Here is a 56,218-nt window from a genome sequence, read left to right as displayed (position 1 = left end):
TCGCAGAATTTTTCCGTCGCGCGCCAACTCGCTCCAGCTCTTGGCGCTGAACACCTCGACCTCGATGCCGTCCTAGGCCAACAGTTGCGCCGGTCGACCCGACCCCCAGGCTGCGGCCGCGCAGCTCACCAAGGCGCTCGCTGGTACGGGCAATGACGCCGGCATCTTAGGGTAGATCGTTGCCTCATTCGTCGAACGTCACAGCGTCTAGGCCGGCCCCTCTCCAACAGCTGTGTGTGGCTACTTCTGCTCAGCAGCGGTTGCGGGCGTTCACCACGGCCGATCGGACGTCCGTTTTGGGCCCAATTCCGTTGAAAAACTCGTCTCGCGTATCCGCGAGGTCTCGACCCTCAACGTCCTTGCTGCAAGCGGTGCAGTCCTTGGTCTGTTAGGCGCTTGCCGCCTTGGCGGTCCATTTCCACGAACCCGTTCGACCTTAGGCGATTCGAGACTTTGATTGAGTCAGTCGGATACCGCCCGGCATTCGCCTCCTGGAGAGCTTTAAGTGCACTCCACTGTTCGTCGTTGAGTTGAACTTTCTTGTTGGCCATCCCAACCTCCTTCAGAGGCGGCCCAGTATCGTTGTTCGTCTAACCAGCTCGCTACCTTGGAATTTCTCTTGCCAAGAAATTCGAATCAGACTAAGCAGGGTCTCACTCTCCGCTAGGCATTGGTAACTGGGGATCCCGACGGCACGAGATTTCGGCCACTGGCGCCAGGGACGCGAGCGGTCGCCATCCCTGTCACCATTTCGTGCGCACTCGACTGTCAAGCGTTTGGGCGCAAAGCCCTTCGAGCTTTCCATAGGGTATGCGCTTCAACAGGGTTCGGGCAGCTGCCGGAGGAATTTTCAGGAGGCGAGCTTTTCTGCAGAGTGATGCAGATCGAAGATTCTCATGACCGTGCTCGCAAATCGGAGCTACCGTGTGGAACCTGGCCCAGTTTGGGCCTGATCCGCGCTCATGCTGAGCCGGAAAAGCATCACCTCGCGAGCGGCTTTCAGTTTGGCGATCGATTCGTCCGTAGCACCCGTCGAGTTCAGGCTGGCGATCTCGAGGTAGTCCTGATGCAGTTTGAAATCGGCAATAACAGCCGCTGCATTGGGGATGTGGCGGACGATCGCCGACAGAAGCCCCTCGCTCACCATCAGCCGCGCAGAGACGTCTTCGTGTTGGTTTTGGAGGCGGTCCAACCGCTGGGCAATCTCATCCATCGTCATGGGTGGTCCTTATAAGGTCAGCTCACTCTACTAGGGTCATTTCGGGTGAGAAAAGGCAGAATGCGGACTTTCGGCCAGCGGAGTTCGGAGGTGCCGCCATGAACCTAGAAGACGTACCACTGAATCAAACCGCACTGGTCGTTCAGGAGCTGCATTGTCGGGTCACAGCGACACGCGTCGCAGAGGATGTTGTTCACCTGCGTTACTTCGCCCAGTCGACAGACGATCTTGTTCTGGTGGTGACGCTCGGCAGGTCAAAACCGCCGAACATCGATCCGCGCGATATCGACCCTGTTTTCTGGACCATACGGGTCGACGGAAATCCGGCTACCAAAGCTGACTTGGGGGATGCTGTTCGCCGTGGCAACGCTCGCTTCGAAATCGACCCCAAATCACTCACATTGAGCTTCTCCAAGTTGCCGCGCGCCACTCCCTGACGTAGGCGTCGCGCCCTTTCGCACCTTTGCGTTGCTTGCCAGGCGGAGGACAGCGGTGCACACCTCTGTGGCGAGGCGCGCATTCGGCTCACCGACTCCCCCCCGCGCGTAGCGCGCCGGCCAGTGCCGCGGAATGCTTTCAGAACCCGGAGACTGATCGTATCGAGAGCGGCTGATTGAGCCCTGAATCCCGAGACTGAAGATGGACGCTTGGCGCATGCCACGTCGGCGCAGACTTGCTCTGCGTCGATGACGAACCAGAGAGCTCAAAGAGACTCGAGAATTTCCAGAGGCAGGCATCAAAAAACCCCGCCCCGTACATCGCCCTTAGTAGCATTTCTCGCAGACACAGGTGAACACCATGCAGCACATTCTCAGAACGCACAACTACGCACATGCCGGCAATGGCGTCTGCGGACGCGTGCGTCCGTCGATGCGTGCTAAAGAAACTCGAAGCTCGAATCGAGACTTCGGGCGCAATCGATCATTCGCTGGTTGTTCAAATCGAGGGGCCTGAATCCACGGGCTCCGCATCTGGCGCCCACCGTGTCTACAAGACGAGTCGACGCAGACTACCCAGGCTTTTCTCCCTATCTATTGGTCCAACGCTCTGTTGCGGACAATGGCCTGGAGGTCCTGTTGCCTGTTCCTCTCGCGGCTCAGTTGAGCGAAGAGCGGGAGGGCCAGTGCCGCTGAGGCTGAGGCTGAGTATCGAGCGAAGGAGGAACGGCGCCGCGAAGAAGCCGCGGCCCGAGCCAATGCAGTCTCGCCCTCCCCCACCGCAAATCCGCTCGACCGAGTGGCGTTCGTCAGGGCCTTCGAGCGCGGAGTAGCCCACCGCAGGCGCAACCGCCAGCACCCCGTCACAGCACCGAGCAAGGCGCAGCAGCCAGCCTCAACGGAGCCAACGCAGGGACACATTGAGGCAGATGGCGAAGAGTCCCCACATCGCAACGCAGAACGCGTGGAGGGGCTCCACATAAGGAAAGCCATCGAGGCAAACCGCGAGCCGGACCAAGGCCGGCGACGCCACGCTCCGTGCGAGCGCAATGCTCGCAAGCGCCGCAGCCGCATTCGCAAACTGCGCTGCACACATCGAGCAGACCCACCGAAATGCCTGAGCACGGGCGCGGCACTGCTGCGAAAATGAGCGCATGTCACCCCCGGCCACCCGACACGCCTCAATGGGCGATTCCAAATCGCGCGCGGGAGATCGAACGTCAGAAAGCAAAGCCGATTCGCTGACACCCTCGGGCGAAGTCGCCCAGAGCCGCTTCGGAGCGGCCACCAGCATGTTGGACCGCCTCGATACACGTCCCCTGCATCTGAGGCTTCGAACGAGACCATGGTGGAAATTCTGGTGAGCACGACCTCTGGGTCAGGCGTACGCCGACCCGCCCTCCGGAGAAGTCGATGCGCCCTCGGAGGCGCTGCCAGAACCTTGGTGCGGCGCCGTCAAGCCGCGCCATTTCGTGTCATACGGAGCCACAGGCGCCACTGAAGAGGCCAGACGGAGTTCATCAGGGTCGGCGCTTGGTGGCGGCTCCCTGGCTTAAGGGATCGGGCACCATCGCAGAGGCAGAGGCAGAGGCAGAGGCAGAGGCAGAGGGGAAAGACTAACCAAACAGTCTGCGGATTGCGGACGCAATTCCACCGCTCCTGCGCACACGGCGAGAGATTGGTTCGGCGCGATAGATTGCCCGCTGTTCTTCAAGAGCGACGCTGAGGGCGGCGTAGTTTCGCGAACTGTAAGGCCACGTGCCGGAGACCACGTGAAGGCCTGATGTCATCGGCACTATCTGCAGATCCTCGACGCCGATGCGCTCGAGCGCATGGGCGCGTGCAGCCGCCTGTTGCGCCGGACCACCGAGGCTGGCGATCGGGCGGGCGAAGGAGAAACTGATCGCCTGAATCTGAGGAAATTGTTCCGAGACGAACGCGCAGATCTCGAAGAATATGAGCCGTCCGATGTGCCGTTGCTCATCCAGAACAACTTGCGTTGGAGAGAACGCTTCGATATGGAGTCGCGTGCCGTCGTTCATGACAGGCACCGGGTCCAGTATTCCCAGTAAGGCGTTCGCCTCGTAGACAAACATGGGTTCGCCGAGTTGATACGAGGCTTCGTGGGCCCCCGTGATTCGGATCTCTGTGGAGCTCATAAAAACGCTTGCCGCACACCGACAGATCAAACTTGTTGAGCCGTCGACGCCTCCTTTCTTTGCACAACCACTGTATCCGAGGCGCCAGATTTCGCTAACCTGCGGCTCAAGCATTCCTGCTTGTTGTCTGACCGAAGTCACGCAATCGTTCACGATCTCGTGTGCAGTGGCTGAGCGAGCTGTCTTCAAATCGCACAAAGCGTGCGAAGAGCGGATGCCCCTCGACCGCGCCGCAATGGAAGGAACGCGGCGCTCTCGCCATACAATTTGACACGGGCGATCCTCGGTCGAAATTGGCGTGAGATACCAATGTCAACGCGCTCCGCGCACCAAGCTGCCGACCCTCCAATGGTGAATTTCCCCTAGCCCCCACTCGGCGCAATATGTTGGTACAGCCCACAAGGACGCTTCGGATTCTGGTAGTTGAGGATGACGCGGATACCCTGTCTGCGACTCTGGAGTTGTTGGAGGCGCTCGGCCACTGGGCGACTGGAGTGCGCAGCGCGGAAGCAGCCAGCGATCGCTTCCTGGAAGGCTCCTTTGACGTCTTGTTCGTCGATTTAAACCTGCCGGGCCTTTCAGGCCTGGACCTGGTGATAAAGCTCCGTTCGCGCGAGCGACTGCCCGTGATCGTGGCGAGCGGCGCGGGACCGCCTGAACAGGATCTCGATCGCGCGATCTGGTTGCATAAGCCTTATACGATCAAGGAGTTGCAAGACGCACTGTCCCAATGCTGCCCCTGACCGGGCGCCGGGCCTCGTCGCAGTATGGAGAAATCGTCAAGATGCCGAATGGCTTGTGGTACGACCAGCACTACGAGGGGCAAGTCCTGTTGGTGGACATCCTCGCCGAGCGAATCCAGCTTCTAGGAGGTATTGCGTTTGCAATGGCCGCAGACATTGCCACAACTGAACGCAGCGTCAAGGCGCTGGAAATTTTTAGCCGAAAATATCCAGGACCTAGATTTTTTGCAAATCCGACCCCGTTCCCTCGGGGAAAATATTCACAACCTTAGCAAATCGAGGGAATCGTAAGATTGCTAAGGTTGCGGATATTTTCGACTAAGCCGCCGCGAGTAGCGGATATTTTCCGAACTTCATCACGACAAAGCTTCGCTGCATTGCGAATGATCTCAACCAGGAGGCACTCGGACATTCGCTTGCGATCTGTGCGGCCACAAATATCTCGCATCAAACGAAGGATGCGTATCGGAGCCTGATGTCGCGCCTGCCGCAAACTCCGATGAGAGCTGGGCTACGCAGATTGTGTTCAAAGGGGTGCAGGCCCTCGCTTCATTTTCAGAACGGTTTTTTGGCCCTAAGCTTCAAGCTTGAAGCACTTGGAGCCGCCTGTCCCTAGCTTCCGATGGCTGCCAGTGGCTTGCATTCACAGCTGCACCAGTCAATGCAGCATCGTTCGAACGGCCACTCTCGAGAAAACCGTCAGCGGCTTCGGGCGCGGACCACATTCGGGCCCTGATGAAAGCAGTCCCTTCGATAGGGCGCAGTCAGCGCCGCCAGGTTGCCACACCACAGCACGAGCGCGGCGCAGCAGACCAGGCATATGAACAACACACCGAATGCGTCGCCTGCATGGTCGATCGCCTGACCGAGCGGCTCGGGCCATCCGAACTCGGCGGCGCGTGCGCTTTGATCACTACCGCCCGCCCCGAAGCGCTGAAAGGGCTAGCGAAGGTCAGAAGGTCAAGTTCCAACTGAACCAGCCGTTCACAAGGGAAAGCGAGGGACGTCGGGTATCGGCGATCTCAGTCGTTCAGCGGAAAGACTCGACGGGGAGCAACCAATCTGAAGAACGTGTTCGAGATTCTGTCGAGCCGCAGTTGCCACCCTTATCCAACTATGCCCGTTGCGATCGGCGCTCGTCGCGCTTGTAGTCGCATCTTGGAACCGTACTACAGGACAGAAACGGGCCGAATTTGGACGTTCTTGGCCTGAGAAACCCCCGTCGCACTTGGGGCAAAGGCTGTGAGGCTCGACGATCTGCACCAGCGCGCTCCAGGGCACCACTCGATCCATCTCGTCGAGAAACTCGCGCTTGCGCGTCGTCTTCGTCGAAAGGTTCAGGCCAAGACCGATCTGATTCGGGGGAGTTACGCGTTTAACAATCATGGGATCAGATCATGCAAGGGATGAGCCTGTTTTGCAGATCATCCCTGGAGCCGGCGATGTCCGGCACACATGAGCACGCACCGTTGATCGCTCGCATGAGCGCCGCCTACGACCTCAAGGGCCCATTGGGGATCGCAAACGTCGCGAAGGGAATTTGTCTTCTGGCGGCTGAGGAAAACCGAGGCGTTGATGCAAAGCTTGCCACCGAGTATTGCTTCGTGAGTTTCAACCTTCACCGCGATCCGAAAGAGCGCGATCAGTTCATGTTCTACGAACTATGGACTGACGAGCCGCGGCACATGGAGGTTCTAAACCGGGCCTACTTTCAAACCTATCTCAAAGACCGCGTCGCGCTGATAGAAGAGAAGGTGGAACGCATCACCTCGGCCCTTGAACGTGTGGCGGCTCGCTCAGGCGGTTGATACATCGAGTCGTGATTGCAGCGAATTTGAGTCCCGCGTCGGCTGCGAACCGTTGAAGGGCGAGTAGGTCCACTCCACACCAGATCGCCTTCCACTGGCGAGGCTTCCGGGTGCGTACAGATGGTCGGCATGGACCGCGAAGCGCGACGTCGCATTGCCGAGCGGGTGAACTCGACGTCGCCGCCGCCCAAGCGCGAGACTTCTGACGGCCAGGCCACAACCGGACATTGCAAGGTGACCTGGAAATGTCGACGAAGAAGCTGCCCACCTCCACGCTTGAAGAGGGCGCCCGGGTCGCGACACAGATTGCCTTGACGGCTCCTTGTCCTCGTTGAGTGGGACCGCATTGAAGAAAACGCCCTTTCCGACGAGGTGACCAACGCGGTCGCCGCGACGTTTCCGCGCGCGCCTCGACGATCCCTCGCCCGCACGCCGCGCGGCCGCCACGACGTCGAACTGATCCGCGAGGACTTGCGGCGCGCTGGCTTCACCGCGATCGAGACTGAGACCCGCGGAGAAGTGAGTGTGCGCCGTCGGCCCGCGACGCCGCGCCCGCCTATCGCCAGGGAACGTCGCTGTGCCTCGAATCGAGGCACTCGATGCCAGCCTGCTTCAGCTTGCGAGAGACAGCGCGGCGGAGGAGATCGCTCGCCGCCCCGGCGAAGGTCCCTTAGCCGGGAAGATCCAGGAACACGTGATCGGGGCCGCTGAAGAGCGGAGTTCCGGCGCACTACTTTAGGCTGATCCCCATTTCCTTGGCGATCTTGACGTACATCGCATGGTCTTCTTCAAGTACCCGGCGGAATTCGTCCGGGGAGCTGCCGATGGGAGTGATCGCCATGTCCTTCAGGCGTGCCGTGAGTGCAGGATGCGCGAGCGCCGCGGCGAAGGACCGCTGCAACTTCGCCACCACATCCGCGGGCGTGCCTGCAGGCGCCAGGACGCCATACCAAGGCACGATAGCGACGTTCGGGTAGCCGGACTCGGCCATGGTCGGCAGGCCAGGCGCGAGCTCGGAGCGGGTCGGCATTGCGATGGCAATGGGCCGAACGCGCCCGCCGCGCTGGTAGGTGAGCACCTCGGGCAAGTTCCCGAAGGCCAGCTGGATGTGGCCGCCGGCGAGCGCGGTCATCGTTTCGGCCATGCCCTTGAACGGGATGTCCGTGAGCACGACGCCCGTGGCCTCCTCGAGCCGCTTGCCATTGATGTGGCTGCCGCTACCCGGGCCGAGCGACCCGATGCTCATTCCACCCTTTGTCGACTTCGCGAGGGCAACGAATTCCTTCATGTTCTTTGCCGGCAAGTCCTCGGGCACTGCAACCACCTGTGCGATGTTGCCGAGCAGCGTCACAGGCGCGAAGTCTTTCTTCCAGTCGTAGTTGACCGGCGCACCGAGCGCCGGCGCAGAGACGATGTTGCCGGCCGTGATAAGCAAGGTGTATCCGTCGGGACGCGCCCGTGCCACCATGGCGGTACCGATCGTGCTGCCGGCGCCAGGTCGATTCTCCACAATGACCGACTGCCCGAGGCTTTGCGACAGCTGGTCGGCGAGTAGGCGCGCCATGACGTCCAGCGATCCGCCCGCGGCGAACGGATTGATCATCGTCACGGTCTTGCTGGGATAGGTCTGAGCCGGCGCAACTGCTGGCAGACTGGCCACGATGCCTGCGGCAGCCACGACAGTGGCGCTCAGGAGACGCTTCATTCTCATACGAGGCTCCTTTCCTGGATGAACTACGGTGACTGGATTCAGCTGCGCTGAGTCGCAATGCGGCCAGAGCCGAAGGCGCGCTCGAAGGAAGGCAGCTTGCCTTCCTGCGCCGCAATCCCGGTGCGGGTTGCATTGATGCGTGGGTCCAGCGGACGCCAATCGTCTGCCGTCAACCACAAGCGCAGGAGCAGTCTTGCCTTTTCCGGCTCGGGCCAGTTCTCGAACGCCGTGCGCGCGTGGAGCACCGTGTAGTTGTTGAGCAGGTAGATCTCGCCTGGATCGAGCTGGAACTCGAATGCGAATTCGTACGTCAGGCGTTCGAGGCAGTTGAGCGCGTCGACCTGCAGCTGGCTCAGCGGTGCACCCCCCTCTCGCGCGGCGGTCTCGATGTAGGAGCGTGTGTACCGGCAGCTCAACTGCCCCTCCACGTACGAGAACACAGGAATGCGATGCGGCGTGATCGGCGCCTCGCCGGGCAGGTTCTCGCCGCGGCGGTGGTACGGGAAGCCTTCGTACAGGGGCTCGAGATAGTCGGGGAACTGCGCGAGGAGCGCGTTGTGCACCGCGGCCACGCTGGACGCAATGGAGATTCCGCCTTCGCGCGCGGTGCGGACGCACATCAGGCCGACGATGTCGGACGTATCGGTGTGCGGCGTGAGTTCCTGCTTGTTGCGGTAGGCGCGTGCATGCGGATCCGTTGCAGTCTTATCCTGGACGTGCCCCAACCGGTCGCCCAGCACGCTCTGCGACACACCGAGACCCAGATGAGTGCCGATGCCCCAGTAGATCATCTCCAGTTCGGGCACGCTGTAGCGGCCGACGTCGATCCCGCGAAGGATCACGATGCCGCGGCTCAGGCGAAGCTCTTCGCGCGCAGCTTGCAGGAGCGAAGCCGTACGAGGCAGCTCGAAGTGCTGGCGCTCGACTGTCTCCAGGCGCAGGCCGGCTCGTATCGCGGCCTTGAGGGCCCGGTCGATCTCTTCAAGGTGCTCGGCCTCGAAGTGCAGCGTGATGTCCTCCTTCGAACGGAAGTCGCTGCCTTTCCAGGCGCTTGGATGACGAATGGGTTGCTTTAGGATTTCCATGGGGACTCCGGTGGTGGGGTATGTTGGTTGTCGGGCCAGCCTGCGCTGGCCCACTCCTTGAATGCAAAGCGAGGACCAGCGGGCGGTATCACGCCGCCACGCAGCTCGCCCGGATTCGTGCTGCCCCAAACGTCCTCCCGCTCGGCGGGAAGTCGTCGGCTGTCGGGCGTGGCGAGCCACGTCCGCAGCAGAAGCCTCTTCTTGGCCGGATCCGCATGGTCCTCGTAGTTCGTGCGCGCGTGGTACATCACGTGGTTGTTCAAGAGCTGGATGTCGCCGGGTTGCATCTGGAACGTGATGCACAGCTCGTCGGCGACCGAGGCCACGAGCCGGATCGCCTCTTCCTGCGCCGGCGTGAGCCGCGGCACTTCCGCATAGCGTTGCGCCGATTCGATGTAGGTGAGCGAGAACTGGCTCATGAACTTGCCGTCGAGCACGGCATAGACCGACCCGGCGTACCAGGGCCGTTCTCCCCCGACTTGCTCTGACTGGCGGCTGAAGTAAAGGGGCTGGTAGAGTGTCTCCACCAGGTCGGGGCGCCGCCGCAACACTTCGTTGTGCACCGCCGCGGAGCTGACCGCCATGCTCAGGCCGCCGCTTCGGGCCTCGCGCACGCACAGCAGACCGAGGATGTCGCAGCGGTCCATGTGGAAGCGCAGCGCACCGCCCGTGCGATAGGCCCGCGAGTCCGCCTCGCCTTTCTTGACGCCAATGTCCCGCACCTCGCCGAGGAACTCGCCGTTCCGACTCTGCGAAAGCGGAATGCCGAGGTGAACACAGATGCCCCAGTACAGGATACGGATCTCTTCCTGCGTCAGCCCTTCGATGCCGAGGCCGCGCAAGAGCTGGAGACCGCGGCCCACTTCGAGCTCGCGGCGCACCTGTAGCAGCCATTCACCGAAGCGCGGCAGCGGAAAGCTCGCGCGATGGATCTGCTGCAGTTGGAGTCCGCGCGCCTTGGCGGCGTACACGGCCTCAAGGGCCTCCTCGACGCAGTCCCGAGGAATCCGAATGACCAGGTCGCCGGGTTCGACGGAACGCCGGTCCCATACGCAAGCACCTTCAATCGGACTGATGATCATCATGGGCCCTCTTCTCAATGTTCCGAATGGTATGCCATTGTGGTCCACACTCATAGCGACGTCAATGCAAAAAGCCCGAAGTCTTGACCTATGGTATACCTTCCCGGTATCCTAAAGATCGCCGAACCCGGGAACATCCACATCCATGACCATCTGCATCGAGGAACCCACCAGCAGCGTCGACCTGTCGTGCGCATTCGAGGACATCGTCCGTCAGCGTCGCTCCGTCTATTTCTATCTGGACCAGGAGGTGCCGAGGCATCTGCTCGAGCGGGCACTGCAAATGGCCGTGCTCGCGCCCAGCCACTACCACACGCGGCCCTGGCGCTTCGTTGTTTTCCGCGGCGGCGCTCGCTCTGAACTCGCGGCTGCCTACGAGAAAGCAGCGGTGCGAATCGGCTGGCATCCGGGCCGCGCGCGATGCCGGGCCTTCGATGCGCCCGTGATGGTGGTGATCGGCTGCGTCCCCGATGTCAGCCACCCGCGCGTGCGCCCGCTTGAGGAGGAGTTCGCGACGGCGGCGGCAACGCAGAACCTGATGCTGGCCCTCACCTCGATGCAGCTCTCCTGCGCCATGAGCTCATCGCCGCTTCAGCTTTCCGACGAGGTGGAACAGGTCGTCGGCATCGAGGGTGGCCGAGTGGTCGGCGTGCTGCAGATCGGATACAGGGACCCCGAGCGCGAGTTGTTCAAGCGGCCCCGGCCCAGCACCGCGGGCGTCGTGCGCTGGCGGTAGGAAGGGCACCCGCCCTTTCAGGTCGAGCGAAGCCTGCCGGCGACCTCTTCGCCCAGGCTGAACGCTTGCTCGACCCGGCTGACCGGCGCGCTGGCCATGGCGAATGCCGGCTCGGCATCGTGCTGGCTTTGATGCGCGGCTTCGAGCTGCATGACACCGGCACTCAGTCGCGCATAGGCGGCAAAGGGCTGCGAGCAGCCTGCATCCATGTGGCGCCCCACGGCCCGCTCCGCCGACACGCAGAGCTCGGTTTCGCGGTCGTTCATCGGCGCAAGGATCTCCTGCAGATCGGAACGTCCGCTGCACGTTTCGATGGCGATGGCACCCTGCCCTACGGCAGGCAACATGCGAGACGGCTCGAACACTTCCGTGACGTGGTGCTCCAGGCCGAGGCGGCGCAGCCCGGCCAGCGCCAGCACGATTGCGGCGAACTCGCGGGACGCCAGCTTGGCAAGGCGCCCCTCGACATTGCCCCGGATGAAGGAGATCTGCAGATCGGGGCGCATGCGCCGCAGCATCATGGCGCGGCGCAGGCTCGAGGTGCCGATACGCGCGCCCGCCGGCAGCTCGGCGAGCACCTGCCCGTTTCTCGCGACCAAAGCATCCCGGGGATCTTCGCGCACCAGCACGGCGGCCAGCATGAAGCCCGGCGGCAGCACCATCGGCACATCCTTGAGCGAGTGAACGGCGAGATCGGCATGGCCCTGGCGAAGGGCCTGTTCGATCTCCTTGAGGAACAGCCCCTTTCCACCGACCTTGTCGAGGGCGCGGTCGAGGATGCGGTCGCCGGTCGTGGTGATCAGCGAAAGCCGAACGGACCTTCCGCTCGCCTGCAGCCTGCGCTGGACCTCGCCGGCCTGCCACAGCGCAAGAGGGCTCCTGCGCGTGGCGATCACCAGCGGGTTCAGTCGACCCGCTGGCCGTCGACGGAGGGCCAGATCCTCTTGTAAAGGCGCATGAGGATCTCGCCGCTGGTGAGTCCCTCCTCGATGCCCACGGTCGTGTGGAACACCGGCTCCGCTTTGCCCGCTCCGGCATCCTCGAGGATCGGGCGGACCAGCGCGTCGTGCGTCGGATTCATGAAGAACGGAATCGAGTAGCGCTCCTTGCCGGAGCGATTGATGACCCGGTGCGGGGTGGCCATGAACATCCCCTTCGTCCAGATCTTCATCACCTCGCCGAGGTTGATGACGTAGCTGTCCGCGACGGGCGGCACGCCCACCCATTCGCCGTCCTCCATGATTTCCAGGCCGCCGGTGTCGTCCTGGGCCAGGATGGTGAAGGCGCAGTTGTCGGTGTGAGGACGCGTGCCGAAGCGGCCCTCGGTCTCCGAGGGCTTCTGCGGCGGGTAGTGGATGAGGCGCAGCAGCGACAGGGGCTGCTCGAAGTGCCGAAGGAAGGTGTCCTCCGGCAGGCCGATGCCGAGTGCCGCGATACCGAGCAGGTCGCGCGCGAGCGCGGTCACCATGCCGGCGTAGGCCATCACCTCCTCCTGCATGCCGGGCAATTGCGCGGGCCACACGTTGACGCCATGCAACGGCTTTCCTGCGGCCACGCCGGGGTCGCCCGGCGCGTGCTCCTGCCAGGCGTGGAAGGCTTCCAGCAGCAGGCCTTTCATGGTCGGATCGTTGCCGATGGTCTTCATCGGCAGGTAGCCGCGATAGGAATTGTTGTTCGCCATCGAGAGCTGCTGCTTCTGGTCATCGTTCAAGGTGAAGAACTGCCTTGCGATCTCGAACATCCGCTCGATCTTCGCCTTCGGAATGCCGTGGTTCACGATGTAGAAGAAGCCGACCTCGCTGCAGGCCTGCGCGATCTCCTCGCCCAGCCGCTTGCGCCTTGCGAGGTCGGGACTGCGCAGATCCGTGAGGTCGATGATCGCCACCTTGCTGGCGTTGCGGTTCGCATTGAGTACTGCGTTCATGGGGGTCTCCAGTGCTTTGCTTTTATTCGGCCTTGATGTTCTCTTCCTTGGCGATGGCCTGGTAGCGGCTGAGCTCGCCCGCGATGCGATCGCTGAACTGCGCCGGCGTGCTCGCCACGACATCGACTCCGAGCTCGGTGAGCTTGGCGCGCACCTCCGGCAGGGCGAGCACGTTGAGCAGATCCTTGCTCAGCGCCTCCACCACCGGTGCCGGCGTGCCGGCGGTGGTCAACAGGCCGTACCAGGCGCTCTCGTTGATGCCGGGGATGCCGGCCTCGGTCAGCGTCGGCACGTCGGGCGTGGCTGGCGTTCGCTTGTTCGTCATGGTCGCGAGGATCTGGACCTTGCGATGGCTCGCCTGCTTGATGGCTGAGGGCATGTTGATCATCGCCATTTGCACGTAGCCGCCCATGACCGCCAGCATGATGTCGGCCTGCCCCTTGAACGGCACCTTGAGGAAGTCCACCTTCGCCACCTTGGCGATCTGCGCAAGGACGAATTCGCTCTGGCTGCCGGGGCCGCTGGTGCCGAACGCAATCGGTTGTCCCGACGCGCGCGCCGCGGTGAACGCCTCGCCCAGGGTCTGGAACCTGGAGTCGCCCGGCACCACAAGCCCGTAGGGCGCCAGGCCCGCGAGCGTCAGCGGCGCCAGGTGCTTCTGCAGGTCATAGGGCAGATCGCTGCGCACGGCCGGCGTGGTCGTCAGACCGTTGGCCTGGATCAGGACGGTCCGCCCATCGGGCTTGGCCTTGGCGACGAAGGTCGTGCCCAGGATGCCCGCCGCTCCCGGCCGGTTGTCCACCACTACGACCTTGTGGCTGGAAACCTCCGGCAGCTTGTTCGCGATCAGCCGTGCCAGCGCGTCGATGGTGGAGCCGGCGGCGAAAGGAACGACCAGGCGCAGCATGGTCTCCTCCTGCGCATGCGCCAAGGCTAAGGGGAGCGTTGCGCCGAATGCAAGGAGGGCACGGCGGGTGAAATCGATTTGCATGGTCTTCCGATCATTGCTATGGTGTTATTGAGACAGCACAAACCGGTCCACCGTGTGCCGTCGATCCAGATGCTTCCACTTCTCCGCAATCGATGGGTGAGTGCCGTATGCGTGCAGGGCTCATCCGGCGCCTTCAACGTGGCTTCTGCCTCTCTGCGATTTGGGCTTCCAGACGGCTCCATTTCGACAGCTCCTCTTGGACGAACCGGGCGAACTGCGCCGGAGTGCCCCGCGAGGGTTCTGCACCCACCTTGAGCATGGCATCGACAATGTGCGGCCTCCCCATCAGCATGTCCACGTCGTCCGCGATTCGGCGGATGACTGCCTGGGGCGTAGTCGCGGGCGCAAAAAGGCCGAACCATCCCGAGGCCGCATAGCCCGGCACTCCGGACTCCGCGATGGTCGGTAACGCCGGGACAGCACGGGCGCGCTTTGGACTCGTGACGGCAATGGCCACCAGCTTGCCCGATGCGACATGAGGCAACACCGCCTGACCCGGCGCAAACATGAGCTGGATGGTGCCGGCCAAGAGGTCAGTCACAGCTTGGCCTGTACCTTTGTAGGGCACATGCAACATGTCGGTGCCAGTCATTTGCTTGAACAGCTCCACTGTGAGCTGGGACGCTGATCCTTCGCCCGACGATCCGAAGGCAAGCTTGCCGGGCTCTGTCTTTGCGCGCCCGATCAAGTCGCGGATGTTGTTGATCCCGAGCCTTGGGTGCACCACAGCGATGTAGGGGGACGCGGACACGAGCGCCACCGGCGCGAGCGCGGTGAAATTGCTCTCGTCGATGGCGCCGGTCGATGCCATCAGCAGCATGTGGCCGTCCGCCGGCGCACGCGCCACGGCGGAAGCACCGATCTTGCCGCTCGCACCGGGCCGGTTGTCGACCACGACCGACTGATGCCAGGCATTTCCGAGCGGCACCGCCAGAATCCGCGACAGGGTGTCGGCACCGCCTCCCGGCGGAAAGGGCACCATCAGGGTCACCGTTCGCGCAGGAAAACCCTGCTGGGCTCGTGCCAGGGACGATGCGGTGAGCAGTGTCGCCGATGCGGCAGCGATAAAAGTCCGGCGTGACGCAGGAGCGAAGTCGTGGCGATCGGAACTCATGGGGCCACGATCCGGTTGCGCAGGATCATGGCGGGTGCCTCGAAGGCGCATTCGACGACGTCTCCCGGCTTCAGGAACAGGTCCTCCGCGTTCGCCTTGCCCACGGCGACCCCGCCCGGCGCGCCGGTGGAGAACATGTCGCCGGGCATGAGGGGCACGAGGCGCGAGAAGTGCTCGATGATCCGCGAAAGCTTCCAGATCTGTTCGCTGGTGTTGACGCGCATGCGCTGTTCGCCGTTGACGCTGCAGGTGATCCAGATGTCGTACGGATCGGGCACCTCGTCCATCGTGATGATGAATGGGCCCAAGGGACCGAAGCCCGGGGCGTTCTTTGCCGTCCAGAAGCGCGAGCCCGACGCGACTTCCCGCTTCTGCGTGTCGCGGCAGGTGAGATCGTTGAGGATTGTGATTCCCGCCACATAAGACATCGCGTCGTCAGGCTTCACGTCGTGGGCGGCCTTGCCGATGACGAAGACCATTTCGGGCTCGTAGTCCAGGCGCGTTACCGAGGCAGGGCGCACCACCTCGGCGTCGTGGCCGGTGAGTGCGTCGTTGAGCTTCACGAAGCCCGTCGGTTCGCTAGGCAGTTCCTTGATCAGGTCCGTCCTCTTGAGCTCCTCCAGATGGGTTCGGTAGTTCTTGCCGACACAGAGGAACTTGTTGGCATCAGGAACAGGCGGCAGGACGTGGACATCCTGAAGGGAATGCCCGGGACCAGGCAACGTATCGACCTTGCGTGCCAGCGCATCTAGCGCATCGCGACCACGTGCGAGCAAGGCCTTCACGGATGGCGCATCGACCTCGATCAGGCGGTCACCGCGCAGGAAGCCGACAAGCTGCCGCTCGGGCGACGAGCGAAGAGAAAAAGTGGCGAGTCTCATGGGAGCTCCTGGTTATGGTTATGAATGACCTCAGGGCCGGTGCCGGCTAGATGTCCAGGGTGATGCTCGCGCTTGTGCAACGCGACACGCAAGGAAGAACCAGCTTGTTGGCCTCCTTCTCGGCAGCCGTCAGGTAGGAGTCAAAGTGGGCGGGGACCCCGTCCTTCACCCCGACGGCACACCAGCCGCAGACGCCGTATTCGCATTCGCTCTTCATCGCGATGCCGGCCTCGCGCAGGGCTGCCAGCATGGTCTTGGTCTTTGGAACCGCGATCCTGCGGCCGGTGCTGCCCTGCACCACCGTGAACTCGCCGTCCTGCGCTTCGTCGCGCTGCACCTGCGGTGCGGCGAAATACTCGAAGTGGAAGCGGTCGGCGCGCCCCGCGGCCTCGCCGTGCAGGCGGACGGCGTCCATCATTCCGGTCGGACCGCAGCAGTAGATGTGGGCGTCGCCATGCGAGCGGCCCAGCTCGGCCTCGAGATCGAACAGTCCCGCCTCGGCGTCGAAGTGGAGGTGCACGTCGTGGAAGTTCGCCAGTTCCGACAGCCAGGACTGAAAGCCCAGGTCTTCGCGCGAGCGGCACATGTGCACCAGGCGCGCCCGAATGCCCCTGGCCTGCAGTTCGTACAGCATGGAGATGATCGGCGTCGCGCCGATGCCTCCGCTGAGAAAGACGAACTGCCCCGCCTCGGCGACAAGCGGGAAGTGGTTGCGTGGCCTGGAGATGAGCAGCCGGGAACCGACAGCCGCGTGGTCGAACACCCAGCGGCTGCCACCCTGGCTGTTTTCCGCGCGCTTGATGCCCAGTTCATACAGGCCCGGATGCAGGCGCGCACCGGTCAGCGAGTAGTGGCGGATCACGCCTTCGCCGCATGCGAGCGCCACGTGTGCGCCGGGCTCATACGGGGGCAGCGGCTCGCCGGTGGCGGACCTGAGACGCAGCAGCAGGGTATCGGGCGTGAGCTTCACGGCCTCGCAGACGGTGGCCTGCAGCCAGTTGCCGGCCTCAGTCTCGACGTCGGTGGCGGTTGATTCGATCACTTCCATTTGACTCACCTGTTCAACGGGACGCTGGAGACCGCAAGTGATCGCTCGTGCCCCATGCGGCGACGGGTCGGAGGGGAATCGGGGCGCGGCACAAGCTCGCCACCCTTGTAGATTGCGGCAATGCGCTTGGGGTCGCTCAGCATGTGGATGTCCGCCAGGGGGTCGCCGTCGAGCACCAGCAGGTCGGCCCAGCGCCCCGGCTGCAGGCTGCCGACCTCCCGTTCCCAGCCGAAGGCCTTCGCATTGTTGAAGGTGCCTGCCGTGATGGCATCGAGCGGCTTCATGCCCAGCAGCTCCACCATCAGCTCGATCTCGCGCGCATGCCATTGTCCGTAGGGGGTGACGGCAAAGCCTGCCTCGGAGCCCGCCATCATCGGCACGCCGGCCTCGATCGCCTTGCGGTGGGCCTTGACCAGCGCGTCGAGCTCACGCTTCTTGACCTCGATGTAGTTGGGATCCACCCCCACGTCGCGCCCGTGCTGCACGATGTTGGCGGTGTAGGTCATCGTGGCGCAGATGGGGACCTGCCGGTCCAGCAGGAGTCCGATGTCTCCAGCGTCCATGTACGACGCGTGAATCACCCAATCCACGCCTGCACGCGCGGCGGCAGCCACGGTCTTCGCGTAGCGCGAGTGGATCGTGACCTTTCGGCCGAGCCCGTGGGCCGTATCGACGATGCACGACAGCTCGTCGTCCGAGAAGCACGGGCCGGCATCGGGACGCGTGTCCTGGGCCTGGCTGTCGCCGCTGATCTTTACGAGGTCGACACGGTTCTTGACCTGGCGCCGCACTTCGCGCCGCATCTCGTCGCGGGTCGGACAGAGTACGCCCTCGGCTGAGACCGGCATGCCGAGCCAGCTGGGGAAGTAGTCCGCAAAGCCACCGTCGGCGCTGATGTGACGGCCTGCCGCAAAGATGCGCGGGCCGTCGAACATGCCGTTGTTGATGGCATCGCGGCAGGTGACCGCCACGTTCCAGGTCGAGCCCGGATCGCAGAAGCTGGTAACGCCGCTTTGCAGCACCTTCTGCGCATTCCAGACTGAGCGCACCGCAGACCACTCCGGGCCGCCGTAGATGTCGACCTCCTCGGCCGTCTTGCCCTCGCCGTAGGAGATGTGGCAATGCGCGTCGATCAGGCCCGGGATCACCGTCTTGCCCCGCGCCTGGACCACCTGTTCGGCGGGGCCCTGCTGGTCGGCCGGGCGCTCGCCGTTGCACCATACGGCCGTGATGCGACCGTCGACCACACGCAGCGTCGCGTCGGGGATCGGCGCGCTTCCCGTGCCGTCGATCAGCGTGCAGCCAGTGATCTCCAGGATCCTTCTCATGGCCAGCGCCTACAGGTCGATCTTGAACAGCTTGGCCGCGTTACCCGCCACCACCTTGAAGCGGTCCTCCGGGGAGAGCTCGTTAAGGATGCGATCGATGTTTTGGGTGGTGTTGGGATACGGGCAGGGCGGGTGCGGGAAGTCCGAGCCCCACATGATCCGGTCGATGCCGATCTCGTTGCGCAGCTTCGCGGCCAGCGGGTCGTTGATGATGCCGGCGTAGATGTTTTCCTCGACGTAGCGGCTCGCCGGCTTCTTCTCGAGATGATCGAAGCCGGGAAAGGTCTGGACGCGGTTGAGGCGGTACTTCAGGATCGGCAGCCACGACGCGTCGTACTCGGACAGGAAGATCTTCAGGCGCGGGAATCGGTCGAAGATGCCCCCGAAGATGAATTCGTTCGCCAGCGCGGGCTGCACCTCGTAGAACAGGTCGAGGAAGCTGGCCGGAATGTTTTCCCGCTCCTTGTCACCGTGGTAGGTGAAGGGGTCGCGCACCCGGCCGGTGACGATATGCAGCGTGACCGGCAGTTCCGCCTCCTGGGCGGCGGCCCAGAACTTGTCGTACTTGCGGTCGCGGTAGGGAGCCGCGCCGTCCACCGGGTTGGTGCCGATCATGATGGCGCGGGCGCCGCGCTTGACGACGCGATCGAGCTCCTTCACGGCCCAGTCGACATCGACGATCGGGATCATTGCGACGGCCAGCAGGCGCTTGAGGTTCTGGGAGCAGTACTCCTGGATCCAGTCGTTGAAGACCTCGGCGCAAGCATTGCGCGCAGCCCCATCGGCCATGCGGGGAATCCACAGGCCCCAGGTGGGGTTCAGGACCTCGGCGTAGATGCCGTCCTTGTCCATGAGCTCGAGACGGTACACCGGGTCGGAGCCTGCCTTGGCGAGGTCGTCCAGGCGGCGGTCCTTGCCGTCATCGGACACCAGCTCTTCTAGGCGCGCCGCTTCGCCCGGCCGCCCGACGTAGAAGAAGTTGCCTTCGTGGCCCTCGAAGTTGGAGACGCCCTGCGGCAGGTTGTCGCCGAAGCGACTGCCCAGGGTGTTCTTCCAGAGGTCGGTCGGCTCGAACACGTGGGAGTCCGAAGAAATGATGATCTTGTCCATGATCTTTCAGCTGGTGTTGGTGAATCGATGAAGAAATATATGCCTTATTGGTATGCCAGTCAAGGACTCCGATGAGTCAACAGGAACTCGAGCGCGCTGCAAGTGAACTCGGCGGCCTCGAAGTTCAGGATGCGATGCGGCTTGCCTGGGAACACGTTCAGCGTGGAGTCCGAGATCAGCTGGTGCATGCGCTGCGAATGCCAGACCGGCGTCACCGCATCGGTGGAGCCCACCGCAATCCAGGTCGGGCACCGGATATCGCCCAGGCGGCTGGAGGTGTCATGCGCAAGGATGGCCCGGTAGTGCCCGGCCAGGCCGGTGCGCGAGGGCGCGTCGCCCTGCTTCCAGCGATCGATCCGCTTCGCGATCTCGTCGCGGAGTGCATGCTCATGCGCATTGACGAACTCCGGCCCGAAGGCGGAGAACGCGCTGTACATGGCCCAGAGCTCCGGCGTCGTTTCCTCGACCACCTTGATCAGGATGTCGTAGCGCAGCCGCATGTACGGAAGCGGCCGCTCGTAGCTGGAGTACAGCGACAGCGACAGCACCCGCTGCGGCTGCGCCAGCGCCATTTCCTGTGCAATGGCACCGCCCAGCGAGTAGCCGGCGACGTGGGCCTGCTCGATGCCCAGTGCGGATAGCAATGCCAGGGCGTCCTTTGCCATCTCGGCGGGCGTGTAGCCCGTCTGCGGCACCTCGCTTGCGCCGATGCCGCGCAGGTCGTACACGATGCATTGAAAGTGCTCTGCAAACACCGGCAACTGCTCGTCGAATGCGGTGTGGTCCATGCCGTTCCCGGCGATCAGCAGGAGGGCCGGACCCTCCCCGAGCGTGCGGTAGAAGGTCCGTACGCCATTGGCTGTGATGTGAGGCATGGCCGGAATCAACGCCGCGTCAGGGGAGCGATTTCACGGTCCCACGCGTCCTGCCATTTGCCGCGCCCGGTTGCGGTCGCCTGCTCGTCGAACACGATCAGCTTCTGGAACTCCGCATCGGGGAGCGTGTACTTGGCGTGCTCGGGGGTGATCTTCGCGTTGCGGTTGACCGGCGTGATCTTCAGTTCGCGGGTGACGTTGGCGATCGTTTCCGGACTCAGGTAGAAGTCGATGAACTTCCTGGCTTCGGCGGCATTGGGCCCGTTCTTCACGAGGGCGATCACGTCCATGCCGGCGGGGGCGCCCTCACACGGGATCGTGAACTTCGCGGGCACGCCCTCGTCGATCATCTTGTAGGCGGCGCTGGAAACCATGGGCACGGCCCAGACCTCCTGTTGCGCCAGCAGGCGCTGCTGCCCGGCGGAATCGTCCACCACGGCCACCAGGTTCTGGCCCATCGTCTTCACGAGCTCCATCCCGGGCCTCACGTCCGCCTCCGTGCCGCCGGCGAGCTTGTTCGCCATGAGCAGGAAGTAGCCGTTCATGTACCTGGGGGAGGAGACACCGACCTTGTTGCGCAGGTCAGGGCGCCACAGGTCCTTCCAGCACTTGATCTCGGTCTTGACCTTGTCCGTGCGGTAGACGATGCCGTAGGGGTACACCCACATGCCGGCGAACTTGACCGCGCCGCTTGCATCGCGGCGCAGTCCACTGGCCGGCAAGGTGGCCAGCACGGGAATTTCCTTCGCCTCCAGCGTCGCGAGCAGGCCGTCGTCGTACGCGGTCACCGCATCCTGCGAAGTCGCCATCACTAGGTCGATCTTCGGGCTGGCCCGCTGGGCCGAAATCATCTGGATGTTCGCAAGCGACACACCGGAGATGACCTTCACCTTCACGCCGGTCGCCTTCTCGAAGGGGGCGATCGCCTGTTCAGCGATGGCCTTGCCCCAGGTTCCTCCCCAGGTGGCCAGCACGACCTCCCGGGTTTGTGCTGCGGCGGCGAAAGCGGCGAAAGCGGCGATGGCGACGGCGGATCGCTTGAGGCAGGTGTGCAGTTTCATGGCGGGGTCCTCGTGGTGAAGTGGACGGTTCTGAATATGGTATGTATTATTGGCATACCATTAAAGTATCCTGAACACCATGAACGCTTCTGTCAATCCCCGCCCGCCCGCGCCCACCTCCTTCGGTGAGCTTGCGCAGCGCCGCCGGTCGGTCTACGCCTATGTGGACGAGCCCGTGCCGCGCTGCGTGATCGAGCGTGCGCTGGCCGACGCCGTGCTGGCGCCCAACCATCACCGCTCTGCCCCCTGGCGCTTTTTCGTGATCACGCGCGAAGCACGCCACAGGCTGGTCAGCGCCTATGAGGCCGCGGCGCTGCGCACGGGACGCGATGTGGCGCGCGCGGCCCGGCGTGCCAAGGACGCGCCGGTGAACGTCGTGGTCGCCTGCGTGCCCGCGCTGGACAACCTCAGGGTGGTGGCCAGAGAGGAGGAATTCGCCACCGCCGCCGCCGTCCAGAACTTCCTGCTGTCGCTCGCGGATGCGAGGGTCGGCTCCCTGCTCACCACGGGCGCACTGGCCGAGTCTCCGGAGGTCGCCGCCCTCGTCGGGCTGGAAGCACCCGGGGCGCGCGTGATCGGCGTCATCAACGTGGGCTACCCCAATCCGGAGCGCCCCATCCCACGGCGCCACGATGCCCAGCTGGATCGCGTAGTCCGCTGGATCGACGCGCACTGAATCACCAACCCAAGAAAGGACTGAACACCATGAGCGAAATCACACGCGGAGACCCCGCCGGCCTGGCCAATGTGCGCAAGACCGTCTATCACCACTTCATTCGCGTCGACAAGCCCTCGTCCCTGATCTTCCTGTCGGGGCAGCTCGCTCGCGATGGCGACGGCAAGCTCGTGGGGCCGGGCGACATGGCCGAGCAGACGCGCCAATGCATCCGGAACATGCGAACCGTGCTGGAAGCGGCGGGCGGTACGCTCGACGACATCGTCTCGATCGTGGTCTACACCACGGATGTGCGCCAGTTCAAGGAGATCGTCGCGGCGCGCATGGAGTTCTTCAAGGACCGGCTGCCCACCAGCACGATCGTCGAAGTGAACCACCTGGCCGACCCGGGTCTCCTGATCGAGTTCCAGGCGATTGCCGCACTTTGATAGGCGCGGGGGCGAGACGCTTGCGTCCGCCCCGGTGAGTCCCGGTATCAGGCGACGAGCTTGCGCGCCGGCTTGCCCGCGGGCTTCGGCTTCACCGCCTTGGCTGCGGAACGGCCCGCCGGCTGCCTGGGCCGGGGCATCTTGGCCAACAACGGCGCTGCGCTGGCGGAAGCGTTCCACGACGGCGCCTGCAGCCGGTTCTCGTAGGTTGCGATGGCTGCACTGATCTGCTGGCAGACCAGTTGCACGAACGCCTCTGCGTCCTTGCCTTCGAGCGCCTTGATCATCTGGTTGTGGATGTCGAGGGTCGCGGAGGCGCGATGGAAATCCTGCCAGTGGTAGTGGCGAACGACATAAGCCTTGTCGCGCAACATCACGAGCACCTCAGCGAGCCATCGGTTGCGCGTGGCTCTGCCGAGCAGGGCGTGGAAGTCGGCGCGGACCTCAAGCATCCTCACGAGGTCGCGCTGCTCGAGTGCCTGCTTGAATTCCTTGTTGATCTGCTTCAGGGCAGCGATTTCCGGCGGCGTGATGTTCGCCACGATCTCCCGCGCCGCGGTGCTCTCCAGTTGCAGCCGCAAGACATAGAGTTGGCGCAATTCCTCCGAGCTGACGTCCACCACGACGGCCACGCCGCGCGGGCCAGTCTCGATGAAGCCACGCTCCAGCAGCCGCTTGGTGGCTTCGCGCACCGGCGTGCGGCTTACCTTGAAACGGGACACCAGCTCGCGCTCGGAAAGCCGCTCCCGGGGCCGTATTGCGCCGGCGAGGATATCAGTGACGATGCCGTTGAAGACACGATCGGCTTCCGTGGATTTGCTCATGATGCGTGCACGACTGACTCGCTGCCGTGAGTTCGGGATAGGGTTCGCAGCAAGTCTATCTTGAAAACCACGGCCTTCTTCCCCATCGAAGTCCCCTGCGCGTTCATGCAGCATGACCGCCCCTGAAGATGCGAAGCTCGGCATCCGTCCAGCCTGCGCTGCGCCAGTCTTCAAAGGCGAAGCGTCGCCCCGACGGCGGGGTGATGCCGCCACGTATCACGCCAGGCTGCGTCGAGCCGAAGAATACGGACGCGCCGTCGGGCAAGTGACGGCTGTGGGGCGTGGCCAGCCAGAGCCGCAGCTGCGTACGCCTCTTCGCGACCTCCTCGTGGTCCTGGTAGTCGGTGCGCGAGTGGTAGACGACATGGTTGTTGAAGAACTGCATGTCCCCCTTGCGCAGCTCGATCGTCGTGCTCAGTTCATCGGCCAGTTGCGCCACCAGCTCCAGCGCCTCGCGTTGTATCCGGGTGAGCCGCGGCACCTCGGGCAGCCGCTGCGCGCTCTCGATGAAGGAGAGCGAGAACAGGCTCGTGAAGCTGCCGTCCACCCCGCGGTCGAAGACCGGCCGCTCGTACCACGGCGCCTCGCCCTCCACTTCCTCGCCCTGGCGACTGAAGCAGAACGGCGCGTGGAGAACCGGCAGCATCTCGGGCCTGCGGCGGATGAGCTCGTTGTGGATGGCCGCCGAGCTCACCACACGGCTATGCCCGCCGGAGACAGGCTCGCGAAGGCACAGCAGGGCGAGCGCGTCGCATTGGTCGGTGTGGAAGCGCAGCGGCCCGCCCGCGCGATAGGCACGCGTGGTGGCCTGCCCCATCTTCTCGCCGATGTCCCGGACTTCGGCGATGTAGTTCTGCAGGCGGCTTTGCGACACCGGCACGCCCAGCTGCAGTCCAATGCCCCAGAACAGGAACTTGCATTCTTCATCCGACAGGTCTTCCACGGGCACGCCGCGGATCAGGACGAAGCCGTGCCCGTGCTCCAATTCGCGGCTGATCCGGACCCAGAGTGCCTGAAGCTCCGGCACCTCGAAGTCGCTGCGCCGCACCGCCTCCAGCGGCTTGCCGCCGGCAATGACGCGGCGGGCAGCGCGTTGCAGGGCGGCGGCTTCGTCGGCGCTCAGGACCGAGCGCCATCCTTCGGCCGAGGCCAGCTGCTCGCCGGTCCAGACGCAAGGTCCTTCGACCGGTGTCAGGTTCGATTTTTCCATTCGCTCTTCCTTGTCACTTGTCTCGACTTGTGTCGACGTGTCTCACGCACGCAGCCCTACGAAGCGATCCATGCCCAGGACCTTGTCGATCACCAGCACGCCCACCGCCGATAGCAGCACCAGCATGGCGGAGACCGCCGACACGGTGGGGTCCAGATTGAATTCCATGTACTGGTAGATGGCGATGGGCAGCGTCTTCGTCCCTGGCGTGATCAGGAAGATCGTGGTGGCGAAGTCGTCGAAGGACATCACGAATGCGAATAAGGCGCCCGCGAAGAGGCCCGGCCGGATCATGGGAAGGGTCACATTCCAGAAGGCCGTGGCCGGATGCACGCGCAGGGATGCCGCGACCTCGTCGAGCTGCCTGTCGTAGCGCGCGAGCACCGCCAGCACCGAGCGGAAGCTGTAGGGGAAGGTGACGATCACGTGCGCCAGCACGATGCTCCACAGCCCGGTGTGGAGATAGCCCCGGTTGAAGAACACCAGCAAGGCAAGCCCAGTCACCACCAGCGGCAGCAGAATCGGCGCCATCAACAGGGACTCCAACGCGCGCGCGCCGGGACGCGGGTACTTCCACAGGCCGTAGGCTGCGAGCGTCCCGATCGCCACCGACAGCGGGGTCGCGAGTGCCGCGACCTGCACGCTCGTCATGAAGCTCTCGACGAACTCGCCGCGGGAGATCGCGTTTGCGTACCAGCGCAGTGAATAACTCTGCGGGGGAAGCGTGGTGTAGGCGTCACCCGAAAAGGACAGCAGGACCACCAGCAGGATGGGAAGGAAAAGCAAGCTGAACGCGGCAGCCCTGAGGGCCCAGACGGCGCAGAAGGCCAGCGAGCGGCGCGCGCGATGGGCTGTGTTGCGGTGCTTACGCATGCTTCCTCCCGTGGGACAGGCGCCCGGCTGCGTAAAGGCAGACGATCGTGAACAACAGGGCCAGCACGCTCAGCGCGGCAGCCACGGGCATGTTCTGCGCGAACATGGCCTGGTCATAGATGACGTTCGCCACCATTCGCACCGCGCTGCCGCCCAGGATCAGGGGCGTGGCGAACGCCGTGCCCGCCAGCACGAAGGCGAGCGTGCACGCGGCTAGGATGCCCGGCGCCAGCAGCGGGAGCGTGATGCGAATGAAGGTCACGACTTCGTCCGCACCGAGGTTCTGGGCAGCGTCCTCCAGCGTGCGGTCATACCGGCGGAAGCTGCCGGCCAGCGTGAAGATGACGAAGGGCAGGACGAAATAGGTCAACCCGATGGAAACGCCGACCTCGTTGCGCACGAGCGCAACGAAGTCGTTGTCCGCGATCCAGCCCATCGACTGGAACAAAGTGTTCAGCAGGCCGCTGTTGCCCAGCACCAGCAGCAAGGCATAGAGCCGGACGATGAGGCTCGTCATGAACGGGACCGCGACCAGGATGATCAGCAGCGCACGAACGCGGCTCGATTCAGTTCGCACGATCCAGTAGGCGACCGGCAGGCCGAGCGCAAGGCTGCACACCGTCGAGACCGCGGACAGGCGGATCGTGGCGAAGATGGCCCCCATGTAGAGCGGGTCGCCCAGGATGCGGCCGTAGGTGGCCCAACCCCTCTCGCCGCTGGGCGCCGCGCCCAGCTTGCCGCCGCTGTAGAAGCTCCAGTTCAACAGGTCAAGCAGCGCGACGGCGAACAGGCCGAGCACGAGCAACGCAGGCGCAAGCAGCAGCCATCTCTGCAGCGCGCCCGCAACCCTTGGCTCGCGGATCGACGGCACCTCACTTGGAGGCCCGTTGCCTGGGTGGACATGGACAACCGAAGTTGCTGTACGGCTCATGGCTGCAACACCTTCACGGCCTCGGGTGCCCATCGCATGAGAACGGGCTGGCCCGCTTCGAATGCCGGCGCATGCACCCCTGCTGGCAGCTTGACCAGCAGCCGCTCCGTGCCCACGCGCGCCCGGATCTCGGTGAAGGCGCCCATGTACGCGGTGCTCACGATATGGGCGGCCAGTCCGCTCATGGAATCGTTGCCGGCCTCCTTGCCCGTGATGTCGACTTCGATCAGTTCCGGCCGGATCAGAAGGCGCGTCGTCTGCCCAAGCTGCGCCCCGGCAGCCGCTCCTCGGATCAGCATGCCATCGGTAGAGCGGTACAGCGAGTAGCCGTCCGGCGCGAAGCCCACGTGCTGGGCTTCGACCACGTTGGCGTCACCGACGAAGTTGGCCACGAAGGAATCCGCGGGGTGCAGGTAGATGTCCGCGGGTGTTCCGACCTGGCGGATGCCGCCCTCGGCCATGACCACGATGCGATCCGACATTCCGAGCGCCTCCTCCTGGTTGTGGGTCACCGCCACCGCGGTCATCCCCAGGCGCTTCAGCAATAAAAGCAGCTCCACGCGCATTTCGGAGCGCAGCCTCGCGTCCAGGTTGGACATCGGCTCGTCCAGGAGCAGCAGCGAAGGCCGCATGGCCAGAGCCCGCGCGATCGCCACGCGCTGCTGCTGCCCGCCGGACAACTCATGGGGATACCGCTCCCGGAGCCGCTCCAGCCGGACCTGCGCGAGGACCTCGGCGACGCGGGTTTCGATTTCAGCCGAGGGCACTTTCATCATGCGCGGCCCAAAACTCAGATTGCCCTCCACCGTCATGTGAGGGAATAGACCGTAGTTCTGGAACACCAGGCCGACGTCGCGCTGGTAGGCAGGGACTTTTTCCATCGACTCGCCGCGCAACCTGATCCGGCCGGCACTGGCCGGAATGAAGCCGGCAATCGTCCTCAGCAGCGATGTCTTGCCGCTGCCACTCGGCCCGAGAAGGGTCACAAACTCACCCTCTCGAACGTCAAAAGATGCACCAGAAACCACCAGGTTGCCACCATAGCGTATGTCGACACCCTGCACTTCCAGAACGGCGGTATGTTCCCGTGCTTCCATCGCGATCCTTATCTATGCATCCCTATATGGTATGCCATTACGGATGCTACACGATTGACTTTGACTGTCAACTTGCAGACATCGGCTCAACTAGCGAGATAGGAATCGCTGGCGGCAGCCACGCGCGGGCTGCTCCGCAGGACACTCAGCGCAAGCTAAAAGGATGGCCGCACACAGTGGAGCAGCCGCAAGCTTTCGGCCGAACTGGCGACGTGTCTTTCTCCGCCGCGCAGCGCGTTTGGCGCAAGCATGCATGTGCCGAGCGCGAGATCAAGGAGCTGAGCAGGGCCAATGAAATTCTGAGTGAGCGCGCTGCGCGATGCGAAAGGCTAGCGGCACGCGCAGCAGGTGCCCGCTCATGTCTTCAGCCTTCATTGCGTTTGCTTCTTGGCGCGCATGTCAGATACAGCCAGTGAAAGAGCGGAGACGAGGAAATAGAAGGCCCCGAACGCCACGTAGGGAGCAATGTCCAAGATGGACGGCACCTGAGTTCCCCCAGCCCGACTGATGAAGAATGCGCCAGCTATGGCGGACTGCGCGCCGCTGAGGATCATGGCCCACTGAGCTCCATGCCGCTTCCAGCGGCGTATGCCCGTTGCCAGTTGGAAAACTCCTGCAAGAATGGCCCACACACCGAACACGCCGAGAACGGCATTCATGCTCTTGCCCAAAGCGACCGCAACGGCCGCGGTAGCGGCCGCGCTGACGATGACATTGAGGCTCTGCGTGGGGTTTCGCTGCATACCGCCGTTGCGCCGCGCGTCCAGCACATTCGCCAGGGCGTCCCAAGCGGGGTACACGACGAGGAGCAGCGCGGCAAGCAGCGGCATCGTCCGCCCGAGCGTGAAAGCCGCCGCAACCCACGCGATCGAAAATGCCGCACGGACAAAGTAGTACTGTTTGAGCCAGAAGCCCCTCCATGCGTCATCGAGTTGGTCGAGTGCCGTATCCGTCATGCAATTCCTTCTGAAAACTTTCGGAGGTCAGTTAGTCATGTCCATGGCACGACGGCACTGAAGTTTCACGTGGCGTCGCCACCACTTTATCGCCGCGCGCTGCAGCCGCTTGTGCCAGCTGCTGACCGCAGCAAATGTTGGGAACATCTGCAAAAAGTGGCCCCATCGGATCGATGGAGGCAATCGCCTTCACCGAGGTGGGGCGACGATCCGCGACTGCCCTTACAGACGTTTCTGCATCCATGGTGCAAAGGGTTCTGGATTTTTCATGTTTCTTGACGCTTCCAGCTCAGTCCGGCTGCCAGCGCGAGTGCCGCGGCTATGGCCAATGAGGCTGCAGAAAAGCCGAGCCGCGCGGCTTGAGCACTCGCACCATCAGGCGCGATCGAGATGAACAGTCCTCCGACCATTGCGACGCTTACTGCAGCGCTGATCTGCAAGGTGGCGTTTACCAGGCCCGAAGCCAGCCCCGCCCAACGTGTTCCGACCTGGTCCACGTTCAAGCGCACCAGCGCAGGAAGCGCAACGCCTTGCCCTGCACCGATCAAGAACAGGGGAAACGCGAGCCAGGACGGCATATCGGCAAAGGCCAGCACCGCGACGATGACCAAACCGAGCACCTCCAAGATCATGCCAAACGCCGCCGTGCGCGAACCCATCTTCCGGGCGATGCGCGGGCCGCACAGTGGCCCAAGGAAGAAGCCAACGCCGAGCGGCAGGACGGCCAAGCCGGTGGCCAGTGCGTCGTGACCCAGACCGACCTGTTCGTACGCTGCGAACACCAAGAAGAACGCGGCGAGCCAATAGAAGAAGAAGGTTGACGCCAAGCTGCGTCGCAGCCCGCGCACGGCCAAAAGCGAAGGTAGAAGTAAGGGCGTCCTGCCGGCGAGTTCCCGTTCCTTTTCGTACCGCCAGAAAGCCCATAACAACGGCACGCTCAGAATCAGCAGCGCCGTGCACCACCATGGCCAGTTGTGCTCCCGCCCTTCGATGAGCGGTACCACGAAGGCCAGCAAGCCAGCCGCCAGCAGCAACGCCCCCGGCACATCCAAGCGAGCCGAACGCTCGGCGCGGCTTTCACGCAGCAGCACCAATGCAGCTGGAACGGCAAACAAGATGATGGGGAGGTTGATCAGAAAGACAGTGCGCCACCCCAGTCCCCACGGGCTGGTCGAAACCAGCACGCCCCCCAGCAACTGACCTCCCACGGAAGCCAGGCCGAATGTCGCGCCATAGAGACTGAGCGCGCCGTTCTTCTCGCTTGCCGGGAAGATGGCGTGTATCGATGCCAATGATTGTGGCGCCATGATCGCCGCCGATATCCCTTGCAGCAGCCGACCGACGACAAGCATGCCCGGCGTCGGCGCCAGACCACACAATGCCGAAGCGACGCCAAAGCCGAGCATGCCACCAACGAATACGCGCTTTCGACCATAGAGGTCACCCAAACGCCCGCCCAAGATCAGGGTGACGGCATAGGCTGTGGCATACACCGAGATCACAAGCTGCGAGACGTCCGAAGATGCTTGCAGGCCCGCGCGAATGGCAGGTAGAGCCACGTTTACGATGAAGAAATCCAATGGCGGCAAAAGAGTGCCGGTCAGCAGGACCGTCAAGGCGAGCCAGCGACGTGAATCAGGGGCTGCTGCCTCAGTAGTTGGAGTCAACGTAGTCATGGTGTGCGAGTCTCAAAGTGCAGCCGCTCGGGCACGCTGCGGAGTAGTGTTGATAAAGCGAGGCACGTCGGCCATCACCGCCGAGAGTTCAGGTGACGCAAACGGCGCATTGAGTACGCCTTCATCCACGGGGAAGAATGCGCTCAAGCTGAGCAAGCCGTACGGAGTCCACGCCCTCAAGACCAGCGGCATCTGGGCCTCAACGTAGTAGTCACGATCAAAACGATCTTGTGCCGCCCCTTGATACGCCACGTAGACAACAACGGGCGAAGTTTCAGTGTTCATGAGATATGCAATGGCAGCAGTACACCGCCGGACGATGGCGCATCAGCGCATGCCGCCCGAGCCTAGGATGAGCTCGCCTGTCACCCAGCCCGCATCGTCAGAGGCGAGATAGGCGACGATCGAGCGCTTCGGTGGTCTCTGCGATCTTGGCGAACTGGGAGATGCCGGAGTTGTTCACCACGATGTCCAAGCGCCCGAAGTGTTCAATGACCGCTCTGACCAGTGATTCGACCTCTGCCTTGTTGGTGACGTCGGCGCCTACCGCCAAGGCCTTCCGCCAAAGGTTTGGATGTCGGCTACCACCTTGTCGGCAGAGTCCTTGCTCGAGACGAAATTGACAACGACCTTCGCGCCGTCGGCCGCCAGCCGGCGGGCAATGCCTGCGCCGATGCCTTTGGAAGCGCTCGTTACGAGGGCGACCTTGCCTTTCAACTTGTTCATGCCATGAGCTTCCAGATGAGGCTGATCCGAAGGTCAGCGTGACGAAGGCCGCTATGTTGATATCAAAAGGAATGTTTTTGAACTGACACTCCTGTACATTTTTCGTACGTTTTTGAACGATCACATGACATGGAATGGAATGACGTTCGCATCTTTTTGGCGGTTGCGCGCGGTAGATCCTTCGGCGAGGCCGCCCGGCGTCTGGACGTGAGCCATCCGACGGTCGGGCGGCGAATAAAAGCGCTCGAGGAAGAAGCCCAGCAGCCGCTTTTTCGCAGGACAAAGGACGGCCTGGTGCTCACGAACGCCGGCGACACCGTGCTGACGCTGGCGGAAACCATGGAGGATTCCGCGATGTCCATTGAAAGGCGGCTGACCGGCAACGACCAGCGGCTCGAAGGCATCCTGCGTATCTCGTCAGCGGACTGGTTCGCCGGCTATGTCCTGGCTCCGGTCCTAGCCGAGTTGGCGCGTCGTCATCCCGCTGTCGTGCCGGAGGTGATTGCAAGCTATCGATTGCTCGACCTTTCACGTCGCGATGCCGACGTGGCCTTTCGCATCGTTCCCTTCAGCGAACCGGATATTGTCCAGCGCCGCCTGATGCGTATTTCGTACGGTGTCTATGCTTCGGCCGAAACTGTACGGGCGTTGAATGACGATCCGGCATCAGCCGGGGTCATTCTCATGAATACCGCGCAGTCACATTTTCCCGATGTAGCCTGGGTGCTGGACAGGTTTCCACTTTCCCGGCGTGTCTTCACAAGCACTAGCCGGTCAGTCCAGGCACAGATGTGCCTGAGGGGCATGGGTATCGCGGTACTGCCAAGGCCACTTGGCGATGCAGTCTCCGGATTGCAGCGCATCGACACGCCGGATCACCCTCCGACGCGGGATATATGGGTCGGTTATCACCAAGATCTGCGGCACATGGACCGCTTGCGGGCGATGCTGGACATCGCCGACATGATGCTTTCGGCTTCCGAGCGTGCATGACATTCGTCTGCCAAGCGGACCTTCCGAGCCCAGCTTCAAATCGAGTACACGGTTGGTGTTGGCGTCCGACGAGAACCCGGCGAGCGTTCGCCAATCGCGCAACCCTGACAATGCTGGCGGAGTCAACTCTTCATCAATCGCCAATCCTCCGTGCGGTCATTCTTCACGGAGTTCAGGTCAGTGTGCGCGCTCATCTTGTTTGCTTTCGAAGTTGAGGACTTCGTGCAGCTTGAGCAGCCATTGACGGAGGCCGTCGGAGTGCATGTACGGGAGCGAAATGCACTCCTCGACGTCGTACCGCCATGACCGCGCATCACCGGCCGCGATTGCAGACATTCACCAATGGAGCACCGACAAGTTCATTCTTGATGGCAACAGTGATCCCGAGAGCGCTAGCAATCGTCAGCGCCAGCACCCTGAACTCGTCAATGAAGGCATTCGATCGCTCGCCGATCGACTCCGAACGCACAAGCGCGTATGGAATCTCATCAGCTACTTTCGGCTCCGTGAGCGCATCGCATCGCGCTTCTGGAGCACCTTGAACAGAGAGCGGATTCGCATCACGCGAACAGGCGCTGCGCAGTGCCTGCGAGCTGATGCAGTCCGGTGCGCAAATGGCCTGGGCGGCTACCTCGTGCAGGGGAAGACGCGCGCGCGGCTGGCAGCCCGACTACCTCGCACTGCGCCGGCAATGCGATCTGCAAGCACCTACCTTTGGCGATCCCCTGGTTGTACTGGCCGCTGCACGACTCGGAAGCACGCGCCTGATTGACAACCTCGAAATCGGGACGACGAACTGAAATAGTCGCCTCAATGCCTGCCCATGATTCCTCGTTAAACGTCTCGGTGCACCAGCGGGAGCGAAACCGTTCATCGGTCTGAGAAGACCGGTGCCGTTCCCTTGGAAGGCACCATCAGACAGTCGAGGTTGCCAGAGCGCTTGAGCAGTTCGGTTGAGAGGTGGCCCGCCGGCACTAACACCGTTATCCAGTTGAACGCTTTACACACACCTCGCGCACCGCCTCGAGAAACATCGATGTGGCGGGGTGCACCGAAGCCGCGCGGTTCATGATGATCGCGACGGGATGCAGCGATGCGGAAAGCGGTAGGTCTAAGGTCTTCAACAGTCCGATTTCAAGGAAGCGCCGCGCCACACCGCTGGCGATCGCGGAAAGCAGCTGTGACTGGCGAAGGATCTCGACCAGCGTGAGGATGGAAGACGTCTCGACGGCCACGCGGGGCGGCGCGGCCCGGCGCCTGGCCAGGCCGCTGGCGACCAGGGCATATAGCTGGCCTGATCGTGCCGGAAGGATCCATTCGTATCGATCGATGTCGGCATTCGTCCAGTCGGATGATTCCAGCAGGGGGTGATCGACCGCGCAGACGACGACGGTGGGCTCTTCAAACAAGGTCTCGTGGGAGAGGCCGCGCGCTCCGGCCAGGGGTGTTGCACGGCCGATCACGCAGTCGAGCCGCCCCTTCTCGAGCTGAGGAAGCAGCGTCGTCTCAAGGCCCTCCTGCAGTTCCACCTGGATGCCCGGGCGTGACCTGCTGAGAAGCGCGACCGCTTCGGGAACCAGCATCGATGCTGCGACAGGGAACACGCCAACCCGCACCCGCCCTTCCCAGCCATCGCGCAGCGCGCTGATCTCCGAGCGTGCTGCGTCCATGTCGGCCATGGCCTTGCGAGCCCAGTGAAGCAGCACCTCGCCCTGTGGCGTGATCTGGATGCCGTGTGCGGTGCGCTCGAAGAGTCGTGCCTCGAAGATCGATTCGATCTCCTGCAGCAGCTTGCTCGCTGCCGGTTGCGACAGGAACAAGGCCTGGGAAGCTTGGCGGATGTTCTTTCGTTCAGCGAGTATTTCGATGGCGACGAGATGCCGCATGCGCAAACGGCCAAAGAGCGCCCCGATGGGTAGCGCAGCGTCGTCCTTGTCGTTCGAGTCGGATGCGAAGGGCATCACGAATTATCCGGCACCGCCCGGCAGGCCAAGCGCACTTCGGCCGCGGTTATACGCGTATCACTTTTTCGGATCCTGGCGCTGCAGGCCGAAACCCTCGCCTATGCTGCGCCGAACGCTTCGTTCCACTTCGTCGCGGAGGACACCTTGTGAACGCACCGAGAATCCTGAGAAAGCTCCTGCTGTTGTGTTCGAGCGCCTGCCTCGCCGGCTGGATGAGCACGACAGCCTGGGCCGAGATCCACGTCGGCGTCGTGCTCAGCATCACCGGCGCCGCTTCGTCGCAAGGCGGTCCCGAGCGCGACATGATCAGCCTCCTGCCGGACAAGCTAGCCGGCGAGCCCGTTCGCTACACCATCCTCGACGATGCGACCGATCCTTCATTGGCGGTGAAGAACGCGCGCAAGCTGGTCCTGTCCGATCGCGTCGATGTGCTGGTGGGCTCCTCCAACACGCCCAGTTCGCTCGTGCTGGCCGATGTCGCATTGGAAAGCCGCACGCCGCACGTCTCGCTCGCTCCGATGGACGTTCCGGCCAACCAGCACCCCTGGGTTTTCGTCGTGCCCCAGTCGGCCGACCTGATGATCGGCGGCGTGCTGGAGCACATGCAGAAGAACAACGTCAAGACAGTGGGCTACATCGGCTACTCGCAGCCCTGGGGCGACCAGGTCTACCGTAGCCTGACGTCCCTCAGCGGCAAGTACGGCATCAAGGTGCTCAACGATGAGCGCTTCGCCCGCAACGACACGTCGGTCATGCCCCAAGTGCTGAAGACCGTGGCGCTGAAGCCCGATGCCGTGCTGGTCGGCGCCACCGGAACGCCAGCCGCCTTGCCGCACCTGACACTGGTCGAGCGTGGCTACAAAGGCCCGATTTACCACACGCATGGCGTCGTCAACGACGACTTCCTGCGTGTAGGCGGTTCCCGTATCGACGGGGCGCTGGCGCCCATCGGCCCAGTGGTGGTCTACAAGGACCTGCCGGAGGGGGATCCGGTCAAGGCGGCGTCCTTGAAGTTTGCCGCCTTGTATGGAAGGCTGGAACGGCCAGGACCGGTGAACGCGTTCGCCACGTGGGCGTACGACGGCTACCTGCTGCTGGACAAGGCGGCCGCCGCAGCGCTGGCCAAGGCCAGACCCGGCACCGCTGAGTTCCGATTGGCGCTGCGTGATGCGCTCGAGACGCAGACGTCGGGCCTGATCGGCACGAACGGCATCTACCGCATCACAGCCGCCAACCACAACGGACTCGATAGCCGCGCGCGCGTGATGGTGCGTGCTCAGGGCGGCACCTGGCGAGCCGAGCGATGAATCGCGCCTTCATTCCCTACGGTGCCTACTGGTCGTCGCCCTTCGCGCGCTGGCAGGGCAGCCTGTCCCACCTGCACAGCCTGGAGTTCTGCGCTTGGCTCACGCGCAAGACGCTGGACGCGAAGGGCATCGACTCGTCCCTTATCGACTTCGGCGTGCTCGGCACCACCGTGCCACAGCGTGGCGCCTTCTATGGGTTGCCGTGGGTCGCGGCCTTGGCCGGCATGCCGGCATTGGCGGGGCCGACCATTGCCCAAGCCTGCGCCACTTCCGTGCGCTGCCTGACATCGGCGGCGTATGAGGTCACGACCGGCGCATCCGCCTGCGGACTGGTACTGGCGGCGGACCGCGTGTCCAACGGGCCGCAGCTCTACTACCCCGATCCACGTGGCATCGGCGGTACGGGCGAGCATGAGAGCTGGGTGACGGGCTCCTTCGAGCGCGATCCCTGGACGTCACGGTCCATGCTGAGCACCGCGGAATCCGTGGCCGCCCGCTTCGAAATATCGCTCGAGGAACAGCACGAGCTGGTGCTGCACCGCTACGAACAGTACGCCGCCGCGCTCGTGGATGAACGCGCCTTCCATCGCCGCTTCATGCAACTTCCGTTCGATGTGCCCGATACCAGCTTCAAGAAGTCGGTGGCGACGCTGTCCGGCGACGAAGGCATTCATGTCACGACACGGGAAGGCCTCGCCAGGCTGAAGCCCGTGATGCCGGACGGCACCGTGACCTACGGCGCCCAGACCCACCCGGCGGACGGAGCCGCGGGAATGCTGATCGCGACACGCGACCGGGCACGCGAGCTCAGCGCCCGGCCGGATGTGCAGATCGAAATCCTTGCCATGGGCCAGGCGCGCGCCGAGGCCATGCAGATGCCGTATGCGCCGGTGCCGGCCGCGAAGCAGGCCATGGAACGGGCCAGCATGCGCTTCAACGAACTGCATGCGGTGACCACGCACAATCCCTTCGCCGTCAACGATATCGTCCTCGCACGGGAGACCGGACTCTCCCTTTTCGACATGAACGCGTTCGGTTGCTCGCTGGTGTGGGGGCATCCGCAGGCGCCGACCGGCTTGCGCGCCATCATCGAGCTGATCGAGACGCTCGAGATGCGTGGAGGAGGACTCGGGCTGTTCACCGGCTGCGCCGCTGGAGATACAGCCATGGCGCTCGTGCTGCACGTGAGTGACGTCGCCTCATGACCGCCCCCAAGGATCTTGTAGAGCGATATCGGGGCACCGTCGTCGAACTGTTGATACAGGCGGCCATGCAGACGCCGGACCGACCCGCGCTAGTCTGCGAGGGCGAGACCATGAGCTACCTCGACTATTGCAGGGAAGTCATCGCCATTGCCAATCATCTGCGGGAAGCCACGACGCCGGTCCGCGTGGCGGTCATTCTGCGAAATGGATTCGGAGCCTGCATTGCCCACTTCGGCGTGCTGGCGTCGGGAGCCCAGATGCTGCCGATGAATCCGGAGTACACCGCGCGCGAGCTCCATTTCCAGTTGCAGGATGCCGGCTGCGACGCGGTCATCGCGGACCAGGCGCTGCAAGATCTGGTGGCCCCGCTGGCCGAATCCCTGGGCCTGTCGGTGATCTGGATGACCAAAGGTCGTTGGCAGGCAAGCAGTGGCGATCTGGACACCGACAACTTGCCGCCGGAGCTCGCCCCCTCTTCCCTTGCCCTTCTTCAATACACGGGCGGTACTTCGGGACGGCCGAAGGGCGTCAATCTCACACACGCGGCGCTGCGCACAAACGTCGAGCAGAGAGAAGCAATGCTTCCCACGCGGCCTGATGGTGAACGCATCCTCTGCGCCATGCCGCTCTTCCATTCGTACGGAATGGCGATGGGGCTGTATCTTGCGGCGCGATGCGCGGGCACCCTGGTCATCCTGCCCGCATTCCGCCGCGACGACCTCTTCGATGCCATCGAACACCACCGCATCACTCTGTTTCCGGGGAGTCCCTCGATCTACGTGTCGCTGATGGCGCATCCCCGGTTTGAAAGTACCGATTGGTCGTTCTTGCGCATGTGCTATTCGGGTGCATCGGCCCTGCCGCTCGCGGTGCTGCGCCGCTGGGAGAAAACGGTCAAGGTCGCCATCTACGAGGGCTACGGAATGACCGAGGCCGGCCCCGTGCTGAGCTTCAACGGACCTGGCCATTCGGTCAAAGCCGGCTCCGTCGGGCTCCCGCTGCCTGGCACAAGCATCGAGATCGTCGATGCCGAAACGGGGCGGCAATTGCTGGGTGCCGGTGAATGCGGCGAGATCAGGGCGCAGGGCCCGCAGCTCATGCAGGGATACCGCAATCTGCCGGCCGAGACGTCCGAGACCCTGCGGGATGGATGGCTGTACACCGGCGACCTCGGGGAAATCGATGGCGATGGGCACTTGTTCGTCCGCGGTCGCAAGAAGGACCTCATCATCGTGGGCGGCTACAACGTCTATCCCCGTGAGATCGAGGAAGTCCTGCAGGAGCACCCAGGCGTTCTCGAAGCGGCTGTTGTCGGCAAGCCCGACAGCTATCGCGGGGAGATCCTGCTCGCCTTCGTGGTTCCCCGTCCGGGCATGGATGACGCGACCCGCGAGACTGAGCTGGAGCGACATTGCGCGGAGCGGCTCGCACGCTACAAGCAGCCGGCTCGCTACTTTCGGCTTCCATCATTGCCGAAGACCCCCATCAACAAAGTCGACCGGAAGGCCTTGAGCGCCCTGGCGGCTGAGCAGTTTGCCTAACTGGACACTCGCCATGCTGATCTGCATCATCGAATTCAAGGTCCTCCCCGGAATGGAACAACGCAACCGCGAAATGGTTGCGGAGCTGCTCGTTGCCGCGGCGAAGATCGACGGCTTCGTCTCCAAGGAAAGCTTCCTGAGCCGCGACAACGAGGGCAAGCTGATCTCGCTCTCATATTGGCGCGACGCGGAGGCGCTGCGCGCATGGATGCGAGATCCCGAGCATCGCCGGTCGATCCCCATCGGAAAGAACGAGCTGTTCCAGAGCTATGCGATCCAGATTGCGGAACTGGTGCGCGAAAAGGTCTGGACACGTCAGGAGAACGAATGAATATCAGCAAACCGATGCTGAGCTGTGCGAGCATGCTCGCTGCGGCGCTTGCTCTCACTTCCGCGTACGCCGCCGACCTGAAGGTTGGTGTGAGCAGTTCGCTCTCGGGGCCGCTTTCTGCGTTGGGTATCCCCTACGAGAAGGGCATTCGTGCCGCGTTTGCGCTCCATCCGGAGATCGCCGGACGCAAGGTGCAGTTGATCGTGCTCGATGACGCCTCCGACCCCACAACGGCGGCCCGGAACGCGCGCAAGCTCATCAGCGAGGACAAGGTCGATGTGCTGATCGGCACTTCGGGCGTTCCCGGATCGCTGGCGATGGCCTCTGTCGCACGAGAGATGCAGACGCCCTTGATCTCGCCGACGCCGTTCAATCTGCCGGCGGCCGACAGCAGCTGGACAGTGACCGTTTCGCAAGCCTTCCCGGTGATGGTCAACGCCGTGGTTGAGCACATGAAAAAATCCGTCGTGAAGACCGTCGCCTTCATCGGTTATGCCGACGCGCTGGGCGATCTTGCCTACGACTCCCTGGTGAAAAGCGCCGATGTTGCCGGAATCAAGGTGGTGGGCAACGAGCGCTACGGCCGCACCGATGCATCGGTCGCGGGCCAGGTGCTGAAGATCATGGCCGCCCGGCCGGATGCCGTGTTTGCAGGCAACTCCGGCTCGCCAGGCGCCCTGCCCTATCTGGCCTTGAAGGACAGAGGCTACAAGGGCCACATCTACGGCACCCACGGTTTGATCAACGTCGACTTCGTCCGTGTCGCGGCGGCGGCAGCGGATGGATTGATGGTGCCGAGCGGGCCCGTCATGGTTGCGGAAGAGCTGCCAGCGAGCAATGCAGCACGGGAACCTGCCCTGGCATTTCGACGCGTGTATCGGCGCCTGCATGGCACGCTGCCGGAGGACGCCTTCTCGGCCTACACCTTCGATGCATGGCTTCTGTTCGCCAGCGCCGCAGCGCGCGTGGACCGCAAAGTCGAACCGGGCACGCCGCAGTTCCATGCCGCCCTGCGCGATGCGATCGTCAGCACGAAGGCACTTGCCGGCGCGAACGGCACCTACAACTTCAGGCCGGGCCAGCCCTATGGCCTAGAACAGCCGTCCGTCGTTGTCATTCGACTGGAGAAAGGCGCCTGGCGGCTGGTGCCTTAGCCTGAGCATCGGCGTCCCTCCTTCGCTGTCACAGCAACCATCTTGTATGACCCACTCAGGTCGCCACAGCAAAGTTGTCACGCCAGGGCTGTCTGTTCTGGCGATGCCGTAAAGCAACCCTCGCAACTGTTCACTTGCATCGTGCGGAATTTGAGCAAGAGCGTGCGCATTCGATGAAGACTCAGCATCGCAGCGAGCTTCGCATACAGCAAGACAACCTCGTGACCTGAGGCCGAGACGCTGCGCGAGCTGCTGGAGCCAAGGCGGAACGCGAGCACGTGTTACTGACTTCGATGGGGAACTTTCGCCTGTACTTGGCAGCTTCATCATCTATGGAGTACGGCGCACTCCATGCCCTTTTTAGATGGACTCTCCTCGAAATCTATGCTTTTCAGGTCTCAAGTGCGCTCGCACAATCGCGTCCCGAAGGAGGCACCCAATGAACCCACCCGGGCTGCCAAGGGCGCGCGGCTGCAATACCCGAGGAGCTTGAACAGTTCATCGGCAACGAAATTGCGCTACGGCAAGTTGATCAAGGCGGCCAATATTGAGCCTACGCGTTGAAGCCGCGGATCTCACGCAAGATCAAACACAGTCATGCGCATCGACGCCTGCGAAACGCTTCGCGCTGGGTAGCTACGTTTTTCCCAAGCAATTCCCAGTAACAGGAGGTAGAGAAAATGGCGACGGAACCACGCGTCCAAAGTGCGACTGCGAGCGAAGAAGTAGCAGTCCATGCGGACGGCATGCGCATCCTCTGGGACGCGCCTATCAAGATGAGCGACGGCGTCGTCCTGCGCGCTGATATCTTCCTGCCCAAAGCCCCTGGTCGCTATGGCGCAATCATGTCCTACGGTCCCTACGGCAAGGGACTGCCGCTTCAAGTCGGCTACAAGAGCCAGTGGTCGCGCATGATCACCGCCGCACCGGACATCCTGGGCTCAACCGGCAAGTACCAGAGCTGGGAAGTCGTGGACCCCGAGAAATGGGTACCCGATGGTTTCGCCTGTATTCGCGTCGACAGCCGCGGCGCCGGGCGATCCCCTGGTGTGCTCGACACGCTGTCTTCGCGAGAGATTCAGGACTTCTACGAATGCATCGAGTGGGCAGCGACCCAGTCCTGGAGCAATGGCAAGATTGGGCTCAATGGCATTTCCTACTATGCAACCACTCAGTGGCGGGTGGCTGCGCTGCGGCCCCCGCATCTTGCCGCCATCTGCGTATGGGAAGGCGCAATGGACCGATACAGGGATTCGACTCGCCAAGGCGGCATCTACATGCAGTTCAGCGCCGACTGGTATCGCCGGCAGGTGGCTCCGCTGCAGCACGGTTACGGCGAGCGCGGTTATCGCAACCCGAATACTGGTGAACTCGTCGCTGGCCCCGAGACACTGAGCGACGAAGAGCTTGCCGCAAACCGCCTGAGCCTCGCCTCCAATGAGGTGCTTGACCGCCCGTTGCTCGATGACTATTACAAGGAAAGAACACCTGACCTCAGTCGCATCGAAGTACCGCTGCTGTCCGCTGCCAACTGGGGCGGTATGGGACTGCACACGCGGGGAAATTTCGAGGGGTATCTGGGCGCAGGCTCTTCCCAGAAGTGGCTCGAAGTTCACGGTGATTCGCACTTCACGCCGTTCTATCGTAAGTCGGGCGTCGAACTGCAGAAGCGCTTCCTGGCCCACTTCGTACAGGGCAAGGACACGGGCTGGGACCGCCAGCCGCCGGTCCAACTGCATGTTCGGCGCCCGGGAGAACACTTCACGATCCGCGACGAGCAGGAATGGCCGCTGGCACGCACGCAATGGACCAAGTACTACCTGGATCCGGACGCGCGCAGCTTGGGTGCGACACCAGCCACCGGCGCCAGCATCTCCTACAACACGACGGCCGACGGGATCATATTTAAGCTCCCGCCGGCCAAAAATGAACTCGAGATCACTGGCCCCATCGCGGCACGACTGGTGGTTTCCTCAAAAACGGCAGACGCAGACGTCTTCCTCGCGCTACGGCTGTACGCGCCAGATGGCAAGGAAGTCCTATTCGTCGGTTCGAACGATCCGCGCGTCCCGATAGCGTTGGGCTGGCTGCGCGCCTCGCATCGCAAGCTGGACAACGCCAAGTCGCTGCCGTACCGCCCGTATCACACGCACGACGAACTGCAGCCCCTGATTCCTGACGAGCCGGTGGTCCTAGACATCGAGATCGTGCCGACCTGCATCGTGATACCGCCCGGCTACACACTCGCTTTGAACGTGCGCGGCTGCGACTATGAGCACGGCCTCGGTGATGCGGCTCTCCCGAATGCCCCATATCGCATGACCGGGGTGGGACCGTTCACCCACAAGGATCCACAGGACCGGCCGCCCGAGGTGTTCGATGTCGACAACACGTTGCACTTCGTGAAAGGCCGCGAGCCGTTCTTGCTCCTGCCCATTATTCCGCAGCAATGATTGAAGTGTTCTTCTCTTCATGCCGACGAGTGACGCAACGGTGCCGCCACAAGTCCTGTCCATTCCGAAGACAAATGGAGATGTCCCTATGGCCGAACTCGAGAAACTGCGCAGCCGGCGCTGGCTTGCCAACCAGGACATGCGCAGCTACATGCACGGCAGCCGGCTCATGCAGATGGGTTACGACAGCAAGGACTGGGAGGGCAAGCCAGTCGTCGCCATCCTCAACAGCTGGTCAGAATTCAATCCGTGCCATATGCATTTCCGCCAGCGGGTGGACGACGTCAAGCGTGGTGTGTTGCAAAGCGGTGGCTTCCCGCTGGAGATGCCCACGATTTCGCTCAACGACTCTCTCATTAAACCGTCAGCGCTGCTCTACCGCAACATGATGGCCATGGAAGTGGAGGAGATGATCCGCTGCTATCCGGTGGATGGTGTGGTGCTCATGGGCGGCTGCGACAAGACCGGCCCGGCAATGCTTTTGGGCGCCACCAGCGCGGGCGTGCCCACAATCTTTCTGCCGGCCGGCCCGATGCTGCGCGGTAACTCCCGCGGCAAGACGCTGGGCTCTGGCTCTGACGGATTCAAGTATTGGGACGACCGACGCGCAGGCCTCATCTCAGAGGCCGAGTGGAACGGCATCATGGGTGGCATTGCCCGCAGCCCTGGTACCTGCATGACCATGGGGACAGCCAGCACCATGGCCGCCATCATCGAGGCGCTGGGCATGGCGCTACCGGGGGCCTCCTCCATCCCGGCCGTGGACGCGAGCCATCAGCGCATGTCTGCCGAGGCCGGCCGCTGCATCGTAGAGATGGTGCACGGCGACGTTCGACCGACAACCATCCAGACGCGTGAGGCCTTTCTGAACGCGATCATCGTGGCCATGGCCATGGGATGTTCGACCAACGCCATCGTGCACGTTGTTGCCCAGGCTCGCAGGGCCGGTCACGCGATCGGCCTGGAAGACTTCGACCGCATCAGCCGGGACGTGCCGGTCATCGCAAACATCCGGCCGAACGGCACCAGCGCCTATCTGATGGAGGATTTCTACTATGCCGGTGGCCTGCCAGGTCTCATGAAGCGCCTGGAGCACCTTCTTCACTTGGACCAAATGACCGTCTCGGGCAAGACCCTGGGCGACAACATCGCTGTCGCCCAGGTTTACAACGAAGACGTGATCCGTCCGCTCGACAACCCAGTCTATTCAGAAGGTTCGCTCGCCGTGCTGCGCGGCAACCTGGCCCCCAATGGCTGCGTGATCAAGCCCAGCGCTATGGACGCCAAGTTCCTGAGGCACCGCGGGTCGGCCGTGGTGTTCGACGACTATCCGAGCCTCAAGAAGGAGTTGGACAACGAGCAAACGACTCTGACGCCGGACCACGTGATCGTGCTGCGCAATGCCGGCCCCCAAGGTGCCCCGGGCATGCCAGAGTGGGGAATGATCCCCATCCCAACCAAACTGCTCAAGCAAGGCGTGCGCGACATGCTGCGCATCAGCGATGCGCGCATGAGCGGGACCAGCTACGGCGCCTGCGTCCTGCACGTCGCCCCGGAATCGCACGTGGGGGGAAACCTCGCCTTGCTACGCACGGGCGACGTGGTCTCGGTGGACGTCGCCAAACGCAGCATCACCATGGAAGTCAGCGACGAAGAACTCGCAGGGCGCCGGGCGCAGTGGGCCGCCCCTGCGCCACGCTTTGAACGCGGGTATGGGCGCTTGTTCATCGAACACATCCTTCAGGCCGACCAAGGATGCGATTTTGACTTCCTGTTGCCAGCCGAGGGCGCTCCGGCAGGCGAGCCAGACATCTTCTAGGCGCTTCCAGCGTTGACTCCGCAACATGAGGCCGAAGTCTTGCGTCGACACTGCGTCCTGCTCGAAGCGCGACGTGAGCACGGCTGCACGGGTGTCGCCACGAAGGGCATTTATGAGCGCTTCATCGCCGAGATGCGGCGCAAAATTTCTGAGCTTCGTATCGGCCACTCGCTCGATGTCGATTCGCAGATTGGGCCGATGGCCAGTCGCGAACAGTTCGAGCGGGACCTTTCCTATATTGCATTGGCCCGCAGCGCAGAAGGGAGCATCGTCGGCGGCGAGCCGCTCACGCGCGGTAGCAACGGCTTCTACGCTGCTGAGTCCTATACCACCGTGAAGACGGGCTATATCCGCGCATAACCGTGCTGCGGGTCAAGAGCACTACCGATGAACAATATGGCTCAAGCAACCCCCCGAGGCGCCCTTCAAGGACTGCGCATTGTCGATCTCTCTCGCGTCCTGAGCGGGCCCTACTGCACTCAGATCCTGGCCGATCACGGCGCCAGCGTGCTCAAGGTCGAGCCTCCGACAGGAGACGAGACTCGCACCTGGGGACCTCCTTTCCTCGACGACGTAGCCTCATACTTTCAAGGCGTAAACCGCAACAAGCGCGCCATGTGCCTAGACCTTTCGCAGCCCGAAGGACGCGATCGCGTGCTGGAGCTTTTGGCGCGAGCAGACGTGCTGGTCGAGAACTTCAAGACCGGAACGATGGGGCAATGGGGCCTCGCTTACGAGGAGATCGCCCATCGCTTTCCGCGACTGATCTATTGCAGCATCTCGGGCTTTGGAAGCGATGGTCCCTTGGGCGGGCTGCCTGGCTATGACGCGGCGGTTCAGGCGATGTCCGGCATCATGAGCGTCAATGGAGAGCCAGATAGCGCCCCGACACGCGTTGGCATTCCCATTGTGGACCTCGTCACAGGCTTGAACGCCACGATCGGCATCACGATGGCCCTGCATGAGCGCGAGCGCAGTGGCCGCGGACAGCATGTGGAACTATCGCTTTTCGACTGCGCCCTGTCGATTCTGCATCCGCACACGGCGAATTTCTTGGCTTCAGGGAAAGTTCCGCGGCGAACGGGCAACGCTCACCCCAACATAGCACCCTACGAGACCGTGTCGACACGCACGACACCAATTTTCTTGGCGGTTGGAAACGAGCGGCAGTTTCAGCGACTGTGCGAAGTGCTTGGCGCCCCCCAATTGGCCGAGCAGTCGAAGTTTCGCACCAATCGGGACCGATCAACCAACCGTGTCGAACTCAGCAAGGGGTTGGCTGCACTCATGCGCGACCACGACGGACAAGAGTTGGCTGATCGTCTGATGAAGGCCGGCGTGCCATGTTCCAGCGTTTTCGACGTCAACATGGCGTTGAATCATCCGCACACGCAACATCGCGGCATGCTGGTGCGTATCGAGGACTATCAGGGAATCGCGTCTCCGATTCGCCTAGCGCGAACTCCGGCGACCTATCGACAAAAGCCTCCGCGCCTCGATGAGCATCAGTTCGCCTTCGACTTCTTGGATTCGCAGACGTCCCCATGACTGAGAACCGACCTGCACCGGGATCCAAGGCATGGCTCGCGCTGGCACACGAAGCTGCCATCGATCCTCAACGGCCGATCATCGATCCGCACCACCACTTGTGGCCGGCGACGGCCCTTCGGCCAGCGTACCTGCTGGCGGACTTTTGGTACGACACCCAGTCGGGCCACAATATCGAGAAGACCGTGTTCGTCGAAACCCGCGCCTCGTACCGCGACGGCGGGCCGGAAGCCATGCGGCCGGTTGGCGAGACCGAGTTCATTGCCCGCATTGCGCGAGCCAGCCTCGAAGGCGGCGGTGGGGCCATCGTCTCGGCAATCGTCGGTTTCGCCGACCTTCGTGCTCCTGAGAAAGAGCTCAGATCCGTACTGCACGCGCACGAGCAAGCCGGAAGCGGCCTGTTCCGCGGTATTCGGCAAGCGGGCGCGTTTGAAGCAAATGCGGACATGCTCACCATTCGGCCGCATGCGCCCCCTGGACTTTATGCGAATGCCGGCTTTCGGGTGGGCGTGTCCATGCTAGGAGAACTCGGACTCACCTACGACACCTGGCACTACCACCATCAGAACCCAGCGTTTGCTGAACTAGCGCGCGCAGTGCCAGCGACGACTATGGTGCTCGACCACTTCGGCACCCCCCTTGGGGTTGGCCCCTACGCCACACAGCGTGAAACGATTTTCGAGCAATGGAAGCATGACATCGCCGAGATCGCCAAGTGCCCAAACGTCGTCGCCAAAATCGGCGGCCTCGCGATGCCCGACAACGGCTTTGGGTGGAACAAGCGCGAGACGCCTGCTACTTCTGACGAACTGGTCGAGGCGCAGGCACGCTACTACCACCACGCGATCGAGTGTTTTGGCCCTGCTCGCTGCATGTTCGAGAGCAACTTCCCAGTCGATCGCCGATCGCTCCCATACTCTGTGTATTGGAATGCGATGAAGAAGATTGCAAAACGCTACTCGGAAGATGAGCAACACGCGATGTTCTACGGTACTGCCCAACGCATATACCGACTCTAAGTGGCCAAGCCCGCGATCGGCCCACCGCACGTGCTCGCGGCAACCAGGTTACTTAGTGCTGCCGACAATCAGCCCGTGGGTGTGCTGGAGGTGCGCCGACAGTGCGTCCACGGCAGCGTCAGCCTGCCGATCAATCACAAGCCTTGCAATCGCATCGTGCTCTTGCTCGCGTGCACCGTAGTCTCTGTCTCGCGCGAGATGTTGATACCGAATCGCATGGTCGAACAAGTCAGCGCAAAGAGCAATCATTCGATCGGACCGACAGCCTGAGATCAGCGCCTGGTGAAACGCCTTGTGAGGTGCATCCCAGTCTGGGTTGAGCGAGCGACGGTTGTCCGCGTCGATTAGGTATCGCGGGACTTTGCTCAATCGGTGTAGCGCCAAAACGACCCCTTCCTCCCAAGCGTTGCGGCCGTGCTTGATCGAGTCCCTCAGCGCGGCCTCATACGTCCAGATACGTGCGAGAGTCAGCGATTCGAAGTCAGCGGTGCATGCAGGCGAAACGGTAAAGCCGCGCTGCTCCTCGTGTTGTACCAGCTGCTCGCGCGTCAGTCGGTTGAGCGCCTCTCTAACCGGAATCGCGCTCAGCCCAAGCTGCTGGGCGAGGTGCGTGAGCCGCAACCGCGTCCCGGGCTCAAGCTGCCCCCGCAAGATCTGCTCCCGAAAGTGATGGTAAGCGCGGAGGGTGTCGGTCTGGGGCGGGACTGCGGCGATTGCGCCAACGTCAAGGCTGTTCATTCTTCATTTATATACGATATCGAGCTAATCTAGGTAGAAACGCGAACTGGCATATCCACAATGAAAATATATACTTTTCATCACGTATCGATCTTTAATATCACATTATATGCGCATCGCCCGATTTCTTTCTCCTCTTGGACCTCGCCTTGGCCTTGTCGCCGCCGACGACAAAGTCGTCGATCTGGTTGCCGCAGCTCAAGAGCAGCGCCTTGACTGGTTCGTGCCAGCGGCCAGTGACTTGCGCCTCTTCGTCGCCGGCGGCGCTGCACTGCGTGAGATCGCCTCAACCATTGCCCATCGAAGCCAACTGCCAGCCTTGGACATGGCATCGCTGCGCCTGCTGGCACCCTTTGAGGCCGGCTCAAAGATCCTCGCGCACGTGGTCAACTACTACGGTCACGACAAAGAGGCGAAGGTCAAGGTTCCGGCCAAGCCGTTCTTCTTTCAGAAGCCAACCAGCAGCGTCGCCAATCCCGGCGACACGATCGTTGCGCACAGTGCGTCCCAGAAACTCGATCACGAAGTTGAGATCGGAATCATGATCGGTCGGGGCGGCCGGAATATCGATGCAGCGCAGGCATTCGATCACGTGGCAGGCTATATGGTGCTGAACGACGTCAGCTACCGGGACTTCCAGATGAACGATGGATACCCTGATCTCAACACGTCATACGGAAAAAATTGGACGCAAGCGAAAGGCCTCGATGCCGCTTGCCCGATGGGCCCGGTGCTCGTGCTTACCGACGAGTTGCCGGAACCCTATCCACTGCGCAAGCAGTGCCGAGTCAACGGCAAGCTGCGTCAGGACGCGAACTCTGCGGAGATGATTCACAAAGTGCCAGCTCTCATTGCGGAGGTCTCCAAGGGCATGACCTTGTGGCCAGGCGACGTGATTGCTACAGGCACGCCCGCGGGCGGTGGCCTCGGCGATGGAGTCTGGCTGAAGCCAGGCGACGTCGTCGAATGCGAAGTCGAGCGCCTCGGCATCCTGCGGAGCGTGGTTGCGGCCGACTCGGACTGAATCGGCATTCCATCGCCTTGTGGTCCGCGGCGCAGAGCATCAATGGCCTGGCGGCCTGACGCAAAAACGAAAGGAAACTGACGATGTCGATGTTCAACCGGCGGCACATGCTCGCGTGGGCGGCTGGCCTCGCGGCCTTGCCAGCCCACTCAAGCGGCTATCCGGACAGGCCGATCAAACTGGTGGTTGGTTTTCCACCTGGCGGGTTCACAGACGTGTCTGCTCGACTGTTCAGCGATCAATTTCGCGCGCTGACGGGTCAACCCCTGATCATCGAAAACCGGAGCGGCGCCGCTTCCACGATTGCTGCCGGGGTCGTTGCGAAGTCCCCGCCTGACGGCTACACACTGCTGTGGGGCCACACCAATTCACACACCATTGCCCCGGCGATCACCCGCAAGCTGAGTTACGACGCAAAGCAGGACTTCGTGCCAGTCTCGTTGATCGGCTTCACGCCTTTCGTGCTGGTGATCAACCCGGATCGGGTTTCCGCGAGATCGGTCAGCGAGCTGGTCGCACTGGCCAAGGCTCGACCGGGCAAGCTGCAGTGCGCGTCGGCCGGCACCGGCAGCAACCAGCATGTCGCCATCGAGGCGATGTCTGAGGCCGCCGGCATCAGCCTCAATCACATCCCCTATAAGGGCAGCGGCCCAGTGGCGGTGGACCTGATCGGAGGCTCCGTCGACATGAGCATCGACGGACTCACCTCGACGCTGCCGCACATCGAGTCGGGAAGGATGAAGGCGTTGGCCGTCTTCAGCCGTGCACGCGTGCCCCAATTGCCCGAGGTACCCACGATGACGGAGGCGGGCCTGCCCGGCCTTGATCTGGCGTCGTCGTGGGTTGGTGTTCTCGCTCCCGCCGGCACTCCCACAGCCATCGTCGACCAACTGAACAAGACCTTCACACAGATCAGCCGAGCCGACGGTATGGCAGCGCGTTTCGAAAACGCTGGCGGCCTGCTCGGCGAGACGATGAGCCCGACGCAATTCGCCGCCTTCCTGGAGACGGAAGTTGCTCGGATCCGGAGCCTCGTCAAGACTCGAAATATCACATTGGAGATGACTTAGAGATGCGCATCCTGGAAGTACGCGAGGCTGCCTTGCCCATGCGCAGCGATCTGCGCAATTCAGTCTTCTCTTTCGCGGAGATGACAGTCTCGATTGTCGCGGTGAGAACCGACAGGTTTGTGGATGGCGTGCCCGTCATCGGATACGCCTTCAACTCCATCGGCCGGTACGCATGCGGGGAACCGATGCGGGCTCGGTTCATACCCAGACTCACGCAGGTGTCGCCAGAGTCCTTGCTCGATTCCGAAGGATTTCTCGATCCTTCCAAGGCATTGCAGTGCATGCTTGTTGGCGAAAAGCCGGGCGGCGACGCCGCACGGTCGGTGCCGCTAGGCACGATCGAGACAGCCCTGTGGGACGCCACAGCCAAAGCTCGACGTGTTCCGCTGGCAGAGCTGATCTCTCAAGTGTGGCGGCAACGCCCAATGCAAGCCAGGGTACCTTGTTACGTCGGTGGCGGTTGGTACCGGCCTGACAGCAAACCTGGCGACGTGACCGAGGAGCTCCAGCGCCACATCGACGCGGGATACACCCACATGAAAATCAAGGTGGGCGGTTTGTCCCTGCCGGAAGACATCGGCCGCGTCGAGGAGGCGCTGAAGCTCCTCGGCGATCCAGATCGCCTCTCGGTCGATGCCAACGGGCGTTTCTCCACCCAGGAGGCTCTGGAGTATGCCCGCGCCCTGGCTCCATACGACCTGCGCTGGTTTGAAGAGCCCTGCCATCCGAACGACTTCCGCGCTGCGGCTGCAGTGGCAGAGGCTTATCCCGGAGCGCTCGCGACGGGCGAGAACCTGTTCAGCCCCCATGACGTCTGGAACCAGGTGCGATTCGGTGGATGGCGCCAAGACCTTGACTATCTGCAGATGGACCCACCGCAAATCTATGGCATCGCGACGTATGCCAACCTCGTCAAGGAACTCGCGACGGAGGGCTGGGATGCCTCCCGGCACTTCCCGCACGGCGGCAATCAAATGTCCCTCGCGCTTGTCGCCGGTCTGGGACTCGGTGGTTGCGAAGCCTATCCGGGATTCTTCGGTGCTTTCGGCGGCTACGCGGACGACTGCCACGTGTCCGACGGTTGGATGCCCTCTCCCCAGAGGCCAGGCATCGGCTTCGAAGGGCAAAGTCGCCTCTACGCATTGATGCGCGAAGTCGCAGGCGACTGGTTCTAAATGGCGCGGCTTGAGGAAGGTCTTTCCACAAGCCCGCTTTCCTTGAAACCACATCCGGAGACAAGCGATGAAGATCAATCGCAGAACGCTGATCAGCGCAGTACTCGGCAGCGCATTGCCCGCCATGGCCCAAACCAGCAAGTCGGACGTCCTGCGGATTGTCGTTCCCTTTCCCGCGGGATCCGGAATGGATGTCACCGGCCGGCTGATGGCGCACACCCTCGAAACCACGAGCGGTCGCCCCATCATCATCGACAACAAGCCCGGTGCGGGAGCGGTGATCGGATCGTTGGATGTGTCACGGTCGAAGCCGGATGGAACCACGGTGCTGCTGAACTCCGCGGGCCATACGACCAATGCGGCGCTCTACAAGAACCTGCCCTTCGATTCGAAGGCAGACTTCACGCCCATCACCCGGCTGGCCGTCTACTCTGGATGGGCATTGCTCGTCGGCGCGAATTCTCGCTTCAAGACCCTGCAGCAGTTCGTCGATGCCGCGAAGGCGTCCCCGGGGAAATTCACGATCGCCAACTCGGGCCTAGGCAATCCCACTCACATCATGGCCTCGCTCTTTTGCAAGAACGTCGGCGTGGAGTTGGTTCACGTCCCTTACAAGGGCGCGCCAAGCAACGACCTGATCTCAGGCGTCGTCGACTGCACTTTTCTTGCACCGGTCGCCGCGCAGGGCTGGATTCAAGCCAAGCAGATGCGGGCGCTTGGACTCTCGGGAGATGCGCGCTCGCCGATCATCCCCGACACACGCACCTTCACCGAGTTCGGGTTGGACGTGCCCGACATTCCTGCCTGGTCGGGCATATGGGGCCCGAAGGACATGAGCGAAGCTGCTGTCAGTTCGCTCTATGCCATGTTCGTCAAGCTCGGGCAGGACCCCAAGTATCAGCAGTACATCAAGGAAGGCGGCGGCGTGGTCGAGATGATGCCGCCGCGCGACTTCAAGGCCTATGTCGATTCGGAAATCGACCGCTTCCGAAAGATCCTGCCGCCATTGGGAATCCAGATCAGTTGAGTTTCAGAAGGAAAGATCAGAATGAGTCAATCGAACCCGAACCGCGCCTGCGCCGACAACGCGCTTTCCAACGACATGCCCGAGGCGGTGTACGCCGATGGCATGCGCATCCTCTGGGATGTGCCGATTCCGATGAGCGACGGCATCGTCCTGCGTGCAGATGTTTTTCTCCCGCAGGCACCTGGCCGCTATGCGGCACTGATTTCCTACGGAGCCTATGGCAAGGGCGTGCCCATGCAGGTGGGCTACAAGAGTGCGTATGACCGCATGGTGCGCGACTTCCCCGACATCGCCGAAGGCTCGTCGAACAAGTACATGAACTGGGAAGTCGTCGATCCCGAGAAGTGGGTGCCTGACGGCTTTATCTGCATCCGGGTCGACAGTCGTGGAGCAGGCCGCTCGCCGGGCGTACTCGACCCCACTTCGGAGCAAGAAACACGAGACTTGTACGAATGCATCGAATGGGCGGCGACACAGCCCTGGAGCAACGGCAAGATCGGGATGAACGGCATTTCCTACTACGCGACCAACCAGTGGTACGTTGCAGCGCTGCGGCCTCCGCATCTCGCCGCCATCTGCGTATGGGAAGGCTTCGTCGACCGCTATCGGGACGCCGCGCGGCATGGCGGAATCTATTCGCAATTCGGCGAAGGCTGGTATGAGCGTCAGGTGCTGCGGATACAGCACGGCTATGGCGAGCGTGGCGCGCGCAATCCGAACAACGGTGAGCTGGTCTGCGGTCCAGAAACGTTGTCGGATGAGGAACTGACTGCAAAGCGTGCCCCAAAGATGTCCAACGAGTCACTGAACCGCCCGCTGGACGACGAGTTCTATGCCGGGCGCAAACCTGACGTCAGCCGCATCCAGGTGCCTCTGCTGTCGGCCGCAAACTGGGGTGGCATGGGTGTTCACCCGCGCGGCAACTTCGAAGGCTATGTGGGGGCGGGCTCCAGCCAGAAATGGTTGGAGGTGCATGGCAACAGCCACTTCAGTCCCTTCTACCGCGCCGAGGGCGTCGCATTGCAGAAGCGCTTCCTCGGACACTTCCTGCAAGGCAAGGACACGGGCTGGGACCGCCAGCCGCCGGTGCAGTTGCAGATTCGTCGGCCGGGGGAGCACTTCACGATCCGCGACGAACAGGAATGGCCGCTGGCCCGCACGCAGTGGACCAGGTATTACCTGGAGCCCGCCACCCGCACTCTGGGCACCACACCGAGCACCGGCGCCAGCATCTCCTACAAGACCACGGACAACGGGATCAGCTTCACCTTGCCTCCTGCTGCCGAAGAGATGGAGATCACCGGCCCCGTGGCCGTCAGGCTGGTGGTGTCTTCCCGCACTGTCGATGCCGACATCTTCCTGGCGCTGCGGCTGTTCGCCCCGGACGGCAAAGAAGTCCTGTTCGTTGGCTCCAACGATCCGCGCGTGCCGATCGCACTGGGCTGGCTGCGTGCCTCGCATCGCAAGTTGGACAAGGCGAAGTCGCTCCCGTATCGCCCCTACCACACGCACGACGAGGTGCAGCCGCTTGTACCTGGCGAGCCAGTCGTACTCGATATCGAGATCCTGCCGACCAGCATCGTGGTGCCTCCGGGCTACACGCTGGCTCTCAACATTCGAGGCTGTGACTACGACCACGGGCTGGGCGACGCCGGCTTCTCAGACCAGCCGTACCCGATGACGGGCGTCGGTCCGTTCCGCCACGCGCATCCACAAGATCGGCCGCCGGAGATCTTCGGCGGCGAGAACACGCTTCACTTCGACAAGGGCAACGAGCCTTTCATTCTGCTGCCCATCATTCCTCTAAAGGGTGCCTGAGCAATCTCGATCGAAAAGGGTGTGAATGCGAAATGAGAGACTCCATCGAACCCAGAGACAGCTTCATCGCGGCGGCAAACGACAACGCGTTCGTTCCGCAGAGCTGCACGAGCGCCGACCGTGTCATGTGGATCACGACGGATCGCCTCTTCTACGCTGGGCTTCTTGGCTCCCGGAGCATGCACACACAAGGTGCCATCATTGCGTACGTCGCGATCGATGGTCGCCTGAGCGTGCGGCTCGAGGGGGGTGAATGGCAATCGACCGAAGTCGCGATCGTGCAGCCGTACGTCCCTTACGAGATCGCTTGCGAAGGCCGCAACGTGCTCAACGTGTTGATCGAGCCGGAGACGGTCGACATGGGCAAGCTGCCGGCCCTGCTGCGCCGTTGCGGCGCGGTGCATGCACCGGAGTTCGCCGCGCACGTTCGCGACGTGCATCGCCGACTCGCTTCGCAGGGGGGCGCGCCAGATCTGCGCCCGTCCGACTTCGACCCGGCCTTTTTTGGCGAGCCGCTGCCGACACGCCCACTGGACCGGCGCATCGCGACGGCATTGGAGACCATCCGGAACGACCCCTCGGGTGCTGTCCCCTCCGATGAGTGCGCTTCGCGCGTGAACCTGTCTTTCTCGCGCTTTCGGCATCTGTTCAAGGAAGAGGTGGGCATCCCGATTCGTAACGTGCGTGCCTGGAAACGGGCCCGCAGCCTGCTTCACTACGTGCACACTGGCTCCAGCCTGGTGCACGTCGCGCTCGACATCGGCTATCCCGATTCGACGCACTTCAGCCATTCGATCCGCCAGGCGTATGGACTCAAGCCCAAGGACATCATCGCGGGATCCCGCAAGCTGCGCATCATCGCGCAGGCGCCTGCGCTCTAGTTAGTGGTCCTCGGCAAGACGCCGAACACACCAGCCGCTCTGCGCAAGACGGGCATGTCGCGCCGCACGAAGATGCGGCTCATGATTGAAACACGCGCCCTTCCTCACTACTTCAGCGCCGAGCACGAAAGCTTCCGGTCAACACTGCGCGAATTCGTCGATCGGGAGATCGTCCCTTTCGCCAACGACTGGGACGAGTCGGAGACGTTCCCTCGTGATCTCTATCGCAAGTTCGGCGCGCTGGGCGCGCTCGGCATCGGCTATGACGAAGCGCTCGGCGGCACGCCCGCCGACATCTTCTACTACCTCGTCACGATCGAAGAGGTGGCACGCGCGGGTTGTGGCGGGGTGCAGGCCTCGCTGCTTTCGCACACTATCGGACTGCCACCCGTGGACGCACATGGCAGTGAAGCGCTCAAGCGGCGGGTCGTGCCGCCCGTGCTGGCCGGTGAAAAGATCGCCGCGCTGGCCGTCACCGAACCGGGCGGCGGATCCGATGTCGCATCGCTCAGATGCACCGCGCATCGAGACGGTGAGCACTATGTGCTGAACGGCGAGAAGACCTTCATCACGTCCGGCATGCGTGCCGACTTCATCACGGTCGCCGTGCGTACCGATCCGGGTTCCAAGGGCGCCAGTGGCGTGTCGGCCCTGCTGGTGGATGGCGATTCGCCTGGGCTGACACGCACGCCGCTGAAGAAGATGGGCTGGTGGTGCTCCGACACCGCCCACCTGCACTTCGAGAATGTGCGCGTACCGGTTGGCAATCTTCTGGGCACCGAGCACCAGGGTTTCAAGGTATTCATGACCAACTTCAACAGCGAGCGGCTGTCGATGTCGGCTGCCGCCTGTGCCTTCGCCCAGGCCTGCCTCGACGAGGCGCTGGCATGGGCGCGTGACCGGGTAACGTTCGGACAGCCGCTGTCCCAGCGGCAAGTCATCCGCCACAAACTTGTAGACATGGCGTTGAAGATCGACGCCGCCCGCACACTGGTCTATGAGCTGGCGTGGAGACTTGAGCACCGGCATGGTGATCCGGAGCAACTGGTGGCCCGGGCCTGCATGGCGAAGATCCTCTCGACGCAGGCTATGCAGTTCTGCGCCGACCAGGCAGTCCAGATCCTTGGCGGCATGGGTTACATGCGTGGCACCCGCTCCGAGCGCATTTATCGCGAGGCGAAGGTGATGATGATCGGCGGCGGCTCCGAGGAAATCCTCAAGGATCTGGCGGCCCGGCAACTTGGCATTTAGAGGTCGCCACCATGAATGAATTGAGCGCCGACCTCGTGGTGGAACACCGCAATCTCGCGGACCTTTGCGAGTCCTTGTCTCTCGAACAATGGCACCAGCCCACCGAATTTCATGCATGGACGCCGTGGGACGAGGTAGCGCACCTGCTGTTCTTCGACGAGACCGCACTGCGGGCAGTCAGCGATGCGGCGACCTTCGAAGCCGACCGGGCCGCACTATCGCGCGAGCTCGGGACCGGCAATGAAATCAGCACCATCGCCCGACGCCGCTATGGCCATCTGGATGGAGTTTCTCTATTGGCGCAATGGCGCCAGCGCCATGAAGCCTTGGCGACCGCCCTCGCCGATCTGGACGCGAAGTCCCGGCTTCCCTGGTATGGCCCGACGATGAGCGCCCGATCGTTCGCAACCGCTCGGCTGATGGAAATCTGGGCGCACGGTCAGGACATCTGGGACATGCTCGGACGCGAGCGGAGACAAGGCCCTGGTCTCAAGCACATCGCGCATCTCGGCGTGACGACCTACGGCTGGACATTCATCAATCGAAAGCTCGAAGTCCCTCAGCCCACGCCCTATGTCGAGTTGCAGGCGCCCGGCGGCGAGCGTTGGGTGTGGGGCGAGCCCTCCGACGAGCAGTGGGTGCGAGGGCCGGCACTCGACTTCGTTCTGCTCGTGACGCAACGGCGCAATCGCGCGGACACACGATTGACGTGGACCGGAGAATCGGCGGATCGATGGACCCAACTGGCGCAGTGTTTCGCCGGCGAACCCGCGGACGGGCCGGCACCGGGCGCGCGGACCTCGCAACGATGAGTTGGTCGTGGCTTGCTCCGAAGGCGTCGAGCTGACTCTGGCGCTCGCCCCGCGCATCGCTCCACTGCTCGCCCAACGCACCGAAGGCTTGGCCGAACGCACCCCAGCCGACCTCACTTTCGGCAACCTCTGGCTCTTTCGTCATGCCCACCAGTGGCTCTGGCATGACGCTCCATGGCCGTACATCAGTGGTGTGACCTACGACGGACAGCGACTGGCATTGCCGCTGTTCGACCTGCGGAGTGCACCGACTGAGGTCTTGCGCGCCCTGGTGATCCAACATGGCGCGCTTTTTCCCTTGTGCGAGCGCGAAGCTGAAGTTGTTCGCGAAGCCGGCTTCGAATTGGCACAGCACCGCGACGACGCGGACTACGTCTAT

56 protein-coding genes (1 of these 56 cut by a window edge) are annotated in these 56,218 nt (G+C 62.9%); 28 read left to right on the top strand and 28 right to left on the bottom strand.

Annotated elements, in window-relative coordinates:
• Positions 1–350 precede the first annotated feature (350 nt).
• Positions 351–551, bottom strand: coding sequence for a hypothetical protein (locus AC1DEK_RS15760; RefSeq protein ID WP_478126183.1), 201 nt, complete (start codon positions 549–551; stop codon positions 351–353).
• A gap of 368 nt (positions 552–919) precedes the next feature.
• Entirely contained in the window at positions 920–1,219 is a 300-nt protein-coding gene (locus AC1DEK_RS15755) for a hypothetical protein (protein WP_478126182.1), read from the bottom strand.
• Positions 1,220–1,317: 98 nt separating this feature from the next.
• Between AC1DEK_RS15755 and AC1DEK_RS15750 the strand changes: the two genes are divergently transcribed.
• Positions 1,318–1,656, top strand: a complete 339-nt coding sequence (locus AC1DEK_RS15750) for a hypothetical protein (protein WP_478126181.1) — start codon at positions 1,318–1,320, stop codon at positions 1,654–1,656.
• A gap of 1,616 nt (positions 1,657–3,272) precedes the next feature.
• On the opposite strand, the gene AC1DEK_RS15745 is transcribed toward AC1DEK_RS15750, so the two are convergent.
• Positions 3,273–3,752, bottom strand: a complete 480-nt coding sequence (locus tag AC1DEK_RS15745; protein ID WP_478126180.1) for a hypothetical protein — start codon at positions 3,750–3,752, stop codon at positions 3,273–3,275.
• Positions 3,753–4,198: 446 nt separating this feature from the next.
• Between AC1DEK_RS15745 and AC1DEK_RS15740 the strand changes: the two genes are divergently transcribed.
• The 3 genes from AC1DEK_RS15740 to AC1DEK_RS15730 all read left to right on the top strand — a co-directional run bounded on the left by AC1DEK_RS15740 (position 4,199) and on the right by AC1DEK_RS15730 (position 6,366).
• The gene (locus AC1DEK_RS15740; RefSeq protein ID WP_478126179.1) at positions 4,199–4,558 is read left to right on the top strand and encodes a response regulator; all 360 of its coding nucleotides are present in this window, start codon (positions 4,199–4,201) and stop codon (positions 4,556–4,558) included.
• On the top strand, positions 4,546–4,830 hold the full coding sequence (locus AC1DEK_RS15735; protein ID WP_478126178.1) for a hypothetical protein: 285 nt from the start codon (positions 4,546–4,548) through the stop codon (positions 4,828–4,830). The genes AC1DEK_RS15740 and AC1DEK_RS15735 overlap by 13 nt, the downstream gene beginning before the upstream one ends.
• Before the next feature lie 1,209 nt (positions 4,831–6,039).
• Positions 6,040–6,366, top strand: a complete 327-nt coding sequence (locus tag AC1DEK_RS15730) for a putative quinol monooxygenase (RefSeq protein ID WP_478126177.1) — start codon at positions 6,040–6,042, stop codon at positions 6,364–6,366.
• Positions 6,367–7,096: 730 nt separating this feature from the next.
• Here AC1DEK_RS15730 and AC1DEK_RS15725 read toward each other — a convergent pair.
• The 3 genes from AC1DEK_RS15725 to AC1DEK_RS15715 are packed head-to-tail and all read right to left on the bottom strand — an operon-like array spanning position 7,097 to position 10,247.
• Positions 7,097–8,077, bottom strand: coding sequence for a Bug family tripartite tricarboxylate transporter substrate binding protein (locus AC1DEK_RS15725; protein ID WP_478126176.1), 981 nt, complete (start codon positions 8,075–8,077; stop codon positions 7,097–7,099).
• A 38-nt stretch (positions 8,078–8,115) separates the two neighbouring features.
• Positions 8,116–9,162 carry a TauD/TfdA family dioxygenase gene (locus AC1DEK_RS15720; protein ID WP_478126175.1) on the bottom strand — a complete coding sequence of 349 codons (1,047 nt, stop codon included), beginning with the start codon at positions 9,160–9,162 and terminating at the stop codon, positions 8,116–8,118.
• Positions 9,150–10,247, bottom strand: a complete 1,098-nt coding sequence (locus AC1DEK_RS15715) for a TauD/TfdA family dioxygenase (protein ID WP_478126174.1) — start codon at positions 10,245–10,247, stop codon at positions 9,150–9,152. The genes AC1DEK_RS15720 and AC1DEK_RS15715 overlap by 13 nt, the downstream gene beginning before the upstream one ends.
• Before the next feature lie 142 nt (positions 10,248–10,389).
• Here AC1DEK_RS15715 and AC1DEK_RS15710 point away from each other — a divergent pair, with 142 nt between their 5' ends.
• Positions 10,390–10,980, top strand: coding sequence for a nitroreductase family protein (locus AC1DEK_RS15710; RefSeq protein ID WP_478126173.1), 591 nt, complete (start codon positions 10,390–10,392; stop codon positions 10,978–10,980).
• 17 nt (positions 10,981–10,997) lie between these two features.
• Here the strand turns inward: AC1DEK_RS15710 and hemC are convergent, their stop codons facing one another.
• From hemC to AC1DEK_RS15660, 10 genes are all read right to left on the bottom strand, one after another.
• Complete coding sequence (gene hemC / locus AC1DEK_RS15705; RefSeq protein ID WP_478126172.1) at positions 10,998–11,876, bottom strand: hydroxymethylbilane synthase; 879 nt, start codon at positions 11,874–11,876, stop codon at positions 10,998–11,000.
• A gap of 8 nt (positions 11,877–11,884) precedes the next feature.
• Positions 11,885–12,904 carry an isopenicillin N synthase family dioxygenase gene (locus AC1DEK_RS15700; protein ID WP_478126171.1) on the bottom strand — a complete coding sequence of 340 codons (1,020 nt, stop codon included), beginning with the start codon at positions 12,902–12,904 and terminating at the stop codon, positions 11,885–11,887.
• A gap of 22 nt (positions 12,905–12,926) precedes the next feature.
• Positions 12,927–13,895 carry a Bug family tripartite tricarboxylate transporter substrate binding protein gene (locus AC1DEK_RS15695; RefSeq protein ID WP_478126170.1) on the bottom strand — a complete coding sequence of 323 codons (969 nt, stop codon included), beginning with the start codon at positions 13,893–13,895 and terminating at the stop codon, positions 12,927–12,929.
• Between the two features lie 133 nt (positions 13,896–14,028).
• Positions 14,029–15,009 (bottom strand): tripartite tricarboxylate transporter substrate binding protein, encoded by a 981-nt coding sequence (locus AC1DEK_RS15690; RefSeq protein ID WP_478126169.1) that lies wholly within the window; start codon positions 15,007–15,009, stop codon positions 14,029–14,031.
• Complete coding sequence (locus AC1DEK_RS15685; RefSeq protein WP_478126168.1) at positions 15,006–15,890, bottom strand: fumarylacetoacetate hydrolase family protein; 885 nt, start codon at positions 15,888–15,890, stop codon at positions 15,006–15,008. The genes AC1DEK_RS15690 and AC1DEK_RS15685 overlap by 4 nt, the downstream gene beginning before the upstream one ends.
• A gap of 46 nt (positions 15,891–15,936) precedes the next feature.
• Complete coding sequence (locus tag AC1DEK_RS15680) at positions 15,937–16,938, bottom strand: PDR/VanB family oxidoreductase (RefSeq protein WP_478126167.1); 1,002 nt, start codon at positions 16,936–16,938, stop codon at positions 15,937–15,939.
• Between the two features lie 5 nt (positions 16,939–16,943).
• Complete coding sequence (locus tag AC1DEK_RS15675; protein WP_478126166.1) at positions 16,944–18,266, bottom strand: metal-dependent hydrolase family protein; 1,323 nt, start codon at positions 18,264–18,266, stop codon at positions 16,944–16,946.
• Positions 18,267–18,275: 9 nt separating this feature from the next.
• Positions 18,276–19,376 carry an amidohydrolase family protein gene (locus tag AC1DEK_RS15670; protein WP_162577907.1) on the bottom strand — a complete coding sequence of 367 codons (1,101 nt, stop codon included), beginning with the start codon at positions 19,374–19,376 and terminating at the stop codon, positions 18,276–18,278.
• A 59-nt stretch (positions 19,377–19,435) separates the two neighbouring features.
• Complete coding sequence (locus AC1DEK_RS15665) at positions 19,436–20,251, bottom strand: alpha/beta fold hydrolase (protein WP_478126165.1); 816 nt, start codon at positions 20,249–20,251, stop codon at positions 19,436–19,438.
• Positions 20,252–20,259: 8 nt separating this feature from the next.
• A complete protein-coding gene (locus tag AC1DEK_RS15660; protein ID WP_478126164.1) occupies positions 20,260–21,312 on the bottom strand; it encodes an extracellular solute-binding protein in 1,053 nt (350 codons plus the stop codon).
• A gap of 79 nt (positions 21,313–21,391) precedes the next feature.
• On the opposite strand from AC1DEK_RS15660, the gene AC1DEK_RS15655 reads away from it, so the two are divergent.
• A complete protein-coding gene (locus AC1DEK_RS15655) occupies positions 21,392–21,988 on the top strand; it encodes a nitroreductase family protein (protein WP_478126163.1) in 597 nt (198 codons plus the stop codon).
• A 29-nt stretch (positions 21,989–22,017) separates the two neighbouring features.
• Complete coding sequence (locus AC1DEK_RS15650; protein ID WP_478126162.1) at positions 22,018–22,416, top strand: RidA family protein; 399 nt, start codon at positions 22,018–22,020, stop codon at positions 22,414–22,416.
• Positions 22,417–22,463: 47 nt separating this feature from the next.
• Here AC1DEK_RS15650 and AC1DEK_RS15645 read toward each other — a convergent pair whose 3' ends face one another.
• The 10 genes from AC1DEK_RS15645 to AC1DEK_RS15600 all read right to left on the bottom strand — a co-directional run bounded on the left by AC1DEK_RS15645 (position 22,464) and on the right by AC1DEK_RS15600 (position 30,709).
• Positions 22,464–23,240, bottom strand: coding sequence for a GntR family transcriptional regulator (locus AC1DEK_RS15645; RefSeq protein WP_478126161.1), 777 nt, complete (start codon positions 23,238–23,240; stop codon positions 22,464–22,466).
• A 103-nt stretch (positions 23,241–23,343) separates the two neighbouring features.
• Positions 23,344–24,450, bottom strand: a complete 1,107-nt coding sequence (locus tag AC1DEK_RS15640) for a TauD/TfdA family dioxygenase (RefSeq protein ID WP_478126160.1) — start codon at positions 24,448–24,450, stop codon at positions 23,344–23,346.
• Between the two features lie 42 nt (positions 24,451–24,492).
• Positions 24,493–25,323, bottom strand: a complete 831-nt coding sequence (locus AC1DEK_RS15635; protein ID WP_478126159.1) for an ABC transporter permease — start codon at positions 25,321–25,323, stop codon at positions 24,493–24,495.
• Entirely contained in the window at positions 25,316–26,254 is a 939-nt protein-coding gene (locus AC1DEK_RS15630; protein ID WP_478126158.1) for an ABC transporter permease, read from the bottom strand. Before AC1DEK_RS15630 ends, AC1DEK_RS15635 begins: the two co-directional genes overlap by 8 nt.
• Complete coding sequence (locus tag AC1DEK_RS15625) at positions 26,251–27,351, bottom strand: ABC transporter ATP-binding protein (RefSeq protein ID WP_478126157.1); 1,101 nt, start codon at positions 27,349–27,351, stop codon at positions 26,251–26,253. Before AC1DEK_RS15625 ends, AC1DEK_RS15630 begins: the two co-directional genes overlap by 4 nt.
• Before the next feature lie 371 nt (positions 27,352–27,722).
• On the bottom strand, positions 27,723–28,307 hold the full coding sequence (locus AC1DEK_RS15620) for a DUF308 domain-containing protein (RefSeq protein ID WP_478126156.1): 585 nt from the start codon (positions 28,305–28,307) through the stop codon (positions 27,723–27,725).
• Between the two features lie 266 nt (positions 28,308–28,573).
• Positions 28,574–29,983 carry an MFS transporter gene (locus AC1DEK_RS15615; RefSeq protein ID WP_478126155.1) on the bottom strand — a complete coding sequence of 470 codons (1,410 nt, stop codon included), beginning with the start codon at positions 29,981–29,983 and terminating at the stop codon, positions 28,574–28,576.
• A gap of 12 nt (positions 29,984–29,995) precedes the next feature.
• Positions 29,996–30,268 (bottom strand): EthD family reductase, encoded by a 273-nt coding sequence (locus AC1DEK_RS15610; protein ID WP_478126154.1) that lies wholly within the window; start codon positions 30,266–30,268, stop codon positions 29,996–29,998.
• Positions 30,269–30,365: 97 nt separating this feature from the next.
• Positions 30,366–30,536 carry an SDR family NAD(P)-dependent oxidoreductase gene (locus tag AC1DEK_RS15605; RefSeq protein WP_478126153.1) on the bottom strand — a complete coding sequence of 57 codons (171 nt, stop codon included), beginning with the start codon at positions 30,534–30,536 and terminating at the stop codon, positions 30,366–30,368.
• Positions 30,527–30,709, bottom strand: coding sequence for an SDR family NAD(P)-dependent oxidoreductase (locus AC1DEK_RS15600; RefSeq protein WP_478126152.1), 183 nt, complete (start codon positions 30,707–30,709; stop codon positions 30,527–30,529). Before AC1DEK_RS15600 ends, AC1DEK_RS15605 begins: the two co-directional genes overlap by 10 nt.
• A 129-nt stretch (positions 30,710–30,838) precedes the next feature.
• Between AC1DEK_RS15600 and AC1DEK_RS15595 the strand changes: the two genes are divergently transcribed.
• Positions 30,839–31,702 carry a LysR family transcriptional regulator gene (locus AC1DEK_RS15595; RefSeq protein WP_478126151.1) on the top strand — a complete coding sequence of 288 codons (864 nt, stop codon included), beginning with the start codon at positions 30,839–30,841 and terminating at the stop codon, positions 31,700–31,702.
• Positions 31,703–32,277: 575 nt separating this feature from the next.
• The gene (locus tag AC1DEK_RS15590; protein WP_478126328.1) at positions 32,278–32,502 is read left to right on the top strand and encodes a pantoate--beta-alanine ligase; all 225 of its coding nucleotides are present in this window, start codon (positions 32,278–32,280) and stop codon (positions 32,500–32,502) included.
• Positions 32,503–32,685: 183 nt separating this feature from the next.
• On the opposite strand, the gene AC1DEK_RS15585 is transcribed toward AC1DEK_RS15590, so the two are convergent.
• Positions 32,686–33,663 (bottom strand): LysR substrate-binding domain-containing protein, encoded by a 978-nt coding sequence (locus AC1DEK_RS15585; protein WP_478126150.1) that lies wholly within the window; start codon positions 33,661–33,663, stop codon positions 32,686–32,688.
• Between the two features lie 149 nt (positions 33,664–33,812).
• Here AC1DEK_RS15585 and AC1DEK_RS15580 point away from each other — a divergent pair, with 149 nt between their 5' ends.
• The 10 genes from AC1DEK_RS15580 to AC1DEK_RS15535 all read left to right on the top strand — a co-directional run bounded on the left by AC1DEK_RS15580 (position 33,813) and on the right by AC1DEK_RS15535 (position 46,043).
• Positions 33,813–34,973: an ABC transporter substrate-binding protein gene (locus AC1DEK_RS15580; RefSeq protein ID WP_478126149.1), complete on the top strand. Its 1,161-nt coding sequence runs from the start codon at positions 33,813–33,815 to the stop codon at positions 34,971–34,973.
• Positions 34,970–36,178, top strand: a complete 1,209-nt coding sequence (locus AC1DEK_RS15575; protein WP_478126148.1) for a thiolase family protein — start codon at positions 34,970–34,972, stop codon at positions 36,176–36,178. Before AC1DEK_RS15580 ends, AC1DEK_RS15575 begins: the two co-directional genes overlap by 4 nt.
• Positions 36,175–37,719 (top strand): AMP-binding protein, encoded by a 1,545-nt coding sequence (locus AC1DEK_RS15570; protein ID WP_478126147.1) that lies wholly within the window; start codon positions 36,175–36,177, stop codon positions 37,717–37,719. The genes AC1DEK_RS15575 and AC1DEK_RS15570 overlap by 4 nt, the downstream gene beginning before the upstream one ends.
• 13 nt (positions 37,720–37,732) lie before the next feature.
• A complete protein-coding gene (locus AC1DEK_RS15565; RefSeq protein WP_478126146.1) occupies positions 37,733–38,050 on the top strand; it encodes an antibiotic biosynthesis monooxygenase family protein in 318 nt (105 codons plus the stop codon).
• Complete coding sequence (locus AC1DEK_RS15560; RefSeq protein WP_478126145.1) at positions 38,047–39,204, top strand: ABC transporter substrate-binding protein; 1,158 nt, start codon at positions 38,047–38,049, stop codon at positions 39,202–39,204. The genes AC1DEK_RS15565 and AC1DEK_RS15560 overlap by 4 nt, the downstream gene beginning before the upstream one ends.
• A 680-nt stretch (positions 39,205–39,884) precedes the next feature.
• Positions 39,885–41,657, top strand: a complete 1,773-nt coding sequence (locus AC1DEK_RS15555) for a CocE/NonD family hydrolase (protein ID WP_478126144.1) — start codon at positions 39,885–39,887, stop codon at positions 41,655–41,657.
• Between the two features lie 88 nt (positions 41,658–41,745).
• Entirely contained in the window at positions 41,746–43,476 is a 1,731-nt protein-coding gene (gene araD / locus AC1DEK_RS15550; RefSeq protein WP_478126143.1) for an L-arabinonate dehydratase, read from the top strand.
• Positions 43,477–43,488: 12 nt separating this feature from the next.
• Positions 43,489–43,836, top strand: coding sequence for an aldehyde dehydrogenase family protein (locus AC1DEK_RS15545; RefSeq protein ID WP_478126142.1), 348 nt, complete (start codon positions 43,489–43,491; stop codon positions 43,834–43,836).
• A gap of 36 nt (positions 43,837–43,872) precedes the next feature.
• Positions 43,873–45,024, top strand: a complete 1,152-nt coding sequence (locus AC1DEK_RS15540) for a CaiB/BaiF CoA transferase family protein (RefSeq protein ID WP_478126327.1) — start codon at positions 43,873–43,875, stop codon at positions 45,022–45,024.
• Positions 45,021–46,043 (top strand): amidohydrolase family protein, encoded by a 1,023-nt coding sequence (locus AC1DEK_RS15535; RefSeq protein ID WP_478126141.1) that lies wholly within the window; start codon positions 45,021–45,023, stop codon positions 46,041–46,043. Before AC1DEK_RS15540 ends, AC1DEK_RS15535 begins: the two co-directional genes overlap by 4 nt.
• Before the next feature lie 48 nt (positions 46,044–46,091).
• On the opposite strand, the gene AC1DEK_RS15530 is transcribed toward AC1DEK_RS15535, so the two are convergent.
• Positions 46,092–46,781, bottom strand: a complete 690-nt coding sequence (locus AC1DEK_RS15530; protein WP_478126140.1) for a GntR family transcriptional regulator — start codon at positions 46,779–46,781, stop codon at positions 46,092–46,094.
• A gap of 109 nt (positions 46,782–46,890) precedes the next feature.
• On the opposite strand from AC1DEK_RS15530, the gene AC1DEK_RS15525 reads away from it, so the two are divergent.
• The 9 genes from AC1DEK_RS15525 to AC1DEK_RS15485 all read left to right on the top strand — a co-directional run.
• On the top strand, positions 46,891–47,805 hold the full coding sequence (locus tag AC1DEK_RS15525) for a fumarylacetoacetate hydrolase family protein (protein ID WP_478126139.1): 915 nt from the start codon (positions 46,891–46,893) through the stop codon (positions 47,803–47,805).
• A gap of 83 nt (positions 47,806–47,888) precedes the next feature.
• Entirely contained in the window at positions 47,889–48,875 is a 987-nt protein-coding gene (locus tag AC1DEK_RS15520; RefSeq protein WP_478126138.1) for a Bug family tripartite tricarboxylate transporter substrate binding protein, read from the top strand.
• Between the two features lie 2 nt (positions 48,876–48,877).
• Positions 48,878–50,050 (top strand): enolase C-terminal domain-like protein, encoded by a 1,173-nt coding sequence (locus AC1DEK_RS15515; RefSeq protein WP_478126137.1) that lies wholly within the window; start codon positions 48,878–48,880, stop codon positions 50,048–50,050.
• A 67-nt stretch (positions 50,051–50,117) separates the two neighbouring features.
• Positions 50,118–51,077: a Bug family tripartite tricarboxylate transporter substrate binding protein gene (locus AC1DEK_RS15510; protein WP_478126136.1), complete on the top strand. Its 960-nt coding sequence runs from the start codon at positions 50,118–50,120 to the stop codon at positions 51,075–51,077.
• Positions 51,078–51,098: 21 nt separating this feature from the next.
• Positions 51,099–52,895, top strand: coding sequence for a CocE/NonD family hydrolase (locus AC1DEK_RS15505; protein WP_478126135.1), 1,797 nt, complete (start codon positions 51,099–51,101; stop codon positions 52,893–52,895).
• A 32-nt stretch (positions 52,896–52,927) separates the two neighbouring features.
• A complete protein-coding gene (locus tag AC1DEK_RS15500) occupies positions 52,928–53,776 on the top strand; it encodes a helix-turn-helix transcriptional regulator (protein WP_478126134.1) in 849 nt (282 codons plus the stop codon).
• An 81-nt stretch (positions 53,777–53,857) separates the two neighbouring features.
• The gene (locus tag AC1DEK_RS15495) at positions 53,858–55,027 is read left to right on the top strand and encodes an acyl-CoA dehydrogenase family protein (protein ID WP_478126133.1); all 1,170 of its coding nucleotides are present in this window, start codon (positions 53,858–53,860) and stop codon (positions 55,025–55,027) included.
• 11 nt (positions 55,028–55,038) lie between these two features.
• Complete coding sequence (locus tag AC1DEK_RS15490; RefSeq protein WP_478126132.1) at positions 55,039–55,839, top strand: TIGR03084 family metal-binding protein; 801 nt, start codon at positions 55,039–55,041, stop codon at positions 55,837–55,839.
• A 7-nt stretch (positions 55,840–55,846) separates the two neighbouring features.
• Positions 55,847–56,218, top strand: the start of a protein-coding gene (locus AC1DEK_RS15485; protein WP_478126131.1) for a phosphatidylglycerol lysyltransferase domain-containing protein. Its footprint extends 522 nt past the window's final position; 372 of the gene's 894 nt are visible here — the first part of the coding sequence; it begins with the start codon at positions 55,847–55,849; its stop codon lies off the right edge, out of view.

This window comes from Variovorax sp. 10N420 (assembly GCF_056394705.1).
The sequence above is the reverse complement of the archived record's forward strand: the minus strand, read 5'-3'. Positions and strand labels throughout refer to the sequence as shown.

Coding starts and splice junctions, on each gene's coding strand:
- AC1DEK_RS15555 (WP_478126144.1), top strand. CDS start 39,885: ATGGCGACGGAACCACGCGTCCAAAGTGCGACTGCGAGCGAAGAAGTA.
- AC1DEK_RS15520 (WP_478126138.1), top strand. CDS start 47,889: ATGTCGATGTTCAACCGGCGGCACATGCTCGCGTGGGCGGCTGGCCTC.
- AC1DEK_RS15560 (WP_478126145.1), top strand. CDS start 38,047: ATGAATATCAGCAAACCGATGCTGAGCTGTGCGAGCATGCTCGCTGCG.
- AC1DEK_RS15540 (WP_478126327.1), top strand. CDS start 43,873: ATGGCTCAAGCAACCCCCCGAGGCGCCCTTCAAGGACTGCGCATTGTC.
- AC1DEK_RS15565 (WP_478126146.1), top strand. CDS start 37,733: ATGCTGATCTGCATCATCGAATTCAAGGTCCTCCCCGGAATGGAACAA.
- AC1DEK_RS15740 (WP_478126179.1), top strand. CDS start 4,199: ATGTTGGTACAGCCCACAAGGACGCTTCGGATTCTGGTAGTTGAGGAT.
- AC1DEK_RS15680 (WP_478126167.1), bottom strand. CDS start 16,938: ATGGAAGTGATCGAATCAACCGCCACCGACGTCGAGACTGAGGCCGGC.
- AC1DEK_RS15730 (WP_478126177.1), top strand. CDS start 6,040: ATGAGCGCCGCCTACGACCTCAAGGGCCCATTGGGGATCGCAAACGTC.
- AC1DEK_RS15685 (WP_478126168.1), bottom strand. CDS start 15,890: ATGAGACTCGCCACTTTTTCTCTTCGCTCGTCGCCCGAGCGGCAGCTT.
- AC1DEK_RS15720 (WP_478126175.1), bottom strand. CDS start 9,162: ATGGAAATCCTAAAGCAACCCATTCGTCATCCAAGCGCCTGGAAAGGC.
- AC1DEK_RS15615 (WP_478126155.1), bottom strand. CDS start 29,983: ATGACTACGTTGACTCCAACTACTGAGGCAGCAGCCCCTGATTCACGT.
- AC1DEK_RS15600 (WP_478126152.1), bottom strand. CDS start 30,709: ATGAACAAGTTGAAAGGCAAGGTCGCCCTCGTAACGAGCGCTTCCAAA.
- AC1DEK_RS15755 (WP_478126182.1), bottom strand. CDS start 1,219: ATGACGATGGATGAGATTGCCCAGCGGTTGGACCGCCTCCAAAACCAA.
- AC1DEK_RS15650 (WP_478126162.1), top strand. CDS start 22,018: ATGAGCGAAATCACACGCGGAGACCCCGCCGGCCTGGCCAATGTGCGC.
- AC1DEK_RS15735 (WP_478126178.1), top strand. CDS start 4,546: ATGCTGCCCCTGACCGGGCGCCGGGCCTCGTCGCAGTATGGAGAAATC.
- AC1DEK_RS15525 (WP_478126139.1), top strand. CDS start 46,891: ATGCGCATCGCCCGATTTCTTTCTCCTCTTGGACCTCGCCTTGGCCTT.
- AC1DEK_RS15725 (WP_478126176.1), bottom strand. CDS start 8,077: ATGAGAATGAAGCGTCTCCTGAGCGCCACTGTCGTGGCTGCCGCAGGC.
- AC1DEK_RS15675 (WP_478126166.1), bottom strand. CDS start 18,266: ATGAGAAGGATCCTGGAGATCACTGGCTGCACGCTGATCGACGGCACG.
- AC1DEK_RS15575 (WP_478126148.1), top strand. CDS start 34,970: ATGAATCGCGCCTTCATTCCCTACGGTGCCTACTGGTCGTCGCCCTTC.
- AC1DEK_RS15760 (WP_478126183.1), bottom strand. CDS start 551: ATGGCCAACAAGAAAGTTCAACTCAACGACGAACAGTGGAGTGCACTT.
- AC1DEK_RS15745 (WP_478126180.1), bottom strand. CDS start 3,752: ATGTTTGTCTACGAGGCGAACGCCTTACTGGGAATACTGGACCCGGTG.
- AC1DEK_RS15595 (WP_478126151.1), top strand. CDS start 30,839: ATGGAATGGAATGACGTTCGCATCTTTTTGGCGGTTGCGCGCGGTAGA.
- araD (WP_478126143.1), top strand. CDS start 41,746: ATGGCCGAACTCGAGAAACTGCGCAGCCGGCGCTGGCTTGCCAACCAG.
- AC1DEK_RS15695 (WP_478126170.1), bottom strand. CDS start 13,895: ATGCAAATCGATTTCACCCGCCGTGCCCTCCTTGCATTCGGCGCAACG.
- AC1DEK_RS15530 (WP_478126140.1), bottom strand. CDS start 46,781: ATGAACAGCCTTGACGTTGGCGCAATCGCCGCAGTCCCGCCCCAGACC.
- AC1DEK_RS15490 (WP_478126132.1), top strand. CDS start 55,039: ATGAATGAATTGAGCGCCGACCTCGTGGTGGAACACCGCAATCTCGCG.
- AC1DEK_RS15635 (WP_478126159.1), bottom strand. CDS start 25,323: ATGCGTAAGCACCGCAACACAGCCCATCGCGCGCGCCGCTCGCTGGCC.
- AC1DEK_RS15625 (WP_478126157.1), bottom strand. CDS start 27,351: ATGGAAGCACGGGAACATACCGCCGTTCTGGAAGTGCAGGGTGTCGAC.
- AC1DEK_RS15510 (WP_478126136.1), top strand. CDS start 50,118: ATGAAGATCAATCGCAGAACGCTGATCAGCGCAGTACTCGGCAGCGCA.
- AC1DEK_RS15630 (WP_478126158.1), bottom strand. CDS start 26,254: ATGAGCCGTACAGCAACTTCGGTTGTCCATGTCCACCCAGGCAACGGG.
- AC1DEK_RS15750 (WP_478126181.1), top strand. CDS start 1,318: ATGAACCTAGAAGACGTACCACTGAATCAAACCGCACTGGTCGTTCAG.
- AC1DEK_RS15535 (WP_478126141.1), top strand. CDS start 45,021: ATGACTGAGAACCGACCTGCACCGGGATCCAAGGCATGGCTCGCGCTG.
- AC1DEK_RS15665 (WP_478126165.1), bottom strand. CDS start 20,251: ATGCCTCACATCACAGCCAATGGCGTACGGACCTTCTACCGCACGCTC.
- AC1DEK_RS15505 (WP_478126135.1), top strand. CDS start 51,099: ATGAGTCAATCGAACCCGAACCGCGCCTGCGCCGACAACGCGCTTTCC.
- AC1DEK_RS15515 (WP_478126137.1), top strand. CDS start 48,878: ATGCGCATCCTGGAAGTACGCGAGGCTGCCTTGCCCATGCGCAGCGAT.
- AC1DEK_RS15500 (WP_478126134.1), top strand. CDS start 52,928: ATGAGAGACTCCATCGAACCCAGAGACAGCTTCATCGCGGCGGCAAAC.
- AC1DEK_RS15670 (WP_162577907.1), bottom strand. CDS start 19,376: ATGGACAAGATCATCATTTCTTCGGACTCCCACGTGTTCGAGCCGACC.
- AC1DEK_RS15620 (WP_478126156.1), bottom strand. CDS start 28,307: ATGACGGATACGGCACTCGACCAACTCGATGACGCATGGAGGGGCTTC.
- AC1DEK_RS15700 (WP_478126171.1), bottom strand. CDS start 12,904: ATGAACGCAGTACTCAATGCGAACCGCAACGCCAGCAAGGTGGCGATC.
- AC1DEK_RS15715 (WP_478126174.1), bottom strand. CDS start 10,247: ATGATGATCATCAGTCCGATTGAAGGTGCTTGCGTATGGGACCGGCGT.
- AC1DEK_RS15710 (WP_478126173.1), top strand. CDS start 10,390: ATGACCATCTGCATCGAGGAACCCACCAGCAGCGTCGACCTGTCGTGC.
- AC1DEK_RS15645 (WP_478126161.1), bottom strand. CDS start 23,240: ATGAGCAAATCCACGGAAGCCGATCGTGTCTTCAACGGCATCGTCACT.
- AC1DEK_RS15660 (WP_478126164.1), bottom strand. CDS start 21,312: ATGAAACTGCACACCTGCCTCAAGCGATCCGCCGTCGCCATCGCCGCT.
- AC1DEK_RS15640 (WP_478126160.1), bottom strand. CDS start 24,450: ATGGAAAAATCGAACCTGACACCGGTCGAAGGACCTTGCGTCTGGACC.
- AC1DEK_RS15610 (WP_478126154.1), bottom strand. CDS start 30,268: ATGAACACTGAAACTTCGCCCGTTGTTGTCTACGTGGCGTATCAAGGG.
- AC1DEK_RS15690 (WP_478126169.1), bottom strand. CDS start 15,009: ATGAGTTCCGATCGCCACGACTTCGCTCCTGCGTCACGCCGGACTTTT.
- AC1DEK_RS15570 (WP_478126147.1), top strand. CDS start 36,175: ATGACCGCCCCCAAGGATCTTGTAGAGCGATATCGGGGCACCGTCGTC.
- AC1DEK_RS15585 (WP_478126150.1), bottom strand. CDS start 33,663: ATGCCCTTCGCATCCGACTCGAACGACAAGGACGACGCTGCGCTACCC.
- AC1DEK_RS15495 (WP_478126133.1), top strand. CDS start 53,858: ATGATTGAAACACGCGCCCTTCCTCACTACTTCAGCGCCGAGCACGAA.
- AC1DEK_RS15655 (WP_478126163.1), top strand. CDS start 21,392: ATGAACGCTTCTGTCAATCCCCGCCCGCCCGCGCCCACCTCCTTCGGT.